This is a genomic window from Ochrobactrum sp. XJ1 (assembly GCF_024701725.1).
Lineage (GTDB): Bacteria > Pseudomonadota > Alphaproteobacteria > Rhizobiales > Rhizobiaceae > Brucella > Brucella anthropi.
This window is the reverse complement of record NZ_VDGD01000018.1, coordinates 1-55805: the sequence shown is the minus strand read 5'-3', so window position 1 is coordinate 55805 and position 55805 is coordinate 1. Positions and strand designations below refer to the sequence as shown.

The following is a 55805-nucleotide window of genomic DNA, read 5'->3' as shown; positions in this document are numbered from 1 at the left end:
CTCGAATTGTTGAAGGCGAAAGGGAAGCCCCCGCCGAAGCAGGCCGGGGGGACGGCGCGAATACCGATGATGGTCATTGGCATCGAGGTCCTGCCGGCAAGATGTAGGGAGCTGTGCACGCTTTGCAAAGCGGCGCTGACAGTTTGAGGTGAAGGACCAAGCTACCGGCCTGGTTCATGTTCCAGATTGCCGACTGTCATTTCGATAGACGGGCGCGAAAGCTGTGTAGCGTAGCTGGCGGCACGGAGCAGGAAGTTTCGTGCGCGCGACGCCTAGGCCATTGATGTCAATGTCGTCGGGACGAACACTGTGAAGCCGTGCCGGTCAAAATGCCGGTTTCGGCTATGGAATGAAATGGGACGAGAGCAAAGACATAGCGATCAAATCCCTTTGCATGGCAGCGTTGTCGATCGAATAGGCCACTAGGACCGTCCGCCCGGCCAGCAACAGCATAACCGAACGATTTTCCCCGCGCCTGCGGCGCTTCCTCGCGAGTCAAAATCGCCCGCCAATGCCGTCCTCCGCTGCGCTGCGGCCCTTCGGGTGCAGCCCGGTCTTTGTGCGGTCCTTTCTCGTGTCCATCGACAACGCAAGCAAAGGAGATCGCGCAATGTCTGACCTCGTAAACTTCATCCAGATCGACGCCGAAACCGACACGCTGACCGGCAACCTCGCAACGCTGACCTTCGACATCGACATCACCGGCGAGCCGGTTGAGAGCACGAACCCTCAGGCTCCGGTCTACCGGCTTTACGCGAAGTCCCCGCGCAACCGCCGGATCGAGATCGGCGGCATCTGGAAAAAGAAGAACCAGAGGGGCGGCGAATACTATACGCTCACCGTCAACACCGGCTTTGCAAAGCTGAACGCGAACCTGGGCCGCTATCCGGGGCAGGATGACGAAAGCCTGATGGCGGTCATCCCCTGGGATTGATCCACCCGGCCCCCGCTTCGGCGGGGGCTTCCCTTTCGCCTTCCCTGAGACGGAGAGTTCAATGACTGATTCCCAAACCCACCTGTTTCGTGTGGAGCTCGAACGCCCAAATGGCGCCCTGGATTGCTATCCGTGTGTATCGCTCGATACGCTGCCCGAGCTGATCGTTCCGCTCATCTCGAGCGCTGATGAACCCGCCGGCACCATTGTCCGCGTCTACGACTATCAACGCTGGACGCCCGACAGTGAAAGCGGGCTCATACGTGCCCTGTCTCTCCTCGAATAGGACTTGCCCCTTGTTCGATCCGCGCCGGAGGCGGATCGAACTTTCTCGCCAACGGGCGAGGGGCGATGCCCCTCGTCCCGATAGGTCAGGATGGCACCGAACCGCCCGATCCGGTCAAATTCGGTCGCTTGCGACCGGAACCGGAGCCACGCGCAGCGGCGAGCCCGCGAGCATGGCGAGGCTCTGCAATTTGACCGGATCGAGGATCGGTGCATTTCAACAAGGAAATAGTCGCCGGCGAAGCCGGCCTTCCATGCAGTAAGGGTTTTTCCAGCCCGGAGGGCCGAAGCCTGCTTTCGAGGGAAAGCAGGCGTAGCAGGCGGAGGCCTGAGCGCGCCCCCAATGGCGCCGTAGAGAAGGCCGGAGCCTGTGGGAAAACCCTGCGGCTGAAGGCCGCCGTAAAACGCTGTCCCAAAACTGACGTTTTTGATATGTTGTTTTTGTTACGGGTTTTCTGACAGATTCGGGAGGTGATATGGCACACACTGACATTTGTCCCAAAAATGACCGTTTTTGGCACAGGGGGCTGAATGCTAATCGGCTACATGCGTGTATCGAAGGTGGACGGCTCGCAGAGTCTCGACCTGCAGCGAGATAGTCTCGTGCAAGCGGGAGTCGATCCGAACAACATCTATCAGGACCTGGCGTCGGGGAAACGCGACGATCGACCGGGCTTTGCGGCGTGCCTGAAAGCATTGCGGCGAGGGGATACGCTTGTCGTGTGGAAGCTCGACCGGCTCGGCCGCGATCTGCGCAACCTGGTGAACACGGTTCATGATCTTACAGCGCGAGACATCGGCGTGAAGGTCCTAACCGGACATGGCGCATCAATCGACACGACGACGCCGGCGGGCAAGATGGTTTTCGGGATCTTCGCCGCTCTGGCTGAGTATGAACGCGAACTGACAATAGAACGTACTGTGGCGGGCCTCTCTGCTGCGCGAGCGCGCGGGAGAGTAGGAGGGAGACCGCCGAAAATGACCAAGGCGAAGTTACGTTTGGCTATGGCTGCGATGAGCCAGCCGGGAACGAAGGTCGGGGAACTATGCCGAGAATTAGGCATTACCCGATCGACCCTTTATCGGCATGTCGGGCCAGACGGCACCTTGCGGACCGAGGGGAAAAAGCTCCTGCCAAGCTAGTCGTATTTGACATTGAAAATGTCGCAGGATTCATTGTGAAATGATTCTGCTGGATGGAGCAAAACATTGACTCCATTAAGGGAGATGATAACGGTTAGGACGTTCTCTTGTATAAAAGTACACCAATAAGCGCACCAAATAAAATCGAACGTGGGAACGACAGACTGGCGGAACAGATGAAGGGCATCTCAAAGGTAATAACGTTTGACGGCCCACCTGAACCAGAGAAAATAAAACCGGGTGAAGCCGGCGTGAATCTCTCTTGGTTGACAGAACTCGCGGATAACCCTCCTCCAAAAAACAGGCATTGGTCTAAGATGCTTCGGGAGTTGGTGTTAAATCCGCGAGCGGATGGGACAACTCCGACAAATGACGAGCTGGCGGCTAAACTCGAAGTCTTTCGAGATACAGTGATGCGCGCCAAAAAGCGTTGGCAAAAGATCGGCGTGATCTATCGCGTCAATTACAACGGCGTTTATGCTTACAATCCCAAAATGCTTGTCGCGAAAGACAAGGACGGGAATGTCATAAAGCACGTGTCGATTGATGTGCGGGCGGCGTCCGATATGGAGGCCTACCACTAGGACGACTAGCGGTACTTCTCAAAAAGATCGACCTGTTCGGGCTTGTCTCCGGCCGTCTCTGGATGTGCCGGAGCACTCGCATTTTCGCGTGCGGCCGCGGCCGCCGCTTTGAAGGCTTCTTCAAGCGGCAAGTCCTCTTGTTCGGTATCTTCGGTCGAAGGGAGCGCACCTCGTGGCGGCGGCGAGTTCTTACCAAGAACCGCCTTCACATAGACGTCGATATCGGCGTCACTGGTGAAGGTGCCGGTTGGTTTAAAGGTGTAGGTCCACTCGGCCGGAACGTTCGACGGGCGATGATCCTTTGCGTCTTCAGGGAAGGGGAATTTGACCTGATAGACGTTCTTGCCGATCCCGGTAACGAAGGCGGTCACACCTTTATCATCGACGCCCAATTCCGTGCTGAATTCCGATCGTTCGATAGGGCTGGCGCGATGCGTCTCCTTCAGCCATTTCGTCGTGCCATCGGTCATCATGTCCCGGCGATACTCATAGAATGTCGTCTCGCCCAGGTCACGTTCCATGCGTTCGGCTGTGGGGCCAAAGTTGATACGAGTTATGACCTTTGTGCCAACAGACGCAATGAGGACGTCAAGGACTTCCTGTCCGTAGTTTTTGGCGATCTGTGACAGGTCTTGCAGACCGAGAACGGCACAGACCCCCTTGGACCGACCGAGAGTAACGAAGCGCTCGAAATCCTGAATTTCAGGAAGCTGACCCCATTCGTCAAGGAAGAACCATATACGGCGCAGGTCATGGTCTGAAAGCAGGTTACTGTCCGTTACCGTAGAGACTGCGACCGCGTAAAGCGCGGAGATCCAGCCGTCAGACAGTTCGGCATATCGACCGGAGTGCTGGACAATGACAGTTCTCTGATCGGTCTTGTTGACCAGCCATTCACGCAACCGGAATCGCTGTCTTCCCTCATAGGTCGGCCATGCCGTCGCCAGCATTTCGAGCAGGCGCATATTCGTTTCGAGCTGTCCGAGAGTGGACATGACCTGCTTGTAATCGGCGGTCAAAAATATGTCGGCTCCGCGCTGATACTTGAGCATGATCCGGAGCAGTTTTTCCTGATCCTGACGCGTTTCATTGAGCAGATCGAGCCATGTCCATTCCTTCGGTTTTTCCGCCATCAGCTTGATAGCGCAGCCGGCGAGGACAGCGCGAGCGCTCTGCGTAAAAAACGGATGTCCGTCATCGGGAATGATACGTTGCGCCAATTCAACAGCGTCCTGTGACACGATCAAATCGGCCGCAATATCCCAAACCGCCGAACGGTCATCCTGTGGCGCCAGAAGAAGCGGAGGAACCTCTTTTCCGTCACGAACCGATGGAGGTGTTATGCGGGTATAGTCACCCTTCTCATCGAAGATGATAGCTTTGTCCCCGCGTTCGACAACGGAGCCGATCATGCGACGAAAAGTTACCGTCTTGCCACCCCCCGGAGCGCCAAGGATGAATGTGTGATTTGTCTCGCGAGGGAGCGTGTAATGCCATCCATTGAACATATGGATTCCGCGAGTCTTCGGATAGCGATTGTGCTTCTGCTCGTAACGAGCAGCACGCAACAAAGCGTCCATTCCCTCTACGACCATTCCCGAGATAATGATGCGTTGCCGAACCACGAGCCACTTCTGATAAATGAATACTCCGAGGAGGGCGAGAGCGACTATAAGAGGCGCAATAACGACTACCTGGTTGCGAATAGCTGAGCCGGCGAGGGGGCTTCCGATCGCTTCAAGATGGGATCGGCAAGCGCCCCATTTCCATATCGTCAGGCAATCCCATGCCTGCGAAAATGAGAGTTGGACGAAATGACCGTTCGCCGTAGGCCATGATGGGTTTACGAAACGGAAGTACCACAAGAGCGGCGTCATGACCGCCGCCACGATAGCAGTGATAACGAGAACTCCAACAGCAGGTTCAGGCGGTTTCCGTATCATTTCTCAAAAGCCTTCCTGCCTTTTTCGATCATCGCAATGCGAAGCTTCTCGTTATCCTTTTGCTCAAAAGCAGTCAGCAGCACACCGAGGATAAAGGCGGGGTTCTCACCACGAAGACCTGCCTTCACGACGAGCCCACCAAGCATGATTTTCTCATGCGCATCCTTTTGCCGATTTGCCGCCATCTTGTCTCGATACTCCCTTTGTCGCTTACCAAGCAGGAGCGCTAAGCGTCCCGCTTCACTCGGCGGGTGTTTGTTGAAATCGCTCGGCCACCTCTTTCAAAGCCTTGAGCAGATCGCGATCGGAGACTTCAACGTCAGCGAGGCCGGCTTTGACCGCTAGGCTTCCCAACCTTTCAGCTTCTTTTGCGCGCTCAGCGTCTAGCTGCTGCTGGAGACGTGCAATCTCGTCTTGGATCTTCGATACCTTTGATGTGCGAGCCACGAATAACCTCCGTTGTTGCGCTGTACACTCGTCATTGATACCGCCAGTTGCTCTATACGGCAAGATTGAATTCCACTCGATAAGCTGTCGAGCAATAGCGAGACACAGAGAAAAACAAAGGGTTGGCGTAGCCAACGCATTGTCAGTCCCGTCCGGAGCCGCGCAGCGCTCCGGTTTCTAAGGGCGCACTTATGTATCGACAAGTCGATACCTGCTTGTTATGTGTGTTCGCATGGCGATATTTCATCTTCATGCGAAGGTTTTAAGCAGGGCGACCGGGCAAAGCGCGGTCGCAGCAGCATCATATCGCCACTGCGCCGCCATGACTAATCAGACCTATGAACGGTCCTATGATTTTTCCAACAAGAGGGGAAACGTTCACAGCGAATTCGCGATACCAGCTAATGCGCCGGATTGGGCGCAGGCTCTTGCGAACCTTTCCCCGGTTCAAGCGTCGGAGGCCTTTTGGAATAAAGTTGAGGCATCCGAGAACAGGAAGGACGCGCAGTTTGCTCGTGAAATGACACTTGCCCTGCCCATTGAGTTTTCGCGAGAACAGAACATCGCCCTGGTCCGCGAATTCGTGGAGGAGAACTTTTCAAAGAAAGGGATCGTGGCGGATTGGGCGTATCACGAGATCAAGGGCAATCCGCACGTTCATATCATGAGCGCTTTGCGGCCTCTGACAGATGAGGGATTTGGAGCAAAAAATGTTCGCGCGGTTGATGAGAATGGTGAGCCGAAATTCTCGAAGAACGGCCATGCTCTCTATCGCCAGTTCGCCGGAGACAAGGAGCTCATCCCTGCACTGAGAGAAGCATGGGCGGATGTGCAGAACCATCATCTTGCCTCACACGGGTTCGATATTCGTGTTGACCACCGCTCCTATTCAGAGCAGGGAATTGCGATCCAACCAACCATGCACCGCGGGCCTACCGCCGAGGGGATGGACCGGAAAGGGGTGAAGTCGGATCGCATAGAGATCAATGCAGAGATCGAAGCGACACGCCGCCAGCAGGTGATGGCAGATCCTTCCATCATCCTGAAGCTGATCACCGCTGAAAAGTCTGTCTTCGATGAGCGCGACGTTGCGCGAACAGTCCATCGCTACACCGATTCCTACGAGGATTTTCAGGCTCTGTTCCTCCGCGTAGGCGCGCTTGAAAATCAGGTGATGATCGCATCACCGATCTTTGATCCGATGACAGACAAGATCATTGAGCGCGCAAAATATACAACGACGGAAGTGCTCGATACCGAACGAACCATGATCGCTTCTGCGCGGTCGCTAGTCGGTCGGGACGGTTTTGCGGTCAATCAGAAGAGCGCCGATAAGGTTGTCGCGGATGTTGAGAAACGTGCCGGTTTCAAATTCGATCCAGAGCAAAAGGTTGTCATTTCTCGGCTGACTGAAAATGCGGGTATCGCCGTCATGGTCGGTTACGCAGGTGCCGGCAAATCGACAGTGATGAACGCAGTACGCGCGGTTTACGAGGGAGAGGGGAGACGTGTCGTAGGCGGAGCGTTGGCCGGCAAGGCTGCTGTCGGATTGCAGGAAAGTGCTGGTATTGAATCCCGCACACTTGCCTCCTGGGAGGCATCTTGGAAGAACGGCCTTCGCCAGTTGGGGCCGGGCGATGTGTTCGTACTTGATGAAGCTGGCATGGTCGGTTCGGCACAGATGCAGCGATTTGTTTCTGCGGTGGAGGAAGCCGGAGCGAAGCTCATCTTACTTGGCGATGCGCGCCAGTTGCAGCCGATTGAAGCTGGTGCCGCCTTCCGGGCTATTGCCGATGACGCAGGGTATATCGAGCTTACAGGCGTTCGCCGTCAGCGCGAAGAATGGATGCAGAATGCGACCATTGAATTCGGCAAGGGGAATACCGCGGACGCGATCGGGCGCTACGTCGAACATGATCTCGTACAGCTCGAACCTGACAGTGCATCGGCTCGGAATTCTTTGATCGCCAATTGGCGGAGTGATTGGGAGGCCGGCGTCGATGTGTTGATGCTTGCGCATCGCAATGTCGATGTCCTCGCTCTGAATATGGCTGCCCGTAACGTCATCAAAGAGGGTGGCGGTCTTCAGGAAGAACACGGGTTCCGGACTGATCGGGGCCAGCGTCAGTTTGCGGTTGGGGATCGTATTGTATTTCTGGAGAAGAGCCGTGAGCTTGGCGTCGAGAACGGTTCATTCGGCAATGTCGAGGAGGCTAGTCGCGGCCGTCTCGTGATTGGTCTGTTTGACGGTCGAAGCGTCACCGTCGCACAGAGCGATTACGCGAATATCGATTATGGTTATGCAGCGACGATCCATAAGAGCCAGGGCGCGACGGTCGATCGTGCCCACGTTCTGGCGAGCCCGACGATGGACGCGCACATGACGTATGTTGCGATGAGCCGGCATCGAGATAGTGCGACCCTTTATGCAGGTTCCGATGAATTCGGAACTCTGGATAAGTTGGTGGATACACTTTCACGCGATCGCATGAAGGATACCACGCTCGCTTATGAACGGACTGACGATTACCGTCTGAGCGTGAAGGAATTTGCTGAACGGCGAGGCATCCCATCATTGAGCGAAATTGGGGATATGTTCCGTCATCAGCTTGCGGCATTGCGAGAGCGCTTCACGAAAATTGCAGAGCGTTTGGAAGCCATCGGTACGAAATTCGCCCATGTCATTCGGCCCGAGCAGCATCAGGGCAAAGCCGCCGAACATCGGCCGGAATATCAACCGTCACAGCGGCAAGTCGTAACGGTTCCGGACATCACATTCCCCGAAATGACTTCTGCGGTTCGTCAAGCCCTTTCCCGATTGGAGCATAATCTAGGACATGCCGAAATCTCCGATACGGATCGTGCACGTCGGCGTTGGTTCACGAGTGCTGGATATGAATTAAGGGACGGTTCAGCCGCCACGGATCTTCAGCGCTTCAATCGGGAAATTGCGTCCATTGTTCCGCAAGCGACTGTCGTTGCCATCGGTCCGGATCTCGGCGCCGACGATCGCAATCAGGTTCAGTCGCTGATACCGGAGTCGGTTCGAGAGGCTTTCATCGACAACTGGCCACTGATCCATGCCGGGCAGAAGGCCGGTCAGGACCTCACGCGCCTCGAAATCGCGCAGACGCTCAACAGCGAAGCGAAAGAGAGGCTGGTAGTCGAACAGTATGAAAAGAGGCAGGCGATGTTTGCGACACCAGAAAAACCCCTTGTTGCAGCTATCTCCGACTGGCGCGATAGCATCGAGGCGACGGTTGCGGCACGGATGGAAACCCGGCCGGTCATGCAATCAGCAACACGCCGTCTTGAGACGGCTGTTGCAGCCGTTTGGCAGCGGCCGGAAGCTGTGCTTTCTGCGCTGCGGAACCGGATCGATGACGGACGGGTTCCAGTCGCCGATTTCGCGCAGTCCATTCGGGATAATCCAGCATCTGTTGGCGAGCTTCACGGCAGCAGAAGCATGTTCGGCCGAAATGATGGCGTGCGAGAAAAGGCGCTGGCAGCGGTCTCGCCGGCGATCTCGGCCTTGCAGGATTACGGCCAGGTTCGAAGCAATCTGAGAAATGATCTGACCAAGGACGAGCAGCGGTTCCGTACCCTGATGCGGGAGCCAGTTGATGATCTTTCGCAGGCTGCACGCGAGCTTGTCGGTCGTATCGAGAGAACGCCTGCAGATCGTCTAGGGACGTTGATTAGATCGGCGGATGATCAGCAGGCAATGGGTGAGTTGCGCCGGTTTGTCGAGACAGTTCGCGACCGGTTCGTTTTGCCGGGAACAAATGAGCTTGATCGCGATCGCCTCGCCCAGGCGATGCCTGGTGCTGATCAGCAGCGGGTTGAAGCGTTCGCAGCCGGGTACGCGAAAGCTGACCAGCTTGTGACGACCGTTCAGGCCGCTCAACAGGCGCAGAAAATCGAGATGGCACACGAGCAGCAGCAAACGCGCGGACGAGAGAAGGGGCACGGAATCTCGTATTAAGATTGTAGGAAAATGCCCGCTTTGGTGATGCTGTATATTGCAAAATCCGTCAAATTGGGTAGGACTGAATTTGAGAGGGTGATCATTCCATTGATCGCTTGTCCATAATGAGAGACAAGGCGACTTTTGATGCGGAACTCAGTAATTGTAGCTCTGGCATTCCTATTAGGTGCCTGCGCGAACAAGAAAGAGAATTTCGATACTCTATCGGTTAGAAAATATCTCGATTCGTCGTTGGCGACTGTGAATGAGGAAAATCGATATGCTTCGCTATATCCTAGAGCACTGGAGCCTCACGCAAGTAATACTGTCAGGCTGCATCCAGAAACCGCCGGACAAGAACTTTTACAGCCGGTCCATGCCCGTTGGAACGGTACTCTTGATGATATCACACGGAAGGCGGCCCGCATGGCCGGTTATTCCGTTCGGGCGAATGGAGAACGTTCAGGGTCTCCAATCTTGGTTTCGGTCCATTGGGCTGACATGACGCTTCTTGGACTTTTGCGGGAAGCGTTCGGCCAAGGAAAGGGGCGTGCATGGTTGGAAATTGACCAGTTCGCACGCGTCATGACCATCCACTACGCCCGGCCTGAAAAAAGCCCGGTCCCGCACCTGGACGACACCAAGCTATGAAGCAATTTCCAACAATCCTTGCCGCACTGTCCGTCTCTGTTGCCCTGGCCGGTTGCACCACGACCGGTTCATCAAATCCGGACGAACCGCCTCCACCTCCAACCCTTGGCGGAGTGGACAATCTAACCGGCGGGACGGCCGCACCGATGACTTACGAGCAGTTTGCCCGTAAGACGCGCAGCGGGACCGGTGCGAACGCGGTTGATTCAGAGCGGTATTCGGCGCTGCGCGACGCAGCGCTCTCATATGCCGCTCAGGCCGCCTATGAGCGGCGTTCGTGGGAGATCCTGAGAGAGCTTGAGGCGCAATCGTCGAGGCTTTCGCAAGAGTTCAATTTCAATGATGTGGTCTACAAGGCACCGAAAGAGGCGGGCTATGTCGTTCCTCCTGTTGTGAGCAGGGCCAAGGAAGCGATCACCATCACGGACGGCGGCCGCGAAAGCGTTGCGGCCGATGAATATTACCGCATCGAGAAGCCGGGTCGCCTCGTGGCCGTGATACCGAGCTGGCGCGATTATCTGGTTATCGGCGTCGATAAGACGCCTGATCCCTCAGACCAGTTCCTTCCTTCTGGAAAGGAAGAGCGAAAGATTTGGGACCGCTATATGGCTGAAGGCTGGCGGCAGGGGCGGATGCAGGCCGAGGAAGCATTGAAGGAGAACATGAACCTTCTTCGCCGCGACTATTTGGGAATGGTCGAATATCGGCGCCTTGTTGATGCTGGCCTGGTCAAGAGCCTTGTAGTGACGTCGAGCGAGGTTCGTGCCAAGGGCACGCCGGAAGAGCTGTTTATCGGCCAGCGCCGGGTGAAGATCGAGAATGCCGCAACATTCGTTTCCGACCCGCGGCGTTGGAAACCGATCACTCGGAGATTCGAGGTCTCCAAGTGAACGGAAATTCTATATCGAGCCAGACAAGCACGGTCGATCCCGCCGACCCCCTTGGCCTTCGCAAGCAGGAAGGGGGGTATGGCGGTCTCTTCATCGTCGTAGCGCTGATTGCTGTGGTTGCTGGCTATTGGCTCTATAGGCGAGGGAAATGATTGACGAATCGCGTCTGGACGATACTCCATTCAAGCCAACCGACTCCTTCGTACCCGTTCTGAAGGAAGAGCCGACGCGGTTTGATTCCTCGCCCGAGATTTTCGACACATTCATCGTTGGGGCCGGCAAGCGCGGGGCGTCTGACATTACCATCCAGTCGGAAGCCCGGCCGCGCATCCAGATCAATTCTCGCCAGCATTTCGGCACCAAGCGCATGTTACTGCGCTCAGAGGTCGATCTGCTGCTGTCGTACATCTGGCGATCGAGCGATGCACCGAGCATTTTGCGGCAGGGCCGTTGTCTCGATTTCTCCTATGAGGTCCAAGTCAGTCGCCATGAGCGGCATCGCTTCCGCGTCAATGCAACACCGATCACGAAAAACGGCGGCTCCGGCGTCGAATTGACGATGCGCTCGTTGCCGTCGCGCACGCCGACCCTGGACGATGTTCAGTTTGAGCAAGAGTTGAGGCCGTTCCTCAATCCAAAATCCGGCATTATCGTCATCGCCGGCGGTACAGGTCATGGAAAATCAACAACCATGGCCGCGATCACCCGTCACCATCTCGAAAACCACGAAAATCCGCGAAAGATCGTGGATTTCCAGGCTCCGATAGAATTCACCTTTGCCGACATTCTTAGCGAGCAGGGCGATTCTGCGAGCCTGATTGGCCAATCAGAGATCGGGGAGGGCCGTGATCTTCCGACCTTTGCAGCCGGAATCTGGTCATCCCTTCGGCGAGCGCCGGCGATCATCAATGTCGGTGAGGCACGCGATCATGGCTCTATGAGCGGCTGCATCGCGGCCAGCATTCAGGGCCACATCGTCAATACGACCACTCATGCCGGGTCGGTTGCCGAGGGCCTACGGCGCATGGCGATGGAGTTCCCGGCCGAGGAGCAGGCAGCGCGAGCATTCGACCTGATCAGCTCGTTGCAGATCTTTATCACACAGCATCTTATCCGCACGTCTGACGGCACAAGGCGCTTTGCAGTCCGCGAATTCCTTGTGTTCGATGATGATGTTCGCGACCGGTTTCTGGATAAGCCGATCGACGGATGGTCCGCTGTGGTGCGCCAGCTCCTGAAGGAAGGCATGAAGTCCGACAAGGTGATTGCACGACCGCTCGCGCAATCCACCATGAAACTCGTCGATGAAGGCTGGATCACGTTGAGCGAGGCACGGAGCTTTATTCCGCGGTCGATGTTCGAGATCCTTGCATAGAGGAGAAACGGGATGGCTGATCAGGATTGGTATACGGTTATGCCCATGACCGAGGCCCAGGAACAAGATGCGCGGGGAGACCTGACGCTGATCATACGCGGCGAAGATCGAGATTTAGCCTGGGGCCGGCTGCGCACGCTCCTCGATCACGAGCTTGCTGAGATTTCACATCCTGTCATGACGCAAGGAAGTGTGCGGTCGCTGAATCCGACCGACAAGGGGCTCGCCTTTTTGGAACGGTGAAGAAATGACAAAGAACAGCGTTGGAACGCCGCCTGTGCCTAAAACAGGCCTCATCGTTGGCAAAGCACAGTCGGGAAAATCCGTGACAATGGTAACAATTCTGCGCAAGTTGATCCGCGCGGATAATAATGGGGTGGGTCAATGAACGAAATAACGGTCAATCTTTCAGATGATCAGGCTAGGGCATTCGCGGAGTTCCTGAAACGCGTCTTGCCAGAGGATTTTGAGCGGCGCTCCGTCGACAAAGCCGAAGCCAACCGTATGTGGGACGCCGGATCGGAAATCCGACGAGCATTGGCCGATAAGGGCTTTTCGCCCCGGTGAATCAAAAATATTCAGCAATATCAATGGCTTAGTTCCATAATAAGGGTTATGCGACTAAGCCATTGAATTTATTGGAATAAATATGGCTACTACTTCTTGCCGTCATTGTTCGTACTCACCTGTCGCCAGCAACGCTCCATACTGTCCTAAGTGTGGTGGCAAGAGGCCCGGCGAGCGGTGGTATGAAATACCAGTTGGATTAATGATTCTGGCAGCAATCTGCTACTTGGCGTGGCTGTTCTTCTCGTAAGGGGCGTTACGCAAGGCCGCCGACAAACCCGCTTAGCTCATCAAGCCGCACCATCGAAATCCGTACTGTGCCACGACAGCCGCGCGCTCTGCAGATTGTTTCGCGCTCGAGCTCGTCGATGTACAGGAATTCGCGTTCCGGCGAGACGCATACGATGGCACGGGTGAGGTAATGCACGTGACCGCATTTCCTGCACCGCGCTTCGAGCTTCTGGTTGTCGGCCAGGTCGCCGACCTTGACGCTTTGTTTCCAGCCCATCACCAAAAATCCTCCGCGGACGGAATGCGTGTGTATGAGATCTTGCCGCCGACATGACCGCCGGCCGGCGGCCGCCATTGGCCGAGACTGACGACCGTGGCGGCATAGCGCGCATTGAGGTTGTCGATCGCCTTGCTGGCGTTTTCCCAACGCCGGCGCTGCCGATCGTCATTGAGAAGCAAATCTAGCTGGCGCTCGTGCGCCGGCGTCAGATCATAGAGCGTGACGCCAATCCGGAAGATCGTAAGGCCGCGTGGATAATCCTGCGTGACCTTTTCCCATAGCTCAGAGAGCGCTGATAGGATCGCCTGGTCGTCGTTGACAACCGGCAGGTGACGCTTTCCCATCCACGATCCCTCTCGGATCGATAGCCATAGCCAGACACCGGACGCGTAGAAATTCTCGCGGCGCAGCCGTCGCGCCGCCTTTATCAAAAGCAGACGCGAGATTTCCCGCGCGCCAGTGATCGTGCGAGATTCCGGAGGAAGGACGCGCCCATGTCCGAACATGCCCCGGCTCGATGCCTGGGCCTGGATGTCGTAGCCATGGAGCGCATACCAGAGCCGTTCTCCGGTGACATTGTTCCAGAGCCGGCGCATGTGCTTCGGCTGGAGATTGTAAAGTTGCTCGGTCGTATAGATAGACGATCGATAGAGCCGCTTCGCCATGTTGCCACCGACGCCTGGAATGTCTTCCATCGCAACGGCGAACAACGGCGCCGGCAGATCAACCGGCCGCCAGATCGCCAGCCCGTCGCCGTACCGCCCTGCCCCACGCTTACCCTCTTTGCAGGCGATTTTTGCAAGCTGGCGATTGGCGGCAAAGCCGATCGAACATGTGATAAATGGGCCGACGTTCTCCGCGATCGCGGCCTTGATGCGGGCGGAAAGCCCCTCCGGGTCATTCCGGCCGCTCTCGTCGAGACGACAGGTCAGCTCGTCAATCGACTTCGCCGTATCGATCGGAATGACGGTCTCGATTTCTGACAGCAGGGCATTATGAGCCCGCCGGTACAAATCTGGCTTTTGTGGAACAAGCACAAGATCCGGACAGAGGCGTTTCGCCTCATCGATCGGCATTACATTCTTGACGCCGTAGGCCTTTGCCTCACGACTGCACGCGATGACTGCCGAGCGGGTCGTGCCGGCGAACGGTACGACGCCGATCGGCCGCCCCCTCAAGCGTCGGTCACACTGCTGCTCAACGCTTGCGAAGAATCCGTCAAAATCTAGGTAGAGCCGTTCGATCGTCTCCGGTTTGCGCATTCTGTCTTCGCTCCTGCATAGAACAAAAACAGAACAACGGAGAGACGGTTCCCGTCAAGAGGAATTTTTTCTTATGCAACGGTAAGAGCCGTTTGCTTGGTGGCGGAAATGAAAAAGGCCCGCAAGGCGGGCCTTCTGCGCTTGGACGACCGTTCTTAGCCGAACGGCAGGAAATGACGCCGAATTTTCCTGGCGATCACGTTTGAGAATATCAGCAACGCGGCAAGAGCCGCAAAAATCGATATTTCGAAGCTATATTGGGCGGGATTAGCAAAGATGTTTCCAACTCCACTCGTTAGCAGCATGAAAGCCCAATAGCCGGCCAAGCAGACGAAGACGACGGCGAGGACCGTCGGAACAGAGAAAACGATAAGCAGCGGAGTGAAGATCACCATCCGCACCACTTTTTCAGTCTTTGTCAGACCGTGGGCGTCAACGTCGTAAATGGGACGCAGATACTTCGGTAAGGTCATATCGGCTCCTTTCGCGCCGTTGTTGCCATCATTGAACCATAACTCAGAACCGCTCTTATAGGAAGGTTCGGCCGGCACCTGTTACTTCCGAGGCAGGAGTTTTCCGACTGTAGTTGGGATATGCTTCGCCCCTTCAGAAAGTCGGCCGAGTTCCTTGGTTGTACCCATGGCTGCAATATTAGCTCGCATCGCAGAATGTGCATCGAGGTCGTCGCCGATATGGTCGAACCACCGGAAAACCCGGCCCGGAAATTCTGCGATCAGGGAGAATGATCGCTCAATGATGACGAGATAGACCGCCGCCATGAAAAACATGACGACAAAAATCCCAAGGAACCATGCCAAGCTAACAAAGCTATCTCCCACGAGTGATTGAGCAGAGGTCAGAGCGTAGTAGAGCCCGCCATTAATGAGAACACCCATGATCCGGAAAAGGATCATTCCGAGGAGGAGCCCAAAAAGCATGAGGACCGGCGTCAGAGTGAGCGCCAGCACCATGACATAACCGCGCCGGGCCTGGCTGCCGCCCATCCCCTTCCCTTCCATAGAGAGATGCGCGATCGCCCAAAGTGGGGCGGCGAAGATGGCTTCCATTACCAGAAGGAAGAACGCGCCAATTCCGATCACCCATGTCACCATCGGAACCATTGGAAGCACGAAGGCAAGGAACATGCCCATGGCCCCAATGCCACTTATGACCCAACCGACGAAGTTCGAAAGGACTGTTATACCGGTTCCCACGTATGGCACCACTGCAAGGACAGACAACGCGATGATCGCAGCGGTCGTATAGAACGTGACCTGCGTTCCAAACGTGACGAGACCGATCATTGGATCGTTGGTGGGCCTCATAGGATTAAGGAACTCCAGTGCCTCGTAAAGCGAACCAGCAGATGGCATCCAGTCGGAAATATCGCCGCCGCTGTCCGCGAACGCGACGCGTTCATTTACGAACGCCCTGATCCCGCTTCTGGCGACGCTTTCGTTCCACCATTCAACGGTACCGTTGTAAGTCGCCGAAATCTGGTCGAGGAACTTCTTGGCGTCGCCGTCAGCCGAGCCGAGTAAGTACCAGTTGTTATCCGCGTATTGGGAAGCAATCGCATTGCGCACCGATCCACCCGGATTCGACGCGGCGCCGATCGCTCCTCCTGGCGTCACTTTCGGAAGCGCAGTTGCTACCGAATTAGAGTCAGCCGACAGCCGTGCGATGAGCTGATAATAGAATCCCGCTTGCAACCAGCCGCCGTTCTTGAGATTGCCGGCTAGTGCCTGGCTTTGTGAATCTCCGACGGGCGTCACCTGCAGTGGATCATCTGCTTCCGCAACGTCTTTGCCGGCTTTCTGCAATTTATCATCACCGATATATTGCTTCAGGATATCCGCGTGCTGCTTGCGCCAGTCGTTGAGATCTTTGCGAAGATCACGATAGGCCGGCAATTGTTCACGCTTGCTGATCGCCTGGGCGAGCTGCGCAGCAGTGCCAGAGAAGCTGTCAGCGGTTTTGGTAACAGCTTGCTGCATGGCTTGAATGTAGTCGTTATAGGACTTGCCGGCAGCTTCAGCCAGTCGCTGGAAACCCGTCGTTTGGCCGGGCAGGCTGACGATGCCACAAGCACCATAAGAATTCGGCAGGCTATATGCCATTTGCGGTACACCTGATACCGTTCGCCAAGACCCGCGCGAGATTCCGTCTAGTCCATCACCTCCTTTGGACACTTCGAGATTGTACACCGCCTGGCAAAGTTCGGCCCGCCACAATCCCTGCAAGAATTGACCGTCAAGGGCGTCATAGTCACCGCCCACGACTGGCAATCGCTGTTCAACGATGAGATCGACCGTCTCATTCCAGAAGAATGAGGCGGTGGCCGTGCTCACGTTGACCATGTAGGCAATGCCATGCTGAGCGGCATTATATCCGGTTGGCATGGGAATTAGGGCACCTACCGCGAGGATAGTGCGCAACGGCACCCACATTGCCGAATGCCGTCTTCCAAGTATCTCGCCCTCGTGGGCGGTTTCCGTGACGCCTACGACAACATTGTAGATGAACAGGATTGCCGCAATCGCGAAGAACAGAACATTGAAATTCGCGATCAGCGAGGAAATGAGGGTTTCGTCGTTAGGGCCGGTGAAGAGCGGCCCAAAGATCATATTCAAGAAGGAATTGGACCGTGCGTCTCCCTCGCCCTTGATGATATCGGCAATATTGATGTCGTCGGCGTGCGCGACGCTTGCCGAGATCATCCAAAAAGTAGCGAGAAGTCCCACCCGGTTCATGATTAATCGTCCTTTGATAGGATCTGCATGTTTGAAGGCAGACGGTCGTTAAAGTAATCGCGCACAGCGCCGATCCGGCCTTGACGGATCTGCCATGCCCGAAAGTCAGCCTTCATCGCCAAAGCGAAGGTGATGACTGCCACCAGGCACCCGCCGATGAGAAGATAGAAGGACCGATAGCCGAGAACGTAGAGAGCCGGGATAGCAGCGAGTGCAATGCAACCTGCTACCATGTAGATGCTGGAATCCCTGTCCCACGCCGCCAGCGCTGCATCTATTTCCTTTGCGTCGAGCCCGTCACTCAGTTCTTTGAAGCGCTGAATGCCGCCATCGGCATATCGATCTCCGAAGCTTCTCGCCTTCAACCGGCCTTTCGGCCGCAACTCGTCGATCGTGTTCTGAACATTGTCGGCAGCATCTTCCGCAGCATGTGATGCTGCGTTGAAAAAGACCTTGATGCCGAAAGCCCGTTTCAGGTTCCAAGAGGCGAAACGACGGATGCGACCTTGCTCACTCATTGCGCTGCGCTCGCTGTCGTTACGGTCGTGCGACTGTCGCGCTCGTCAAGGCTGTTCGACAACAGCGCTGCAATTGCCGATGCTTGGCGGCGCTCGAGATTGAACCTCATCCAATCGACATGAAGGTTGAGAGCCTGGGTTAGCAGTTGTTCGCGCTGCACAGCGGCGGGAGACATGCCAGCCAGTTCCTTGTGCCACTCTGGATTGGAAAAGCGGGAGCGGACGAAAATATCTACCGCCTGCAGTTCGGAAACATGCTCGCCTACTTCGTAGGGATAGGATTCCGTCACGGCTTTTTTCGCCCAATCCGCAAGTTCTTTGCCACCCGTAGGAGCCGCAATGTCACCAAGATAGCTGTAGATCGAATGTGCTGCCGAACGGCGGGTAGCATCGACCTGACGAGCCGCAACTTGCGCCCTGCCGGCCGGCGATCTCATTTCCGCTTGAGTGATCGGCTTTGGCGGAATCGGATCGACCATGTTGTTGATCATCCGGACGTAAGCCTTGGATACTTCTCCATCCGACGTATCGAGAGTGATCGCGTCGGTTAGGAGGCGAACATCTGAAGTCGGATCAGCGAAGCCGGCGACATTCCTCAACTCGTCACGGTCTGCAATGATCGCGTTTGCGACCGCCAACCCACCTTCCGTTACCGGTTTGCCAATATCCTCGTTGCCGTATGACCAATTGCGGGATGCGTTGGCAACATCGTTGCCGCCGTAGCCCGCGACCCCCTGCCCTGGCTTGCCCATGCTGAAGATGCCCGACAAGTCGAGGCAGGCCGAGGTAGCCGGATCGTACCGACCGCCTTCCGCTGCAGCTCGGGCCTTCTGGCGCTCACGGATGGTTTCTGCCATCTGAGCGGCTTCCTGGGTCCGGGAGTTAGCTTCGATCGCGCGGTTCTGATAGGCACTCAATTGCGCGACGCCCTTCAGAATGGTTTGCGCAATCTGGTTGCCAACGTCAGTCGTATGAGAATTGATGTTCTCCTGAGCGCGGTAGACGATGTTTTGAACACCGCCGCAGGAGCAAGCGGCCAGTGCCGCATTACCGACGGAAAGGGACGCGAAAGCCGTTCCAGCAAACAGCAACGATTTGATGACTGCCTTCATCACAGGCCTCCCGGTCCATAGAGATCGTTATAGAGATTATTCAAAAGCGAGCCGTCATTCTCACGCCGCCCGGAGTTGTTGACCGAGGGCTGGTCCATATTTAGCGAGCCGCCCTTGTAATCATAGTTCAACGTCGGCACAGACCCGCCGCCCATACCGCCGGGCAACTGCAAGGAATCGAAGGATGGCAATTGAAGCGCGGACTGGAGCGGTTCAGTCACCTTGTTCCATTGCTCTTGCGCATAGGAGCAGATTTGCTGTTCGGCGTTCGACAAAGCCTGATTGAAAATCTGGCTCAGGTCCGGAACCTGGATTGCAAAATCAAGATTGACCTTCATCAGATTGTCGAGGCAGCCGAGCGAATCCAGTGACGGTGGCTTTTGAAGGGCTGCTTCATGGCGCTTCACTTCCTTGTCGATACCCGCGCGAATGGCCTCGACGAGGTTGATTTTCACCGTATCGACGCAGCCTTTGCCGCTATCTTTGAAAAGCTGCTCTATTTGGTCTGCATGAGCCGGCGAGGTCGCCATTGCCAGGCCACTAACGGCACAGACCGATAGAAGTCGGATGATTCTCATAGCGTTGCTTTCTCCCCTTGGAATGGTGGGATTTCTCGGATGAGAATCGGCCGTTTTGTGCCGATTCCGGGGAACCCTTCGGTCTGGTCGTACATGCCGCCGCCAGTCTCTCCGCCTAATCCGCCCTCCAAACCTGCGAAGGATTGACCGTTCATGGCCGCCATGCGTTTCAGCAAGTGAGCTTGAAGCTCTGCATAGGAGGAGAAGCCATTCGCCGTCAGATACGAGGCAGGCAAGACAGAGGGGTCAAAGCCGCTGGCGACCCAATCGTTGAGCGCACCGGCGCCGAGGAAGTGAGCCGCGCCGAGCAATCCGTCCTGGGTGATCTCGACACCGTTGATCGTCTGTCCGACGAGGCCGCGCGCCTGACTGCTCAGGGATGACCAATTGCGGGAAGCGAGCTCCATATTCGCCGCATCTTGAAGAGCGGCCCCCGCGCTCGAATAGCGAAGATCATTCAGGCTATTGACGCCTGCGGCTCTGGCCTTGTCGGTAGCGACATAATTGTTCCAATTGCCGGTGGAACCACTACCCGTATATTTGAAATATCCGAGAGATTCCCATGTGCCGGCCGTGATCTGATAACGACCGACGGCACTACCGCCGTTTCCGTTGAAGATTGAATAGGAGTTGCCGCCTTCGAGCTTGGACGTGTTTTCATTATAGTCCGCCCACGCAGTAAACGGCTGCAGCAATGCCAAGCACAGTATGACCATAATCGAGCGTTTCATCGCTTCTGCCCCGCTATCGTGATCTTCATGGCGTTGATGACGGAGCGCGGGTTTTTGTCGCCAAGCGAATAGGTCACAACGCCGTCCTGCGTCGCGACTTCGATCAGATGACGATTATTGTCGTCACGCTCGTCAATGACTGAAAAATCTGGTCCCCATGCTTCGAGAACGTCGATGAGCTGCTTTTTCCCATCGAGAAAGATCACGGGACACGCCGAATTGCCGCAATAGTAATTTGACCGCACCAGAATAGCGGTCTCGTCACCATCCTTAATATTGACGTCTTGAGCGAGAACATTCGACGGCTCGAGCGGTTCTGACCCTCCCTTGAAGCGCTCTTTCAGCGCTTCGGTTGCGGCCTTCAGCTCATCTTCTGTCGGAGTTCTGTTCTTGCGCTCTTGGGGTACGGGTTGAGCCATATAAGCCGTTCCCGACCATTGCCAGAGGCGATGACCATCATAGAGCGGCTTCATGCCCGTCGCTGCAACGGGACCAAGCCCAACGGACTTGCCCGGCACCCGCCAAACCTCAAGCCATTGTTTATCGTCATAGTACAAAGCGGACACGAAACACCCGGTCGCACAACCGCGGGCCTCGCCGAGCAAGACCACCATCTGGTCGTAACCATCTGTCGGTTCTTCGAGCCAGACGCGCTTTGCCTGCACGATACGAAAATCACGCCCATACATTTTCCGCGCCGTCGCCGTCGCATCCGAGTCCTGCTTTTCGAAATTGATGGTTTCCGTCACCAGGTCGTCAATGTTGGACTGAGCCAGAGCAACGCTACCAATCGCGCTTGCCAACAGCGCGGCTGTAATTGCCTTTATCACGAGGCCTCCTTGATCAGTTCGTCCGCGAGCTGGCGAATTGCGTTGCCCCGAACCTTGTCATCAATTGCGACGCCACGATCTTCCATGTCTGCAAGACGGCGCTCGATCGTGTCCTTTGCCGAACCTGAAGGGAAACGGCGCGCGAGAATGCGCCGGGCTGCCTTCGAACCGAGGCTTTCGTAAAGCATCGTGCGTAGCGAGGTGTCCTCAGCCGTCGTTGAGAGCGCCCAAATTTCAATCGGGCCGAGCTGGTTGAATACGTGCTGGACATACGTGCCTGACCGCAGGTTCAGCATCGCCAGCAGCGGTGCGCCCTCCCCTTCGATCGGACCACGAAGCCCGCGCATAATGTCCATGATCGATGGGGTAAGATTGTAGGTCGATGCAATCTGACGGATAGATTCCTCCGTCGGCACGTTACAGAACCAGAAGCTGTTGGCGAGTTTCTGAATGCTCGTGTCGAAATCTTCGAGAAGCTGAGACGCAAGCGTGATTTGCACGCCGGCCTTACGACCGACGCGGCCGAGATTGATCATCTGGTCGCGGAAGCTGTCCAGGCCGCCAGTCAAATGATATTCGTCGACGCAGAGGCGCTTGCCCATCTGCCGGTTGTTCTCGATCCGCTGAAGATGATAGGCGCGAACCTCGTCGCTTAGATCACGAGCACGGATCTCGTCAGCATCCATCCAGAAATCGGTGGTCAGGGTCTGAAGCGAGACCATATACATGATGGCGGTCTGTCGCTTGGCGTGTGGACCTGTCTTCGCGGTTACGCCGGCAAGGTCGAACGCGATGATGCGGGCGTTCGAAACATCGAACCGCGTCGGTCGGGCCAGGATCGGATAATCGCGGCACGCCGCCGTCAACATGCGCTGGAAAGCTTTCAGCACATCCTCGCCGGTTGGTGCCTTCATATCTCGGAATGGCTCTCGTACGATTTCGGAGTTAGAGACATTCACGAGATCGGCCAAGGTCGGGACGGCATAGCGCTGCGCTAGTGCAGCCTCATGATATCTCCCCTTCGAGAACAGATAGTCGGTGATCTCGTACCATGTCGTCGCGGTGTCAATCTCGAAACCAAGCTCTTCGAGCGCGGCGTCAACCTCGAAGGAATCGGATTTGGAATAGCGCTTCGGTGAGCGGCTATCGCTGAAGAACTTATAGGCTTCGTCGATCGTTGCGCCCGCAAGCGCACTGATACCGTCATAGGTCGCCTCCTCACCGTCCGGGGTACATATGAGGCAGAGCAGGTTTACAAGGTAAGCTCGCTCATATTCGAAGGGGTGACGCATGCACAGTTGCAGGTCGAGCGGGTTGACCGAATATTGTTCCGACATTTTCAGCCGATGAAAGACGGCTTCATGGCGGCGCTGGACCGGTAGAGCATCGCGAATGAGGCTGATCAGGCCTGACGACGATGGACCAATGTCGATAATCGAAATACGCGGCAACAGGCCCTCGTTAGACCTGCTTCGACCTGACTGGCGTGACAACGCCACGCCGAGATTGATCGAATTCATCAGGACCGATTTGCCGGAACCCGGCGTGCCGACGATCAGGTCAACCCAGCCCAACTGTTTCGAGGAACCGGGTTGATACGGCCACAGCTTGCCGTCTTTCGTCCGGAACATGACGGAACCCTGTTGCCATGGGCTTGCAGGTCGTGCGATCGGCGCAAGGGCAAAAGCGTCGGCAAGGCTGGCGGCGGCCGCCGGTGCTGTCGATTGTGCATTGAGCGCTAGAGCCGACGACATCACGCACTGGACGGGATCTCCGACCAGTGCGTCCGTCTGGCAGTTGCCCCATCGTTCTACCGTCCGCCGCAGGGTCGCCACATGCCGCTGCAGCGTCTCTATATCCGTCTTTGGCGCCCATGCTGCAAACGAGCAGCGCCACCGAACGACGGTATCATCCGCGCCGTCATCAAGACGCAGTTTCTCGAAAGCCTTCTTGATGCGTGAATTGTGGATCGGTGCGGTCCACGTCATGATATTCGTATATGTTTCCTTGAACATCTGCCCTTGGAAACCGCCGGAATCGATCAGCATCGACATCCGCCAGGAAATGCGTTGATTGCTGTCGAGCACCCTCCGGATCAGGTCATTGAATTGCACAACGACTTCCGGTCCAAGCGATATGTCGAAACCGGAGAAGACTGTTTCACCAAGTTGCACCGTCGTTTGGTCAATGATTTCGCCATGCTCATTGATGAGCTGTCGAGAAAGCAACGGCCAAAGGAGGTTCGAAACCTCGCTTTTCTTGAGTTCTTTGACAGATTTGGGCATACGAGCCCGCGCATAATCTCCGGGTAAGATCGCCTTCCAGCTATCCCCCGCGATCAGATATTCCGGGTTCAGCACGCCTTTGATCTGCGACAGGGCCTCATGCACTTCCAGCGGCTCGATTTCGATACCGACAATGTTGGCTTCTCGCACCATAGCCTCGCAGAAGGAGCGATGCCTTGTAACGAGGGCGTCGATCGCCAGCGCCGGCCACTGTGCATGCCGCATTTGCGGCGCACCCTGCATATCTTTGCGGGCCTTTTCCGAACTGGTTTTCAGCTCTTGGCGCGTGAGCAAGGTAGGCCGCGACCACAGCGCCATGAAACAACGCTCGCCGGTCAGACGTTTCGGCAACAATTGCCGCCGCTCGTCTATGAGATCGTGAATATCGAGGCCCGTATCGGCCGCAACGCCTTCAGTTACCGCAAGTGCACGATTGATGTCGGCCGCACCTAGTTCCGGGGTGTGCCCGAACCAGAACTGAAGCGTATAGCCGGCAGTTCCCAATTGCGAGCTGAAGGCAAGGCGGAGATCCGTCACCGCCTTGCTGATTTCCTTCTCGCCCGGCATGGACCGGAAGCCTTCAAGCCGAAATACCGTCACCAACGAACCGTCATCGGCAACAAGCATGTTTTCGCCTTCAGATGTCACAAGCCGGCAATAGCCGTCCAGCGACTTCCGCAGCGCCGACCGACCGATAACAGCCGCCAGCGTGTCCAGAATTCCGATCCCTCCCATCATCAGTTGATCGACCGCAAGGTTCCGTCAACCGACGTGGTATCGGCACCAGAGCCGAAGAACGTCGTCACACCCATGCCGAGGAATTCCGGAACGGCAATGAACAGTGCGGCCGCAACGCCGAACCAGATCGCCGTAGCTGGCCTTGAAGACGTATCATGCGGGTTGCGGTTGTGCTGCACCAGCTTGTTGATCGCCAGCATGGCGAACACAACACCAATGATGAACGAAGCCGCGCCGAGGAAGTCACCGGCAGGGCCGAGCGTATCATTGCGAACATTCGTCAGAACTTCGCCAAGGCCGCCACTCGATTGAGCGAGCGCCATGGTCTGGTAAGCAAACGTCCCGGCAAAGAGTGCCGCCGTTTGTATCCATGCCTTCTTCATAAGTGCTTTCCTTTCTTAGCCGAGCACAAGTTCTTCGATATAGCCGACGAACATCACGATATTCATCGCGAGTGTGCCGCCGATTAGGTGTGCGATGCCGAAGCCTAGAAGGCCCGGCGAATGCGCAGTTACAGACCTGTTGCACATCAGCAGACCGCGTATGAATCCGAGTAATCCGATAAACTGGACAACCCGCAGGAGAGCGATCAGAACAGACCGTGCTTGTTCATGATCGAGCGGAGCGAGCATTTCTGGCGCGTAAGCAAAAATTTCCGAGGCTGCGACCGTCTCGTCCACCTGGAAAAACGACATCAGGAATGCCGATATTGTAGATGACAGGGAAATTAGCAGGACGGCAGTGATGATCCCTGCCGTTGGCGCCCAAACTACAGAATCACCTCGCCCAATGAATTGACCAGACGAGCGACGTTCGCTCGCTAACGCGAACCCGTGGATAGATGATAGAGCCAGAACAATACCGATAATGAAGCATGTCGCGGCAACAAGCGCCTGTGCCGGCGGGATCAGGTCAGCGAGCCGCTGAACCAATCCCACCAAGCCATTCAGTGCTTCACCGTTTCCGCCCATGGCTCACCCATTTTACTGCGTCGCCGCAGCATCCTCTTTCGGTTTATCTCCGGCGGCGCTCGCTTCCGCTACCTTTTCCGGCTTCGGAGTTGGAACGGGTGGTGCCTTCGCCTTCGGGGTCACAATCTGATGTCGGGCATTGCCGAAAACCGCCTCGTCTGCCGGAGCTTCCCCGTCATTGCCAGCTTGAGCGGAATAGCCGTTTCCTCCCGGCTGGATCAGGCCGATAATTGCCTGATCCTGTGCCTTGAGTTCTCGCAGATGCGTGATGATCGTATCCACAACGCCGTTCTGCGAAGTCAGCGTTGTGACCTCCGCACGCAATGCATCGTTGTCGGCACGCAAATCAGCTACCTGACGTTTTAACGCAATAATTTCACGCTCAATCGGGGTTGGCGTAGATGTTTTTTCTATTTTGACTGAATCTGATTTTTCGCCGTGCGCACTACCCGCAGCAAAATATAGTCCGCCACCAGCAATTGCACAAATTCCGACTATCAAGACTACCCGGAATAGCATGCCTCTGTCGCTATCCTCCGTAGGTAGCCGAGATAGATTGTCATCATGCCTGCCTATACTCATCTTGTGCTCTGCGTGTGCTTTCGACAACACGAATCGAACAATTTTCGATTGTGGCCTTTTGGGGGTGACAATGAGACTCTTTATGGCATATTCAGACGATATTGCAATATAAAGCAAAAGGAAAATGCGGGAATGAATGCCTACAAAATCCTCCTCGCGTCATGTGCCATTTTCGCTACAGGTCTGCCCGCCAAGGCGGAATTGAATCTCTGGCAGCAGAATTTTGTGGGCTGCTCGGTCTCATCTTCACCCTATACAACGCAGGTCCTTTTCAAGGACGCGTCGAAGGTTCGCCCGCTCATGCAAATTGCCGGGATGAACGCATGGGCGGTTCCAACTGCTGATGGCGGCCAGCAAATCGCGCTCACCACACCGGACGGTCTGACGATTTACGGTCGCATCGTCGGCCCGCAGGGTGAAGACATTTCCGCCGCTCTTCTGGCGACCACACCAACCGTCACACCGGAACCTTCGCCGTTCGATCCGCAGTCGCCAGCCACCTCATCAACGACGACCTCTCAGGCTGCCGCTAATGTTATCCGGTCGGTTCCCGGAGTAGGAACCGCCGCGCAGATAGCGGCCGCGGCCGCCGCACCACAAATCGGACAGTCCTCCCCTGCCCCGGTTGAACAACCATCCACGGCAGAGCCGCAACAGGCTGCTTCGGCTACCCCGTCTGTTGAGAGGCCAGCAAGCAACAATTCGGTCGCTGCATCGGCAGCACCCGCAACGCAAGCCGCTCAATCCACGCAGGCCCCTACCGCCGCAACGCCGCCACCAGAGGCTCAGCCGCAACAGCAGGCGCAAACCGCTACCCCTCCGCAACAGCTCGCATCGGTGGGCTCGCAAACCGTTCCAGACGTTCCCAAGGCAGCCAGCATTGAACAGCTTATGCAGCAGGCTCAGGATTTCGCTATGTGGTTCCCTGCCAATAAGCCAAAGCCCGGTTCGCCTCTCGTCTACGTCTTCGTTGATCCCACCTGCCCGCATTGCGCATGGTCGTTCGAGCATCTGAAGCAGCGGATCGATGACAACACGATTGACCTGCGCGTCATCATGGCCCCGATCCTTTCGCCCGAGGCCGCGCAGATCGCGGCTTCAATCATGCATCAGGAGGATATTGCTACGAGCTTGCGTGACCAGCTCGCATCCGTGATCGGATCGGGCAAGCCAGCGCCGAAGGTCGATCCGAAGAACTTCGACAACGCCGTGGTCGCAGCTATGCAACGCAATGTCGATTGGATGCGTCTCAATGGCGTTCCCGGAACCCCATTTTATCTCTATCGCACGAAGGAAGGTGCTCAGTTCGCCTTTGGCGCTCTCAATGATGCACAACTAGCAACCGCTCTCCCCGACGCGCAGCCAGCCGCTACCGCCAACAACGCCGGAACCGCCGCCCAATGAGCCAGAACGCCGATTACGGCCAGATCGAAACAATCCTCATGCGGGCGGACGTTTATCGGACCGCCTATCGTCGCATGAGCATCATCGCCCTTGCCTTGCTTGTCGTCGCCGTGATCGCCGTCCTGGCGGCGGTTAGCCTCGCGTTGACAAGGCCGGAGCCGCGATATTTCGCAACGACAGCCGACGGGCGCATTCAGCCGCTCATACCGCTCGATCAACCACATTTGAGCGCCGCTGAGATAGCGACCTATGCGGCAGAAGCCGTCACCCGGTCCTTTACCTATTCATTCGCCACGTACCAGCAGGATTTTCAGGACGCGCAGCAGTATTTCACCAAGCCGCAAGGCTGGAATTCATTCGTTGATGCTGTTCAGAAATCCGGAACGCTCGAACTTGTGAAAAACCGCCGTCTCAACACGACTGCGATCGCACAACGCGCAGTTATCGTGCGAGAAGGCGTCAATGCCAATGGCGTCTACGAGTGGATCGTTCAGATGCCGGTACGCGTCACCTATCAGTCTGCATCGGAAGTGACAGGCCAAAATTTGATGGTCACGATCACCCTGCAGCGTTTGCAAAGCTATGAACACCCGCGCGGCGCGGCTATCTCCCGCTTCCTCGCGGCCCCCGGAGGTGCTTGATGAGAATGTTCGCCGGCAATATCGCTTTTCTCCTTGCCTTGAGTGGGTCCGCACTTGCTCAACAGGCTGCTCAGCCTGCGCAAACATACACGCCTCCAACGCCAGAGGCCGCCGCCGAACTGCCTGTCCAACAGCCTCAGCAACAAGAGCAGGTATCTCAACCTGCCGACGAGCAGGAAACTCAAGGGCAAGGCCAACCTGCATACTCCAAATACGGCGAAGCAATGCCCGGACAGGCCGCGCAACGCCAGCCACGACAAGCCCCGAATGTCCCGATCATCGGCGCCCGCCGTCTGATGCAGTCACTTTCCGAACTGGACCGTCCCCTGACGCCAGAAGAGATTACGGCCTATGGCGCAACTGTTCAGTCGTTAATGCCGATGTCTCCGGAAATCATCCGCGATTATCGGCGTAGGGTCGATGAAAGCCAGAAGGCCGCGGCGATGCCGCCAAGCGGTTTCAGAGCACGGCCAATATCTGATTCCGTGCGTATGTCGCTCAAGTCGAATCAGGCGCTCCAAACCCTGTACACGACGCCAAACACGGTATCGGTAATGGCTTTCTACGACCGCACAGGCAAAGCATGGCCGATTGCCAGCTTTGTCGTTGGTCGAGCCGATTCTTTCCAAGTCTATGCGCTGCAGGAAGGTTCGAACCAGATCGCAGTCACGCCGCTCGTGACGCACGGCTATTCGAACCTGATAATCTCGCTTGTCGAGGAAGATCGCCCGATCGTGATCAATCTCGAGACAAGCGATACCAAGACGCATTTCCGCCGTGACATCACCGTTGAGGGGTACGGCCCAAATGCCGCGGTCTCGCCGACGGAAGTTTCCGTTAAAGAACCGCCTTCCAACGGGACGATGATGGCCTTCGCACAAGGTGCGGATCTACCAAGATCGGCAATCAAATTGCGGACATCTGACAGCAATGTTGAGGCCTGGCTTCTCGATGGAGCCTATTATCTCCGGACATCTGACACATACACCTCCCCGTCCCCACAAGCCATGCTGACGGGACCGGGAGGCGTCCATGCCGTGAAAATCAAGCCCTCCCCCGTTGTGCTGATCTCGCGCAATGGCACGATTTCCAGAGTGAGGATTTCCCAATGAGCGACGCAAGCGACGAAAACGCTAAGAATTCGGCCGAGCGCGAGGACGCCGCTCCGGACCTGGCCGGTGCAGCAACCGTCAACCGTTCGGGCCGCAAACGCGGATCACGAGTTCAGACCTACGTCGTAATCGGTTTGCTCGCCTCAGCCGTCGGCTATGTCGGCTACTCCATGTTCAAGCAAAGCGACCTTGCACCATCCCGTATTTCGCGTGGCCCCAATGTCGATGCTACGCCAGCCGGACAGCAGCAGGCCGATTCCGAACGGTATCAGCAATCGCTTGATGCGGTTAACCAGCAGGGCGCGCAAACGGCTGATCAAAGCGGGGGCAGCTTCCTCGCTACGCCAGACGAACCGTTGCGCAATATTGACGATATTCGCGACGTCACGAAGGAGCCCTACCCTCGCCAACGTCCGGTGGCTCCTGCCAACGAAGTTCCGACGCAGCGGGTTGAGAATTTCACTCCTGACCGCCGACAGGCCATGACCCCGGATGACTACAGTGACATAAATACGCTTGCCGGTGCGATGGCCGCCCAAGCTGCAAGCTTAGCGTCGCAATGGTCTCCCAAGGGATCAGTTAATACGATCGTTCTCAATCAGACGCTCTACAAGTCGCCCGAACAGCGACAGGCCGAGGCCGAGGCAGCACGACAGGCCGCCCTTTCTGGCAATGGTGGCGTTGTCGACGGCGCAAACATGCTGATCAAAGCCGGTCAGATCCTCTTTGCACGCACCGTCAATGCGTCCGACTCCGATACGCCCGGTCCCGTCGTCGCCGAGATATTCCAAAAAGGCCCTCTCTATCGCGCTCGAATGCTCGGGTCATTTCAGCAAAACCGCAACACGAACGCATTGATTGTCGAATTCAGCCGCCTTGTGATGGCCGATGGCACGGAAGTACCGATCTCGGCATATGCCGTTGATGGTGCCAAAGGCTCCATCGCCGTCAAATCAGACGTAGATCATCGGTGGCTTGCCCGCTACGGGCCGCGACTTGCCGGTGCCTTCATTTCCGGCCTTGGCGAAACCATGTCGCGCCCAAGCCAGGAAATCATCATTGGCAATAACTCCACGACTGTCGTTGATCGCGAAACCGAGCTGAAGGACGCGCTATATGCCGGCGCTGGCCGTGTTGGCGATCAGCTCGCCAGCGAAATCGAGGACATGGCCCCGAGTGGACCGCTCGTCAAGCTTGGCAGCGGCTACACCATTGGCGTCCTATTCATGCAGGGCGTACCCAACGTTCAGGCCACGCTTAATTCGGTTGCTACGCGATGAGTGAACAGGAATTCGAAGACGGCAACCGCTTCAAAAGAAAGGTCCATTGGCGCGACTCCATGCGAGAACCCCGTCTCATGATCTTTGATGCCCGCCTGGTCTTCTTTTTCCTGCTTCTGGCGGTCCATCTTGCGGTCTGGACCGCCGTTCTTCTCCTGGCAGCAATGCTTGTGTTCTGGCTCGTTGAACGGGCTGGATATCGTTTCCCGAGTGCTCTCAGGACGATCAGGGCCACCTTTGCGGGTCATAGGAGGCCGGCGTTCTATCAGAGACGTTATCGCGAAGCCGTAGACTACGGATTCGAATATCGCCGCTCCCCCTCCCCTCCCCCGATACCCGCTCAGAAGGCTCCGGCAGTAACGGAGCCCGAACCTGTCGAGACACAGGCGGGCAGTCTCCCATTAGCCGCTGAATAAGCGGCTATTTTTTTGCTTCGCATTCACTTCCCAATGGAATATATAAGCAAAACGTTTTCCATAGGTTTTAAATAGGTATACCATAATAAAACCTTTGCGAAACGTAGGAATTGCGTTTACCATCCGTTCATAATCCAATGATAAAACCGATAGTGAAGACATTCGCATGGTTTCGGATGCGTCCACTATCCGAATAGCAAATAGATACGGAAGATGATCGTATGGCTGTCGTTTCCTTCATGACCACCAAAGGCGGCGGTGGAAAAACCACAAGCGCCACGCTTTTTGCGACCGTACTCGCAGAGCAGGGCGCTTCGGTATGCATGATCGACGCCGACCCCAATCAGCCGCTTGTCGGTTGGGCCACAGAGGCGGTTCATCCCAAATCGTTGACGGTGATCGGCGATGTACATGAGGACAACATCATCGAGACGATCGAAGAACAATCCGCCAAGCATATGTTTGTGGTTGTCGATCTCGAAGGCTCGGCAAACCTATCGACCGGCTACGCGCTGACCCAAAGCGATCTGATACTTATCCCGTTGCAGCCGTCCAAACTCGATGCCAACGAAGCGGCCAAAACCCTGAAGTTCATCCTCAGACAGGGTAAAAGCAGTGGGAAGACAATGCCTGCACGAGTATTTTGGGCTCGCACGCCAGCCGCATATATTACGCGCAGCGCTCGCGATATCGGCTCGCAATTCGAGGAAGCAGGAATCGGCTTTCTCGAAACCAGCTTGATCGAACGAGAAGCCTTCAGGGGCATCTTCAACTACGGCAGGACACTGGAGAACCTGACCGAAGATCAGGTTCCCTCACTTGAGAAGGCTCGGGCTAACGCCGCCGCGTTCACCGGTGAAATCATCGCCTTGCTGAAGGAGCACCGCACATGAGCACGCACAATATTCGCCTTGATCTGGATGAGTTTAAACCAGAGGCCAAGAAGGCCGATCCTGCTGCAAAGGCGTCCGTGGAAAAGCTTGCCGAGGCAACCGGTTTCAAGACGCGTCATGCACCGGAACAGACCCGCAATGAGCCGAAACCTTCCCCGAAACCCGACTCCCTACCTGCACCGGCCGCCCCGGTAGCGCCAGTAGCATCAGAAGGAGAGGGCGAAGCACGTCGCCGTGGTAGAAAACGGACCACCAATCGTAACACTCCCTTTGCCGTGAAGCTGAAGGTCGAGACGAACAACCTGATCTATGAGTTTGCCGACCGCCTCGAATGCAACGCGATTGCCGAGGTCCTGGAACTGGCACTTGGCGCACTTCAGAAAGAACTTGACGAGGGCATAGACCCTCGAGCTCGCGCGGCCGAACAGGCGGCCGCCCAGGGCTAATGCCCGGCGGCCGGGTAGGGGAGGGCTGGCAAGCGTTTGCGAACGCGGTTAGCAGCCCCAGGCTTTCGCGGCGGATCTATGCCCGGCGCGCTGCGCTCGCCGGGCTTCTGATCGCCGCGACGCTGTTCCTACTCCTCCTGCAGGGACATATCGGGACTGCCATGACAATTCCGGTCATTTTCATAGGGCTGTGCTTTGCAGCCCTGTTTACCGGCCCTCTTGCGGAAATAGTCGCCATATGGTCGCGAAACACGTTCTACACGTCCAGAAGCGGTCAATGGATCGTCTTTCCACTGACCTTTGCTATCTCTCCCATTCTGGCGCCGGTCGTGCTCGCCGTTTCGACTGTGCAATTCCTCAAATCGACGTCCTGATCCAGAGTAAAGCCTAGTGGCAATGAGAGGTCGTGTGAATTGGACGCTTTCATATCGAATGATAGGATCTGATGAACGAAGATGATCAACGAGAACTGGAGGGATTAATGCTGGTTGACGATCGAAACTTGTTACGAATTGCTGGATATGCTGCTGCTACGGCTTTCGTGGGTGCTGCGTCACTCGGATTTCATAAACCTTTTTTGAGTTGGTTTGCGCTTTTGGCTGTGGCTATCGTCGGCGGGCTATTGAGCTATGCGCCTGGTCTGGTCCACCGTTTGCGATTTCAGGAAGCGTCCAGCATAGTTTTGGTGAGCGCTCTTGCAACAGTGATGGGTGAGGGCCTTTGGCTGGAAATTTTTGCCGGTTGATGCGGTTTTTGCGCACAGTTTAGACCGCTGATATTTCATGCAGAATTATGCGATTTGGAACCTAACGGCCGGTTTGCTTGCGTTACTGGATATATGAGTTTCCGTTTTGAGAAGGCGACTTAGGGAAGCGTGAGGTATTGCAGGATTGTGTGCGTCTGCCTATGGCACCGCCGCCCTATTCGCCGGTTTCACCGGCTCACCGAACCATCCGTGCCGTTTGCCAGCCTTCGCAACGGCGTTTCCGGTCTTTTGCTCCGCAAGCCCGTCTCTTGCCTGCTTCGTCAAGGCTCCCGGCACGTCCGTTTCGGCCCATGCGGGTGACGACCGGACTGACGCGGCGATGCCATCGCTTCGCTCATGCCATCGCAGAATAAAAGTCGGCCGTAGGCCGTCCTATTCGCGTCAACGCGAAAAAGGATGCTCATCATGCATATGAGAAGGCTTGTTCAACTGGCGATGTCCGGCGTCTTGGTTCTTGGCTCGTTCGCTTTCGCTGAAGAACCGGACTGGACCGGACGCTCACAACAGGAACGAGAGGCCGATAGTTCGGACTCCCGGCACGAAAACCCCGAGGAATCGACAGAGCAACCGCCTGTTCTCCCGCCGCCAGCCTCGCCAAGATCGCCCAAATAATCAGGAACGGAGAGCCGCGTTGCGGCTCTTGCTTGTTTGTCTCGAGGGGGAGAGATCGGCCGCCGGTCTCTCCCCCGCAACAGGCAAAACCGGTTTCCCCGTCCTTCCGCGGGCGAGCTCGCCGGCGTTGCCGGCGAACTCCCCCTTGTGCAGGACCAGGTGCGCGGATTTTGCGCGTCCCGCGCGGATCCTCGCAACCTGTCCCTTCGGGCGGGTGATCCCCCTCCGGTTTTGCCTGTTGCCCCCCTCTCTCCGGTCGGATCGCCGACTGCTCGGGAGCAGGAGCCGGGCTCCTGCCCCTCACCGGGACAGGAAGACCGCTTCGCGGATCAGGAGAGAAAACACCATGGCGAAACTCAGCAAAGCACAGCGCAAGGCCCATGCCGAGGCAGAGGCGATCCTGACAAAGGACCGCCTGACCGAGGACGAAAAGGATTTTGTTTTCCAGAACTGGCATGAGGGCGCAAACTTTGAGACCGGCGCGGCTGGCGCATTCTTCACGCCGTGGGACATGGCAGCAGATTTCCAGATCGATACGCGCAGCGGGCGCGTGATCGACCTTTGCGCAGGCATCGGCATTTTGAGCTATTTCATCCATCATCGCAGCCTGTGGGGCGGCGGTAGGGGGGCCGATATCACATGCGTTGAGATCAACCCCCGTTATGTGGAGATCGGGCGCAAACTCTTGCCGGAGGCCCGTTGGATCAATGCCGATGTTTTCGACTGGCGCGAGCTTGATCTAGGCCACTACGATTGCGCCATAGGGAACCCGCCGTTCGGGAGGGTGAAGCGGCAGGGGAATGGCCCGCGTTATCGCGGTCAGGACTTCGAGCTTCACGTTATCGATATCGCTTCTGAGCTTGCCGACTATGGCGCTTTCATCGTGCCGCAGCAGTCCGCCAGCTTTCGCTATTCCGGAACGCAGCTTTACCAACGTCTTGAGAAGGGGCGCGGCGTCGATTTCGAGCGTCAGACCGGCCTTGAAATGATGGGCGGCGCAGGTATCGACACGGCTTTTTATCAAGACAAATGGAAGGACGTTGCCCCCCTCTGCGAGATCGTTTGCATTGAATTTGCCGAATGCCGCGAACGCATGAAGGCCGAACGTGACCGGATCGCCGCCCGACCCATGCCGCAAATAATGCGGCAGGCCGAGCAACTGGCCTTGCTGTGAGGGGAGATCGGGCAATGTCGAAAATAAGCATCAGCCTTCTGGAAGGCTACCACATCACAGCAACCGACAAGCGCCATATCGCGGCGATTGTCGAACGAGGTTGGCGCGAGGGCGTAACCCGTCAGCGCCGATACAAGATCACGGAGAGGACCGGCGATATAGTTCGCCTTGTGATCGAGCGGAGCGAAAGGGACATGCACGGACGGCCCACGACCCGGCGCAGCAAGGTTGTCATCAGGATCAGGGAAGGGCAGGGGCATGCGTGAGCGGGATAGTGTCACGGTATTTGATACCCCCTCAAATCTAGGGGGAAGTTTCACCGTGTCGATTTTGAAGGAGATCGACCCCGAAACTGTCAAGGTGCGCGTCTGGTACGGGCGCGCAACGCCGAGCGGTTGGGAGCCTTGGAAAGATTGGGACGGCTACACCTTTCAAACGCGCCGCGATCTTCTCGCTAATAAGCGTGTCATGCGCTTGCGCAAGCCTTGAGCGAGCAACCATTATGAGCAGGGTCAGAGGCCGAGGCTAGAGCAACTGGATTGAACCGCGCACCGGTGCTAGAAGAAGGGCATATTATGAGCCGTTATTATATCAATCTTTTCAATCAAGGGCGCACCGACGCGGGCGCTGTCATCGGCTATGATCCGCCGTTGCGCACGTTTTTCCTACAAGGGTTTATTTCGGAGGAATCCGATTTTGAGGAGCCTGAAATCTGGCTCGGGACCGTCCTTGAAGAGTTTCCCACCCTGGAATGTCTTGTCGAGGAAGCGCGATCACGCGGCTACGAAATCGGCCAGCTAAAGAGGGATGACGTAATCTCCATGTTGGCGGAGGCTGGTCACAAACATGAGCCGACGATTTGGGAGCGGCTTGGCCTGATCATTTAGAACGGGAAAGGAAACATATGCTTGAAAATCTTGGAGAATTCATTTCGCCAATGGCGACCATCGTCGCCGCTTTATGCCTTATAGTCGTATTGGTCTGGATATTCAGAAAAGGGCTTTAAGCAAAAAATGCCTCATCCCTCGCGTGTTGACGATCTGCAAAAGAGTATCGCTCGCTTTGCGATTATAATGACTGTCGGAGGATTAGGATTTCTTGCGACTTATTTTTTGACTGGCGGATTGGCATCAGACGATGCAAAACTAGTAGGGATGCTGCATGGATGTATATTCTTGTGTGGCTTGGTTATGCTCTTGGTGCGGTTGCTCGTCTATTTTCAAAGGCGTTAGTGCGCTAACGCGCTGGGGGATATCCCGCCGCCAGTTCGCCAATATTTGGTGAAAATATAGTGCGGAAATCCCGCATGTGTCGCTTGACAAATGTACGGAATTTCTGTACTTAAATCCCATGCACACGGTCATTGAAACACCCGCCTATCTGTCATCCGCCAAGGATGAAAATGTAAGTGAGGAGGAGCGCATCGAGATTGTGTCCTTCCTCGCTTCAAATCCAGACGCGGGCGATATCATGGCCGGCACAGGTGGAGCGCGAAAGGTGCGTTTCGGCGGTCGCGGCAAGGGAAAGAGCGGCGGCTATCGGATCATCACCTTCTATGCCGACGAGGATATTCCGGTGTTCTTGCTCGATATCTACAGCAAGGACACGCAGGCAAACCTATCGAAGGCAGATCGAAACGAGCTGCGCAAAATTCTGACGGTCCTTCCGCAAATATGGAGGGAAAGCGTCAGTGAACAGGTGAAGAAACTCAGGAGTCGAAAATGAGCAAGGCAGGATCACGAATTTTGCAGGGCGCACGGGAAGCTCTTGCTTTTGCTAAGGGCGAGGCCGATCCGGCGGAATATGTTATTCATATCCCGCCACAGGTGGACGTTCGCGCCATCCGTCAGAAAACCGGATTGTCCCAAAAGGCGTTTGCCGCCCGGTACGGATTTTCCTTCGGTCGCGTTCGCGATTGGGAACAGGGCCGCTCCAATATCGATGCGCCGTCCCGCATCCTTCTCACCATCATCGAGAAGGAACCGGAAGCAGTTGAACGGGCGCTTTCCGCAGCCTGACCGGAGGCCTTATGAAGCAGCAGGCAGACCGCAGGAATGATCCACGTAAGGTCTACAGAACGGCGGACACGCCGTCCGATCTAGCGGAAATGCTGATAGTGGAACTGGATAAGCGCTTGGCAGGTAAGCCGGTAGCAACGAGAGGAGAAAAGCCATGGCACTAGCCCTCAAGCAGAAGGCCCCGGCCATCACCGCCGATGAAATGGAGCGCCGTCGCAAGATGGTTCGCAGCGCATTTCGTTCGAACGCTATGGAAGGTCTTCGCCCGAACCCGGCATGCCAGCCGGTATTTGACGCGTTCATTGCTGGCGAGATCGAGCTTGACGAGATGATGCCGCGCGTTAAGTCCATTCTCGGCATCCAGTAGGCATGTCGTTTACGCTCGCCGACGGCGAGACCCTTCGAAACAAGATAGGGGCCGAGACACACGAGGCGCTAGAAGCGGCCGAGCACCCGATTCTAGCGATCCGGCTGCTCGAACTGCGAAGCGGTCTCGGTCCCGAACCCACCTTCGACACGGCCCATCTTCAGGCGCTTCATAAGCACCTGTTTCAAGACGTGTTCGAATGGGCGGGCGAGCTGCGCCATCATCCATTCACTTTCGCTGACGGTACGCAGGCCTCAATGCCTGCCATGCACAAGATTGGCGGTAAGGATTTCGCGATCGGCAACGAGATCGACAGAGGCTTGAATAACCTCATGTCGGATCTCGAATCCCGCAACTTCTTGCGTGGCCTTGATCGCGAAACCTTCGCAACGGAAGCGGCCGACGCCTTCGCCCGGATGAATTCCATCCATCCTTTTCGCGAAGGCAACGGCCGGACTCAGCGTGAATTCTTCGCGGCCCTTGCCGAAAGGGCAGGGCATCCGCTCGAATTCGGCGTGATTTCCGACGAACGCATGACGTTCGTCTCAGTCGCCGCCCATGAACGCGGCGACCTGGCGCCCATGCGTCGCATGTTCGCGGAAATCACCGACCCCGATCGCGTGAACGCGCTCGAGGTCGCGCAGCAGGCTATTGAGCGCTTCCGCCCTGTGCAGGCCCCGCACGTCACGGCATGGGACGGTATATATATGGCGACGACCGAACCGGGGCAGGATTATCGCGGCGTCTTCAGCGGTGCGGCCGGTCGCAACTTCATGATGCAGAGGGATGATGGCGCGATCATCATAGGCAACGTGGTCGATCTGCCGGAGCCGCGCCCGGAATCAGGCGCGCGGCTCTCCTTCACCGCTTCCGATCCTCGCCAACTCCAACCCGCGTATGAGCAGGCACAAGCGCCGCTCATTGCCGCCGTTACCGATTGGCCGCGAAGCATCGATGAGACCGTGGCGGAGAGGATTTCGGCCCGGCCGACCATGCAGGCCGCGAACAGCCGCCTTGAGACGGCGGTTTCGGCAGTCTGGCAAGATCCGCAAGCGGTCCTTGCCGAATTGCGCAACCGCATCGAGGTTGAACGCCGTCCCGTTTCCGAATTTGCGCAGGAAATGCGAACCAATCCGGAGGCTTTCGGCTCGCTCCACGGCAACCGCAGCCTTTTCGGCCGCGATGACGCGGCCCGCGAAAAGGCGCTTGCTGCCGTTCCGCTCGCCGTCGCTGCGCTCCATGATTACGGGCAGGTACGTGGCTCCCTGGCCGTGGACCTTCGTCGCGACGAAGAGCGCTTTCGCACTCTTATGCGCGAGCCGGTCAACGATCTGTCACCCGCTGCCCGCGAGCTGGTCGGCCGGATTGAAAAGACACCCGCCCACGAGCTGGGCGCGGTGCTCGGACAGGGCGACCATAAGCAAGCCTTGACCGAATTGCGCGGCTTTATCGCCAACATTCGTGACCGCTTTGGCGCTCCCGGTTCGCTGGAGCTCGACCGGGACCGCCTTTCGCGTGCGATTCCGAATGCTTCGCCGGAACGACTTGAGGCGTTCACGGCGGGCTTTTCGCGCGCGCAGTTCATCGTCTCACGCGCAGAAACCTTCGAGCAGGCCAACACCCTGCAGGCGGCTCACAGCCACCAGCAGGGACATGAGCAGGGCAAGACTTTCGAGATGTAGCAGATGCGGTTGATGCTTTATGCGGCATTTTGCTAAGTATCGCTATTCCCGTCAGCTATAACGAGGTTTCCGCTTATGAAGTTCACCTACATCGCCTTTGCCATGGTAGCCCTTGCTGGCTGCACGACCGCCCAAAAAAGCCCTTATGACCTGACCGCAGTCTGCCTCACTGACGAAGGAAAACCGGTTTCCAAGGGCATGACCTACAAGGGCAAGACATGCGGCCAGTCGGACATGCCGATCGCTGACGGCAAGCCTACGCCGCTCGTCTGGCGATAAATGGGAGGGGAGGGGACATGAAATCTTGCCTTGTCATCGTAGCCGCCCTCTCGGCGCTCAGTGCCTCGACAGCGATCGCGCAAACCTTCGAGACCGTCGATAGGAGCCCGGCCGGCGATCGTTTCGAGAAATCCGCCAACTTCGACATTCTCGGTATTCACCCCGGCGATACGATAGAGGACGTAAAGACGAAGCTGAAGGCCGAATTTCCGGACGGTCGTGAGCCGGAAGAAACCCGGCTGAAGGGATCGGTATCAACGCCTGAAGGCGCACGCGCCGAGATTGAGTTCGTCAACGAGATCGCTTCTGGAACTAGTGACGGAAAGAATCAGGTCTACGTGAATTTTGCTTCCGAGGTCTACGATAACAGAGCGCTTTCGATTCGTCGTATCGTGGGATTTGAGACCTTTACGACCGCAGACGTTTTCCGAAAGCAAGTTGCCGAGAAATACGGTCAGCCTTCTATTGTCGAAGATGAAGGCGGATTCCTCAAGCTATACTATCTCTACGCGAATGGCCGCTTGGTCTCGGATACCGAAGCTCCCAAAACCAAGGAAAATTGCAATCGCGTCAACGAAGGAAGCCTTTGCGATTTTGTAGAAGTCCAGCGGTCATCCGATAATCGAAACATTGAGATCGCGCAGAAGCCATGCGCAGCATTCTTTCACAGTCAATGGCAGTACTTAGGGAAATATCAGGTTGGGGAGCGAAATTCTGTTATTAAGGATGACCGGTGCGACGGGATCATGGTCGTCAGCATGAGCACATTCCAGCCCGAACTAAACTCGGCAGAATTCACCCTTGTCGATGTCAAGCGGGCCTATGGTCATCAGACCGCCCTGGATGCTGCCATAGAGGCCAAGTTGAAGCAGGGCGTCGATATGGACAAGGTTGCCAAGCCGCGTCTTTGATCTAATTGCACAGGCGCTATAATTGCATGATTGCACCGCCACCCGTATCTGACGCTCCAATTGACGTCGATCACGTATTGAACTTTGCTTTTTTTACAGGCGCGGTGTTAGCCGTGCTTTTGACGCTGAGCGCTGTTATATGCATCCAATGGCTTCGACGGCTCACGCGATGGATTTGGTGGCTCTATACACCGCAAGGACGGCGCTCCACCGCGAAACACGAAGCCGGTCACGCCCTTGTTGCATCAGTTCTCGGTGCGGAAATTGTGGGCGTATCTGTTTATCGCAGGGCAGTTGATGGCGACCTAGGATTGTCCGTTCATAGAAATCCATTGATTGCTGCAGATACGCTTGAGGATGTTTGGCAAATGTTGGTCAGAGAAATAGCCGTCTGTTTGGCCGGGGGAATGGCAGAGCGGAAGTGGTCAAACATTGATGCTGTAGCTTACTCAATGGGAGCGTCGAAGGATTTGGCGAAAGTGCAGGCCATGGCCTCACTCGCGAGATTCATTACACACCGCCCTGATCCAGAGAGCGAGATTAAGAAGGCCTTATACGACGACATTCAGACGCCAAACTGGCAAAGAGCGATAAATGATCTGGCAAGCGCGCTTTTGAGGTCAAACGGAGCAGGTGTTACCTCTCCTGTGGTTGCTAAGGTCGTGGATCAATACATGTTGCAGCTACCTATGGTAAGATCGCTCGCGGAAGCCCGAAATACCACAAACGATCCCAGGAACACCGTCATCCCCTGACGATCACCGGCGCTCCGATCGGCACGCGCTCATATAGATCGATCACATCACGGTCAAACATGCGAATGCATCCACTCGATACGGATTTGCCGATCGAGCTTGGATCATTCGTGCCGTGAATGCGATAGAGCGTGTCCCGACCGCCCTGGAACAGATAGAGCGCGCGAGCGCCAAGAGGATTCGCCGCACCCCCTTGCACACCGCCCGCTAGTCGGCCCTTGCCGTCAGGATCGGCGGCAATCATGTTCGCCGTCGGCGTCCACTTAGGCCATTCTTCCTTGCGGCCGACTGTCGCCCGCCCGCTGAAACTGTGGCCTGCTTTCCCGACGCCGACCGGATAGGTGAGGGCTTTGCCGCCGCCCTGTATCAGCAGCAGTTCATACCGGGATGGCTCGACAATGATCGTTCCGGCCGGCTCGCTTGTTTCATAGTCCACTGTCCGTCCGCCTCGGTTCGAAGGTGCTGGCCGATCCAAGCCAACCCGCTCCGTTTCCGAGGAAGCACAGCCAGTCAGCATCGAGCCGGCTGCGAGCAAGAATATCCGTCTGCTGTATTTCATAGGTTACGACCACTTCTGAATTTGACATACGTTAGCTGCCGACCATGGGAATGGTGCAGACGGACTAAGCGATGAGCACTGAATTTCCCGGCGCTGCGTCCCCTGAGTGAAGAACCTTTGCGTAAACTCCAAGGCATGGAAATGCCCCGACATCTGGTATGTCCACGCGGTTCTGCGCATGGATTGCTCGTAATACATCTGGTTTCGGCTCAAGCCCGAGACCGTGAGCCAAAGTCGGCACGGCACATCTAGGCGTAGGCACCATGATTTCCAGCACTGCGCTGCCGATCTGCAATTTCTGGCCTGACCAACTGTTTTCGATGAAGGGAGTGGTGTCGGAACTATCGATCACGATGTTGGGCCTATATCTTTCCGCCTCCAGCCCATCGAGGTTTGCCTTGCGCGAAATTTCTTCCAAGGAAGCGACAGTGACGAGATGCACGGGCGCAAAGTCGTAAAAACCTCCTTCCGGGGCGGCTGCACCAATTTCTCCCACATCCAAGGCAACATCGGCATCAAGGCCGTGAGCCAGCACTTCTTCCGGTCGTGAGCGTTCAAACTGCATTCCGGGCCGGCGCTCGGATACCAGCGAGACGTGGCGTCCAAGGAGGCTGGACAGTGCTGAATCGATATTTTCTGAGTTCGAATGAATGGTGTGGTCATTGGGCAGAGAGATTGCCAATGTGCCAGTGTCTTCCGAAAGCTGAGCCGTGAGCGATAGAAGGGACCGCCAGAGCATTGGCCTTTTCGCACTGGCGATTTTCCCGCTTTCCCTATCCAACACGGCAAATGCCCGATCGCCATATACACCTGTCTTTGTCAGCACCGCGTGCTGAAGCTCTTCACCAAGGGCTGATTTCAACGGATATCGACGAAGGCGTCGTACTTTTCCGATTCTCTCCATTTCTCCGGCTACTCCCTGAGATTCTTTGCCACCAGCATGACTTATGAGCGCTTTGGTCCCTATTCCACCGTCCACGCTTCTTTGCCAGATGGTGGTTCGAAGCCCCGGATGTAGCGCCGCAAACGCTCCTCTGTAATTGGAAAGGCCGCGTTAGCATCTTGGCGGGAGGCCCTCGCGATCAACCGCTCGCGCAAGACCTTCTCTGGAGCGTTCATATACACGAGTTGGCAGTGATGATCGTTGCGCTGCACAAGCTCACGGTAGTCGGCCCGTGCTTTGGCGTTCCAGAAGCTAAAGTCGATTACCGCCCTGGTTCCGTGCCGCAGCATTTTGACAAGCTGCCGACGCAGGCTCTTCTCTACTGACGCTTGCAGGTCGGGATAATCGTGCTCTGAATAGTCCACACCAAATCGACCGCTTGTGCGCCAGATCTCCTCATCTATGGATAGCCGTTGGCAGCCCATCTTCTCAAGCGCTTGGGCGAATGTGGTCTTCCCTGATCCTGAGATCCCGCACATCATGAAGACGATACGGGGGTGAGCCTGCATGAGCGTGCGCGCGCACTTAAGCGCCTCCTGATGGTCCATCAGCTTGTCTTCTCCGATATTCATCAAAATAGCCGTTGGAAATCGCCCAAATTTACGCGCATGCTGTTACGCATTGTGCGAGCAACTCAGGCGACTTCGCGAAGTTCAGCGTTCTTGCAACGCCAATCGGACACCTAATGCGCAGTAGATTCCACCGACCACCTTACCCTGCCATTTCAGCACGACCGGGTTGCGGCGGAGAAAGTTGCCGAGACTTGCGGCTGACACGGCGAAGATCACCGTGCTGAGCAAGCCCAGAAGCACAAAGACGATGCCTAGCACCATCAGTTGAAGTGCAACGGAACCATTCTCTGGATGGACGAATTGAGGCAGGAACGCCAGGAAGAATAGCGCAGTCTTCGGGTTGAGCACTTCCGCCAAAATGGCCTGCCTAAATGCTTTCTGCGCGGTGATCGGAAGTGCTCTGGCGGCGGTCGGATCCGAGGGAGTTTTCGCTAAGATAGCCTGTATGCCGAGATAGACAAGATAGGCTGCACCTACATATTTCACGATGCTGAACAGAGTAGCCGATGCGGCGATCACAGCAGAGATTCCGATGATGGCCATGAACGTGTGAACAACGTCACCAGCCGCGATACCGACGCCGGTCGCGATACCGACCTTTGTGCCCGAGCTGGTCGCCCGCGCGACAGTTAAAAGGGGCGTGTCGCAAATTCTTTTGGTTAACTAGCTGTAGCGGCTTGCCAACATAAGCGCCTCTGCTCGCAAACATCGGCATTTTCTGCTCGAATTATCTGACAATGGAGCGGGCGTCGTGCTCACGCTCTTTGCCAATGTGCTCGCAAACATCCGGGTCTGCTTGCAAACATCCGCCACGTGCTCAGATTAATTGCCAGCGACGGCATGGTCAAACCGGGACGCCTGCCTGTCGTAGTTGCTCGGTCAGCTGACGGGAATATTCGGGATCAAGGGTGCCCGCCAGGAAGGCGCGGATATACGGACATGCGCTGTGGCTTTCCCTCCTTGGCGCTTCGGGTGCAGGAGGTTCTGCAGCATGATCCGTTGTCAGGGCATCTCTTCGTCTTCAGGGGCCGCAGATCGGATATTTTGAAGATCATCTGGCATGATGGTCTGGGCGCCTGCCTTTTTACCCGGCGGCTGGAGAAGGGCCGGTTTATCTGGCCGAATATGGGATAGCATCCGTCAAGGTGGTGTAGAATTGGGACCGGGCCGTCATGATCAGGCGGCTCTGGGTGAAATTTCTCCATCGCAGCTACGCGAGGAGGTAGAGCTGAGTTTAAGTGCTGTCATTGAAGTTTCACGAGCCTGATAAACGGACGTCATATGTCGCCCATAGTGATGCAAATATTCAATCGATGCACCACTAACGATCAGGATTATTGTGATGCTGGCTCTGAACGGAGTTGCCGTGACCTATGCCAACGGCACCCAAGCTTTGAAGACAACGACATTGACGTTCAACCAGGGTCAGTTCGTCGTGCTCCTCGGTAGATCCGGCGCAGGCAAATCTACCCTCATCCGGACACTCAACGGCTTGGTTGCGCCGACGTCTGGTTCGATCACTTCTAACGATATTGGTGCTCTGGATGCGGAAACTAAGCTTCGCATTCACCGAAGGCGAACTGGGATGATATTCCAGCAGCACCAACTCATAGGGCGCTTGAGCGCGCTCGACAACGTCATGACGGGCCGCCTGGGCTACCACTCTGGCTGGCGTACGTTGTTCCCTATGCCGCGTTCGGATCGAAGGCTGGGGTTGGAATGCCTTGAACGCGTAGGCCTTCTTGATAAGGCTCTCGTCAGGGCGGATCAACTATCCGGCGGTCAGCAGCAACGGGTGGGCATTGCGCGCGCGCTGGTCCAGAAGCCCCAACTGGTCCTTGCAGATGAGCCCGTTGCAAGTCTGGACCCTGAAACGGCTGTCGAGGTCCTGTCGCAGCTTCGCGAAATATGCACAGCCGACGGCATCACTGCTGTGATCAGCCTTCATCAGATCGATCTAGCTCGCCGGTTCGGCGACCGGGTCATTGCTATGCGCGACGGGGAAGTGGTTGCGGACGCCGCTGTCGACGAACTGACCGATCAAATGTGTGCGTCGATCTACCGCAGCGCCCCAAGAAATCCGACCACAACACAAGATTTGTCCAACTACGAGTATGATCAACCTTTAGCTGCCATGGAGGCCGCATTATGAAGAAGCTTCTGTCCCTCGCATTCCTCGCCGTTCTTGGCTGGAGTTCGTTGGCGCATGCTGGCTCAAATCCAGAGACATTGCGCGTCGCGTTGCTACCGGACGAGAACGCCGCCACTGTCATCAAAAACAATCGTCCTCTCGAGGAGTATCTTGAGAAGACACTCGGTCGGGAGATTGAACTGATCGTAACGACCGACTACTCGTCAATGATCGAAGCGATGCGTTTCGGCCGGCTTGAGTTGGCTTATTTCGGGCCGCTCTCTTACACGCTCGCGAAAACCAAGGCTGATATCGAGCCTTTCGCAGCACTTATGAAGGATGGCGAAACTACCTATCGCGCTGTAGTTGTCGCCAATGCAGAGGCTGGCATCGAAAGCCTTGAAGATGCAAAAGGGAAAAAGGTCGCGTTTGGGGACGTGGCTTCCACCTCAAGCCACCTTATCCCGAAATCTATGCTGCTTAAGGCCGGAGTTGAGGCTGGAAAAGACTATAGCGAGAACTTCGTAGGGTCGCATGATGCCGTGGCTATTGCAGTGCAGAATGGCAATGCTCAGATTGGCGGACTTTCGTTGCCCATCTACAATTCAATGGTCGCTCGTGGCACCATTGATCCTAAGAAAGTTATCGCCCTCGCCGAGTCCGATCCGTTCCCGCAGTACCCCTGGACCATGCGGTCGGATCTTGACACTTCGTTGAAAGAGGCGATCACCAAAGCCTTCATCGACCTTAAAGACGAAAAGGTATTGGCATCCTTCAAAGCCGATGGGTTCGCTCCGATCGATGACAAAGCCTACGACGTCGTCCGTGAGCTCGGTAAAGTGCTGAACTTGGACCTGAGTCAGTAAGGCGCGTTCGAGACAGTTTCTCACCTTTCGACGCAGGCGCTGGCCTGCGTCCTTTCTTCCAGGATATGTGATGACACAGCCGTCGGCCGACTACGACTCTATCCTTCAACATCAAAACAAAGCTTGGACCAGAGCTGGCGTGATCGCGTTGGCAATTGCGTGTGTGATCATTGTTAGCAGTTATCACTCCGGTCTTCTTGATCTGGAGCGTCTGGGATCTGGGTTTCCTGCGCTCTGGCAGCTCGGTACGGAAATGTTTCCCCCGGATTTCAACCGAGGCTTGGAGTGGATCAGCCCTCTCATCGACACTCTGGCGATGAGTATAGCTGGGACTGCGATCGCGGTACTGATATCACTTCCAGTTGGCTTTTTCGCCTCAGGGAAAACAGCACCCAACGCTGTCATCTATATGATCTCGCGTGGATTGTTGAATGGTCTACGGTCGATCCCGGAGCTGATTATGGGCATCGTCTTCGTGGCGGCAGTGGGATTTGGAGCGCTCCCAGGCGTGCTGGCTCTTGGTCTTCACTCGGTTGGCATGGTGGGCAAGTTCTTTGCGGAGGCGATCGAGCATTGCGATAATGCGCCTATAGAAGCCGCACGCGCAGCTGGTGCGTCGCCGTTCCAGATCGTGACGCGGGCGATCTTGCCACAAGTTCTACCGCAATTGGCCGATGTGACCATCTATCGGTGGGAGTACAACTTCCGCGCCTCGACAATCCTGGGCACTGTGGGAGCTGGTGGTATCGGTTTCGAGTTGATGACATCCCTCCGGATCATGAATTATCAGGAGGTTCTTGCGATCATGCTCGTTGTCCTTCTGATGGTCACCATCGTTGACCAGGTCGGCGCTCTCCTCCGCCGCCAGCTGCAATAGAAGGATAAATTAAATGCTCCCAAAGGTAGTAATCACCCATCGCGTCCACGAGGAGATTATCTCAAAGCTATCTCCCCACGCTCGTTTAGTTTGCAACGATACTGATGATACATGGCCCCGCGAGAAACTGCTCGCAGAATTGAGCGACGCCAAGGCGATGATGGCGTTCATGCCGGACATGATCGACGCGTCTGTACTCGCGCACGCTCCCGATCTTCAACTTGTGGCATGTGCGCTGAAAGGCTTCGATAACTTCGACATCGAAGCCTGCACGCAGCGTGGAGTCCACGTCACGATAGTGTCCGATCTTCTCACTGACCCGACAGCCGAACTTACAATCGGTCTGATGATTGCTCTTGGGCGGCACATTCTGCCAGGCGACAAGAGCGTCAGGAGGGATTACAAAGGTTGGCGCCCTCGGTTTTACGGCCTTGGGCTGCAGGGCACAGCAATCGGCATTTTAGGGATGGGAGCGATCGGAAAAGCTATAGCACAGCGCCTAAGTACCTTCGGCGCCATTGTGTCGTACTGGGATCGTCAATCCCTGGACAAAGCCGATGAGATCAGACTGAACGTAAAGCCTCTTGAATTTGACCAGTTGATCTCGTCGTCTACCTTTCTTGTGTGTGCACTCCCGCTTTCGGCCGAAACGAAGCATCTCCTCGGCGCTGAACAACTCGCCAAAATGCCCAAAGGAGCACTTCTTATTAATCCTGCACGCGGAAGCGTGGTTGATGAAGAGGCTGTTGTCGCTGCATTGCAGGCGGGGCGCTTGGGAGGCTACGCCGCTGATGTTTATGAGATGGAGGACTGGGCCAGACCCGACCGGCCTGACAAGGTCCACGGGGGTCTCCTCAATCGCGAACATGATTCGATCTTGACACCCCACATAGGCTCAGCAGTGGCGAAGTCGCGTTTGGCTATCGAGCACGAGGCTGCTGACAACATTATAGATTTTGTCCAAGGCCGAAGACCTCGTGCGGCAATTAACGAGGTTCAACTAATTCCTTGATTAGAGAAAGTAATGTTTAGCCTTTCGCATGTCGCAGCATTCATAGAGGTAATCGAAACTGGCAGCTTTCACGAGGCGTCGCGACGGCTTCAGATATCCCAACCGACTGTCTCACATAATGTGAAACGATTGGAGGATATACTAGGGGTGCGGCTGGTCGAGAGGAGGAAGGACAAGTGTGTGCCGACTCGGCAAGGGCTCGTATTCTTGCCATTCGCACGCAGCCTTTTGACCGTCACGAAGAGATCTCTGGACCGCCTGCACAGCGGCCGGATTACGTTGGGTGCCAGTACTAACATCGGTACCTATATTTTGCCAGTCCACTTGAAGCGTTTACAGGATGCTCAAGGCCGGCCACCTGAGGTGGCCGTTGCCTCAAATCCTGAAATCATCGAAAAGCTCTTGAGGAAGGAGATTGATCTAGCCTTTACCGAATGGTGGGACGATCGAAAAGGATATCAAGCCCGCCTTTGGCGGAAGGAAAAGCTGGTAATAATCGTATCCCCACAGCATAATTGGAGGACGCGAAAAACAATTGAAGCGGCAGAGTTATTTCAAGAGTCCCTCATTGGCGGAGAACGTGGAACCGGTACCGGATCCGTGCTCCGCGAGGCCTTCGGCCAAGCGGCAGAGCAATTCCCAATCTCATTCAATGTCGGGAGCACTGAGGCTGTGAAGCATGCAGTTCGAGCTGGTCTCGGCATTTCGATCGTGATGAGGAGCACTGTCCTCGATGAGCTCGCGTCGGGTAGGCTTTATGAGGTTTCTGTTGAGAATGTGGTTCTCGAAAAGTCTGTGTGGGCTGTACATCCCGTACATATGGAGGATGGTTCACCGGAAGCAATCGCGCTTAAGGTTATACTCGATGCGAGCGCCCCTCTGGGTGACCTAGAGCACGTCCACATTACTCGGGGTCATATCCGCAAGATTTGAAGTAGTTGGCGCATTCCTGCGGCTCGAACATGGTAACGGCCTGGCCGACCGCATCCTTTGGTATCGCCGCCTCAATTCCCGGAGTATCCCATACAAGGGGGACAAGATCGGGGACCGCCCGATTTTCGATGCGTAAGGTTCCCTGCTCCATGTCGCGAATATTCGGCCGTCAGACACATAGTTGGTTTCCATGGATCGTTTGTCATAAACGAGGGTTTTTGAGCATGCCATAGCGCATGCCGTCACGCCCCTTGAATGGCGCGATGGAATCTTCTCAAAACTGTTATAGAAACGGTTGTCGCAAAATGCTATGTGTCCAACGACTTTCAAGAACATTTGGATGGCTATGCGGGTCGGGTACGCCAGGGTCAGCACGATCGATCAAAATCCGGAGCTTCAGCTTGAGGCGCTGAGACGCGCCGGTTGCGAGAAGGTGTTTACCGAGCGCGGGTCAGGCGCTCGCGATGACCGCCCGGAATTGGGCCGAATTCTCTCCGACGTGCTTCGCACTGGTGACACGCTCGTTGTCTGGAAACTCGATCGGTTGGCGCGATCGCTAAAGAAGCTCATCGCGACGGCGGAAGAGTTGGAGCGCGCGAAGATCGGGCTCGTGTCCTTGACCGAGAGCATTGATACGACGACGCCGGGCGGCATGCTGACCTTCCATGTCTTCGGTGCGATCGCCCAGTTCGAACGTGCTCTGATCCGCGAACGCACGACGGCTGGACTGGTCGAGGCGCGGCAACGTGGCCGCAAGGGTGGCCGCCCGCCCGCGATGCGCCCGGGCGATATTGCCGCGGCGCGCGCCCTGATGAAGGAAGGCAGCATACCGGTACGCAATATTGCGCAGCGCATGGGGGTTTCTGTTGCAACCCTCTATCGTCATATCGGCAAGAAGGGTGGCTCTCCCAAAACAGTGGAATCCGAGGACGTCCATGGCTGAGCGGAGAAAGCGGCCGCCCGGAGAGGCTCTTGTCGATCTTCGACGCCGATTGTCGCTGCTTTCTCCCCGTGATCCAGGCCGTACCGAGATTGTTGCTCGTGCCGCCGATGCCTACGGCATCTCGATCTGGACCCTGTATCGGGCGCTGCGGGAGTTGAACCGCCCGAAATCCGTACGGCGCGCCGATCACGGAACCTCCCGGATCGCCCCGCAGCCGGAGATGGAAACCTATGCCGAAATCATCGCGGCCCTGAAGATCAGAACGGCGAACCGGAAGGGGCGGCATATCTCCACGGCGCGCGCCATCAAGCTGCTTGAGGAAGACGGCGTGGTGACGCCCGATGGCCTGGTCCGTGCACCGCCCGGCATCTTGAAACGCGCAACGGTCGATCGGCTGCTGCGTGTTTCCGGCCTGGATTATGCGCGCGTCACCCGCCCGGTGGCTGCCGTCCGATTCCAGGCGCGGCGTTCCAACGAACTCTGGCACTTCGACATGAGCCCGTCCGACCTGAAGCAGGTGGAAGCGCCGCTTTGGGTCGAGGAAGGGCGCGGCCGGCCGACGCTGATGCTGTTCTCCGTGGTCGATGATCGCTCCGGCGCGAGCTATCAGGAATACCGCTCCGTCTACGGCGAGGACGCGGAGTCCGCCTTGCGCTTTCTCTACAATGCCTTCGCCGCCAAGCCTGAACCGGAACTGCCGCTTCAGGGGATTCCAACGACCATCCATATGGATAACGGGCCGGTGAGCCGCTCGCGCGTTTTCCAGTCCGTCATGGGTAGCCTTGGTGTCCGGGTTCTCACGCATATGCCCCCGTCGGACAGCGAGCGGCGCACGCCGGCGCGAGCGAAAGGCAAGGTCGAGCGGCCGTTTCGCACGATCAAGGAAGTGCACGAGACCCTCTATCATTTCCACAAGCCGAAGGACGAAGAGGAAGCCAACCTTTGGCTCAGGCGCGCCTTGGTCACCTACAATAACGGCGACCATCGCACAGAGTCTCATGCACGCATCGAGGATTGGCTGCGGCATCTTCCTCCTGACGGGGTGCGGGCGATGTGCTCCTGGGAGCGGTTCTGCGCCTTTGCGCGCGAACCGGAACGACGGACGGTTGCTGGAGACGCGACCGTATCGGTCGAAGGCGCATCCTATGAGGTCGAGCCCGAACTTGCCGGCGAAACGGTGACCTTGCTCTGGGGCCTGTTCGATCAGGAACTGTTCGTCGAGCATGAGGGCAAGCGCTTCGGTCCATTCCAACCTTCGCGCGGGGCGGTTCCCCTCTTTCGCTATCGCAAATACCAGAAGAGCAAGCTCGAAGAGCGGCTCGACAAGGTGGTGCGCCTGGCAGACCAACTTGGGCTCCCCCGCGCCGCGGTCACCGGCGGGGATCGTCCATTGCCTTCGCTGCCCCCGACCACGGCTGGGCTGAGTGTACGGCGGACACCGTTTCCGGAACCCGCAATAGAGACCGCTTATCCAAATGGCCTCGCAGCCCGTGGGGCCATCGCCGACCAGCTCGGCCGGCCGATCGGCGCGATGAATGCCGGTGACCGCGCCTTCATCAATGAACTGCTTGGAGAAACACTCGACAAAAAGATGATCGCGGCCCGTATCCGCGAACGCTTCCAGGCGCGAAGAAAGGAAGAATGATGCTCGCTGACGTTCAATCCAGTTACGGCCTCGACCGGCCTTTCCAAGGGGCCGGCAACTTTGAGACCGAGCATCAGCGCACGATCATCCGCGAGGTGTGTGCGGCCGTCCAGACCGGTCGGCTTGTCGTGGTCTCCGGCCTGGTCGGTTCGGGGAAAACCCACCTTTTGCGCCGCATCGAGGCCGAACTCACCAAAGCCGGCAAGGTCGCACTCGCCAAATCGCTGGCGGTCGACAAGCGGCGCACTTCGCTGCCATCGCTCATTGAAGCCCTGTTCTACGACTTGTCTCCCGGCGATCGTGCGCAGGTCAAGATCCCCAAGCAGGCCGAGCGCCGGGAGCGCGACCTGCGCGACATCATGAAAAAAGGCAAACGGCCGATCGTCCTCGTGGTCGACGAGGCCCATGACCTGCACCACAAGACCTTAACCGGCCTGAAGCGACTGATGGAGGTGGTCGCCGACGCCGGCGTGCTCCTTTCCGTACTTCTTGTCGGGCATCCCCGGTTGCGCAATGATCTGCGCCGGCCGCAAATGGAGGAGATTGGCTACCGCACGACCATTTTTGACTACGAGGGGATCGGCTCCGCGCGCCGCGACTATGTTGCCTGGCTGCTTGGCGCCTGTGCGGCCGAAGGCGTAAAGGTTGGCGAACTCCTCGAGGAAGAAGCCATCGACCTCATCGCCGAACGTTTGCGCACGCCGCTTCAGATCGAGATGCATCTCACCCTCGCATTCGAGCAGGGCTTTCGCCTCGGCGCCAAGCCGGTTACCGCCGAAATCGTCGAGCAGGTCCTGTCCCGCGCCATCGACGATCTCGAACCGACGTTGACCCGAAATGGTTACGATGCGACGGCTCTGGTCACGCACCTCAATGCTCGGCCGTCGGATATCCGCGCCTTCCTGGCGGGCACCCTTGATCCCGAATATTCCCGTCAGCTGACCGAGCAACTACGACAGGCAGGCGTCCCGGTTTGACCATGCCGTCGCTGGCAATTAATCTGAGCACGTGGGGGATGTTTGCAAGCAGACCCGGATGTTTGCGAGCACATTGGCAAAGAGCGTGAGCACGACGCCCGCTCCATTGTCAGATAATTCGAGCAGAAAATGCCGATGTTTGCGAGCAGAGGCGCTTATGTTGGCAAGCCGCTACAAATATGCATGAAATCATCTGCCCGCATTGCAACAAGGCATTCAAGATTGATGAAGCAGGTTATGCAGATATCCTGAAACAGGTTCGCGATAGTGATTTCGACAAGCAACTGCATGAGCGTCTGGAATTGGCTGAACAGAACAAGCGGAACGCGGTCGAGCTTGCACAGGCCAAGGTTAGCAGTGAACTGCAGAAAGCTGCTGCAGCCAGGGATACTGAAATTCAGAAACTGAAGGCGAGGCTCGAATCTAGAGCATATCCTTTGAACACTGAATCGATTTTGAAGTGACAATCGGCGATCTGTCTGATTCAAGGTTTCCAGTTATGGAGGCTTTTGATGGGACGAGCATTAAGCAGTGATTTGCGATCACGCGTTTTGAAGGCTGCAAACGAAGGATTGTCGGCACGCAATGCGGGTGTACGGTTCGGGGTGTCCGCAGCGACAGCGATCCGCTGGGTTTCTCGTGCGCGCGATGGTGAGTTGGAAGCACGGCGTCCGGGTCGACGACGCGGTTCAAGACTTGATGCCCATGAAGATTTTATCGTGGGTATGATTGAAGAGCGCAAAGACGTCACGCTCAACGAAATGGTTGCCCGTCTGGCTCAAGAGCGCAGCCTCCAGATTGTGCGGAGTGCTTTGAATACCTGGTTACGGGCTCGTGGCTTTACTTACAAAAAAAGACCGCACATGCATTGGAGCAGGAACAGCCAGACCTAATGAGGAGGCGTGAGGCGTGGTTTGAAAGCCAGCTTGAGCTTGATCCTGAAAGGCTCGTTTTTATCGACGAAACGGGCCTGAATACGAAGATGGCGCGGTTGCGTGGGCGCAGCCCGCGAGGCGAAAGATGCCACGCAGGCATCCCACATGGTCACTGGAAAACAACGACGTTTACCGGTGCGCTCCGCCTCTCAGGCATGACAGCACCCATGGTGCTGGATGGTGCAATGAATGCCGACGCCTTTCGTGCTTATATCGAACAAGTGCTCGTGCCGACACTGACCCCCGGTGACATCGTAATCATGGACAATTTGCCTGCTCATAAGGTTGTCGGAATACGAGAAGCGATTGAGGAGGCAGGTGCGCAACTACGGTATCTGCCGCCCTATAGTCCCGATTTCAACCCAATAGAGATGGCGTTCTCGAAACTCAAAGCACATCTGCGTGCAAAAGCCGAACGCACTGTCGAAGCGCTGTGGGATGCCGTCGGCCAAGTCATAACATTGTTCGAACCAACCGAGTGCGCTAACTACTTTGCAGCTTGCGGTTATGACCCAACATAAAACGGATTCGCTCTAGCGAAGTCGCACAAACTCGCGGTAGCCGAGGCCTTAAGTGTCGTGGAAAAAGAACGTGATACCCTTCTGCACGACCTGGAAACTGCCAGACGAGAGCAGGAGGCTGCGTCAAAACTCGCCGAGGCGAAGCTTAATGCCGAACTACATAAAGCAGCTTCTATTAAGGACGCTGAGATTGAGCGTCTTAAGGCCAGGCTAGATGCGGGTGAGCTTTCACAGAAGATCGCCGTGACCGAAGGTGTCCTCGTAGTTGAGAAAGAGCGAGACGAGTTGAGAACGGTCTTGATCGTGTCGCACTTGAAAAGCAACTTGCTGAAACTGCCCTCAAGGACAAGTACCAAACGCAGCTTAAGGATCGCGACGAGGCTATTGAGCGTCTGAGTGATATGAAGGCGAAGCTATCGACAAAAATGATCGGTGAGACGCTGGAACAGCATTGCGCAACTGAGTTCGACCGCATTCGCGCCACTGCATTTCCCCGCGCTTATTTTGAGAAGAATAACGACGCGCGCAACGGCAGTAAGGGCGATTTATCTTCCGTGACGTGGACGATGCAGGTTCTGAAATTGTTTTGATCATGTTCGAGATGAAGAACGAGAACGAGGACACGGTCACAAAGAAGAGGAATGAAGACTTTTTCAAAGAGCTAGACAAGGATCGTAGCGCTAAGGGCTGTGAGTATGCGGTGTTGGTTTCACTGCTGGAGCCTGAGAGCAAACTTTATAATACAGGGATTGTAGACGTATCCCATCGTTTTCCGAAAATGTATGTTGTCAGACCACAATTCTTTATCCCAATAATTACGCTGCTGCGTGATGCGGCGATAAATTCGCTTAAATACAAGACAGAGCTGGCGCTGGTGAGAGCGCAAACGTAGACATCACCAACTTTGAAGCCCAACTTGAAGATTTTAAAACAGCATTTGGGAGAAACTGGCGTCTGGCTTCGGACGGTTTTGAGGAAGCAGTCAGACGCATCGATGAAGCGATCAAGGATCTGGAAAAAACGAAAGAAGCGCTTCACAAATCAGCCAACAATTTGCGGCTTGCAAATAATAAAGCCGAGGACCTGTCGGTCAATTCTTCACGTCGCTTGACACGCGGGAATCCGACAATGGCTGCAAAATTCTCTGAATTGAAGCAGAATATGTCTGATCCTGAATGATATGGGCAAACTTAATTGATGTGTGGGTTCCAATGCCCTTGGTCGGCACATGCCTCACAGCAGCCGTGACGCTCGTCCACTGCGCCGTTTGGCATTGTTGTAATAGTCTGATGCCTGTTGCACGGAGCGATGACGGGATTGCTCCATGGCTTCGGGGAGGGGAATGCCACGATTGGCGGCTTCGGTGAGATAGCCGGAGCGCAGACCATGGGCAGAAAATTCCGCAGGGTCGAGACCCGCCATTTGCGCGCGCCGCTTGACGATGGCGTTGACGGCACTGGGTTCCAGTGCCCGCGTGGAAACATTGCCCCATCGATCGACTTTTCGAAACACGTTGCCTTTGTCGATCCTGGCTGCCTTCAGCCATCGGGTGAGGGCATCGACGGGACGTCCGGTCAGATAAACAATTTCATCCTGTTCGACGCCACTGGTTTTGGTACGGCCAAGATGGATGCCAAGCGAGGGGAGGGGAGAGCCTTCTTCATCGGTGACAGGTGCCTGTTTGACGAGTTGCTCTGTGCGCAGGCCTGCTATTTCGCTGCGTCGGCGGCCACCGGAGGCAAAGGCCACCATCAGGATGGCCCGATCACGCAAGGCGGTGAGATCCTCGCCGGAACAGGTTGCCAGCAGCTTGCCCAGAATATCGCCGGTAATCGCATTGGCACTCTTGCGGCTGCGCGGCCGGTTCAGGGCGCGCACCGCAAGCCGGATTGCCGATTTGACGGAAGGCGATGAAAACGCACCCTCCAGGCCGCGCCAGCGGGTCAGCGTCGACCAGTTGGCAAGACGGCGGCGCACGGTTGCCGGTGCATGCGGTCCCGACACGCGCAGAAAGCCTTGTCGGCGCAATTCCTCTTCCACGTCGGCTGGCATGCCGTGATCGGGTTCAATCTCGCGTTGCTGCGGCCGCCAGAGATGATGGGCAACGAATTTCAGGAGCAGGGCTTCCGGCGCCGGAAAGGGGAGGGGGCTGCCGGTTGCGGCCATTGACCATGCTTCGAGATAGGCCAGATCCGAGGTCAGCGCACGCAGCGTGTTTTCGCCCATGCCTTCATTGACCAGATGGCGCAGCGTCTCGACATCCTCATTCGTCAAAATCTCCGCGAGCATGTCGCGCCGGTTCATCGGCAAAACGGCGTCACGACACGAAAGTGATGAATCTGTCCGACTTTTGAGAACGCATACAGAACCTCACGTCGGCTTGAGCGTTGATGCCGTTGATTTCTGGGCTTTGAGCGCTTGGTAGAGAGCGGTCTTGCCGATCTTCACGCGGGCGGCAGCTTCACGGACATTCAGCCC

65 protein-coding genes and 1 pseudogene are annotated in these 55805 nt (G+C 56.4%); 45 read left to right on the top strand and 21 right to left on the bottom strand.

From position 1 onward, the window contains the following. Positions 1–610: 610 nt before the first annotated feature. The 4 genes from FG152_RS23935 to FG152_RS23920 all read left to right on the top strand — a co-directional run bounded on the left by FG152_RS23935 (position 611) and on the right by FG152_RS23920 (position 2946). Complete coding sequence (locus FG152_RS23935; protein WP_100560382.1) at positions 611–934, top strand: DUF736 domain-containing protein; 324 nt, start codon at positions 611–613, stop codon at positions 932–934. Positions 935–995: 61 nt separating this feature from the next. Beyond that, positions 996–1220: a hypothetical protein gene (locus FG152_RS23930; RefSeq protein WP_100560287.1), complete on the top strand. Its 225-nt coding sequence runs from the start codon at positions 996–998 to the stop codon at positions 1218–1220. Positions 1221–1750: 530 nt separating this feature from the next. Next, positions 1751–2362 carry a recombinase family protein gene (locus FG152_RS23925; RefSeq protein WP_100560289.1) on the top strand — a complete coding sequence of 204 codons (612 nt, stop codon included), beginning with the start codon at positions 1751–1753 and terminating at the stop codon, positions 2360–2362. Positions 2363–2469: 107 nt separating this feature from the next. Continuing rightward, positions 2470–2946: a hypothetical protein gene (locus tag FG152_RS23920; RefSeq protein ID WP_146617407.1), complete on the top strand. Its 477-nt coding sequence runs from the start codon at positions 2470–2472 to the stop codon at positions 2944–2946. Positions 2947–2951: 5 nt separating this feature from the next. Here the strand turns inward: FG152_RS23920 and FG152_RS23915 are convergent, their stop codons facing one another. Genes FG152_RS23915 through FG152_RS23905 form a run of 3 tightly spaced genes read right to left on the bottom strand, consistent with a single transcriptional unit; the run spans position 2952 to position 5336 of the window. Continuing rightward, the gene (locus FG152_RS23915; protein WP_100560293.1) at positions 2952–4889 is read right to left on the bottom strand and encodes a type IV secretion system DNA-binding domain-containing protein; all 1938 of its coding nucleotides are present in this window, start codon (positions 4887–4889) and stop codon (positions 2952–2954) included. Next, positions 4886–5074 carry a conjugal transfer protein TraD gene (locus tag FG152_RS23910; protein ID WP_100560295.1) on the bottom strand — a complete coding sequence of 63 codons (189 nt, stop codon included), beginning with the start codon at positions 5072–5074 and terminating at the stop codon, positions 4886–4888. Before FG152_RS23910 ends, FG152_RS23915 begins: the two co-directional genes overlap by 4 nt. 55 nt (positions 5075–5129) lie before the next feature. After that, a complete protein-coding gene (locus FG152_RS23905) occupies positions 5130–5336 on the bottom strand; it encodes a TraC family protein (RefSeq protein ID WP_157803361.1) in 207 nt (68 codons plus the stop codon). A gap of 220 nt (positions 5337–5556) precedes the next feature. Between FG152_RS23905 and traA the strand changes: the two genes are divergently transcribed. The 7 genes from traA to FG152_RS23870 all read left to right on the top strand — a co-directional run bounded on the left by traA (position 5557) and on the right by FG152_RS23870 (position 12786). Further along, on the top strand, positions 5557–9321 hold the full coding sequence (traA, locus tag FG152_RS23900; protein ID WP_100560299.1) for a Ti-type conjugative transfer relaxase TraA: 3765 nt from the start codon (positions 5557–5559) through the stop codon (positions 9319–9321). A gap of 129 nt (positions 9322–9450) precedes the next feature. Next, on the top strand, positions 9451–9954 hold the full coding sequence (locus tag FG152_RS23895) for a DotD/TraH family lipoprotein (protein WP_498988794.1): 504 nt from the start codon (positions 9451–9453) through the stop codon (positions 9952–9954). Next, positions 9951–10844 (top strand): type IV secretory system conjugative DNA transfer family protein, encoded by an 894-nt coding sequence (locus FG152_RS23890; RefSeq protein WP_100560303.1) that lies wholly within the window; start codon positions 9951–9953, stop codon positions 10842–10844. Before FG152_RS23895 ends, FG152_RS23890 begins: the two co-directional genes overlap by 4 nt. Further along, positions 10841–10996, top strand: a complete 156-nt coding sequence (locus FG152_RS23885; RefSeq protein WP_157803363.1) for a hypothetical protein — start codon at positions 10841–10843, stop codon at positions 10994–10996. Before FG152_RS23890 ends, FG152_RS23885 begins: the two co-directional genes overlap by 4 nt. Further along, entirely contained in the window at positions 10993–12219 is a 1227-nt protein-coding gene (locus FG152_RS23880) for a type IV pilus twitching motility protein PilT (RefSeq protein ID WP_100560305.1), read from the top strand. The genes FG152_RS23885 and FG152_RS23880 overlap by 4 nt, the downstream gene beginning before the upstream one ends. A gap of 12 nt (positions 12220–12231) precedes the next feature. Beyond that, on the top strand, positions 12232–12462 hold the full coding sequence (locus FG152_RS23875) for a hypothetical protein (RefSeq protein ID WP_100560307.1): 231 nt from the start codon (positions 12232–12234) through the stop codon (positions 12460–12462). 141 nt (positions 12463–12603) lie between these two features. Continuing rightward, positions 12604–12786 carry a DUF7706 family protein gene (locus FG152_RS23870; protein WP_100560309.1) on the top strand — a complete coding sequence of 61 codons (183 nt, stop codon included), beginning with the start codon at positions 12604–12606 and terminating at the stop codon, positions 12784–12786. Positions 12787–13042: 256 nt separating this feature from the next. On the opposite strand, the gene FG152_RS23865 is transcribed toward FG152_RS23870, so the two are convergent. The 13 genes from FG152_RS23865 to FG152_RS23805 all read right to left on the bottom strand — a co-directional run bounded on the left by FG152_RS23865 (position 13043) and on the right by FG152_RS23805 (position 25420). Then, on the bottom strand, positions 13043–13294 hold the full coding sequence (locus FG152_RS23865) for a hypothetical protein (RefSeq protein WP_100560310.1): 252 nt from the start codon (positions 13292–13294) through the stop codon (positions 13043–13045). Further along, positions 13294–14559: a Y-family DNA polymerase gene (locus FG152_RS23860; RefSeq protein WP_100560312.1), complete on the bottom strand. Its 1266-nt coding sequence runs from the start codon at positions 14557–14559 to the stop codon at positions 13294–13296. The genes FG152_RS23865 and FG152_RS23860 overlap by 1 nt, the downstream gene beginning before the upstream one ends. A gap of 155 nt (positions 14560–14714) precedes the next feature. Continuing rightward, positions 14715–15110 carry a hypothetical protein gene (locus tag FG152_RS23855; protein ID WP_100560314.1) on the bottom strand — a complete coding sequence of 132 codons (396 nt, stop codon included), beginning with the start codon at positions 15108–15110 and terminating at the stop codon, positions 14715–14717. Positions 15111–15113: 3 nt separating this feature from the next. After that, positions 15114–17312, bottom strand: a complete 2199-nt coding sequence (locus tag FG152_RS23850) for a DotA/TraY family protein (RefSeq protein ID WP_100560316.1) — start codon at positions 17310–17312, stop codon at positions 15114–15116. Positions 17313–17314: 2 nt separating this feature from the next. Beyond that, positions 17315–17830, bottom strand: a complete 516-nt coding sequence (locus FG152_RS23845; RefSeq protein ID WP_100560318.1) for a hypothetical protein — start codon at positions 17828–17830, stop codon at positions 17315–17317. Further along, complete coding sequence (locus FG152_RS23840; protein WP_100560320.1) at positions 17827–18942, bottom strand: conjugal transfer protein TraW family protein; 1116 nt, start codon at positions 18940–18942, stop codon at positions 17827–17829. Before FG152_RS23840 ends, FG152_RS23845 begins: the two co-directional genes overlap by 4 nt. Next, entirely contained in the window at positions 18942–19520 is a 579-nt protein-coding gene (locus FG152_RS23835) for a hypothetical protein (protein ID WP_100560321.1), read from the bottom strand. The genes FG152_RS23840 and FG152_RS23835 overlap by 1 nt, the downstream gene beginning before the upstream one ends. Then, a complete protein-coding gene (locus tag FG152_RS23830; RefSeq protein ID WP_100560323.1) occupies positions 19517–20251 on the bottom strand; it encodes a hypothetical protein in 735 nt (244 codons plus the stop codon). Before FG152_RS23830 ends, FG152_RS23835 begins: the two co-directional genes overlap by 4 nt. Beyond that, positions 20248–21081 carry a hypothetical protein gene (locus FG152_RS23825; RefSeq protein WP_100560325.1) on the bottom strand — a complete coding sequence of 278 codons (834 nt, stop codon included), beginning with the start codon at positions 21079–21081 and terminating at the stop codon, positions 20248–20250. Before FG152_RS23825 ends, FG152_RS23830 begins: the two co-directional genes overlap by 4 nt. Next, positions 21078–24104: a putative type IV secretion/conjugal transfer ATPase gene (locus FG152_RS23820; protein WP_100560326.1), complete on the bottom strand. Its 3027-nt coding sequence runs from the start codon at positions 24102–24104 to the stop codon at positions 21078–21080. The genes FG152_RS23825 and FG152_RS23820 overlap by 4 nt, the downstream gene beginning before the upstream one ends. Then, complete coding sequence (locus FG152_RS23815; RefSeq protein WP_100560328.1) at positions 24104–24487, bottom strand: hypothetical protein; 384 nt, start codon at positions 24485–24487, stop codon at positions 24104–24106. Before FG152_RS23815 ends, FG152_RS23820 begins: the two co-directional genes overlap by 1 nt. A gap of 15 nt (positions 24488–24502) precedes the next feature. Next, positions 24503–25075, bottom strand: a complete 573-nt coding sequence (locus FG152_RS23810) for a hypothetical protein (protein ID WP_100560330.1) — start codon at positions 25073–25075, stop codon at positions 24503–24505. A gap of 12 nt (positions 25076–25087) precedes the next feature. Then, positions 25088–25420: a hypothetical protein gene (locus tag FG152_RS23805; protein ID WP_112700681.1), complete on the bottom strand. Its 333-nt coding sequence runs from the start codon at positions 25418–25420 to the stop codon at positions 25088–25090. A 369-nt stretch (positions 25421–25789) separates the two neighbouring features. On the opposite strand from FG152_RS23805, the gene FG152_RS23800 reads away from it, so the two are divergent. The 20 genes from FG152_RS23800 to FG152_RS23705 all read left to right on the top strand — a co-directional run bounded on the left by FG152_RS23800 (position 25790) and on the right by FG152_RS23705 (position 40413). Continuing rightward, on the top strand, positions 25790–27061 hold the full coding sequence (locus tag FG152_RS23800; protein WP_157803365.1) for a thioredoxin domain-containing protein: 1272 nt from the start codon (positions 25790–25792) through the stop codon (positions 27059–27061). Continuing rightward, positions 27058–27702, top strand: a complete 645-nt coding sequence (locus tag FG152_RS23795) for a type IVB secretion system apparatus protein IcmL/DotI (protein WP_100560336.1) — start codon at positions 27058–27060, stop codon at positions 27700–27702. Before FG152_RS23800 ends, FG152_RS23795 begins: the two co-directional genes overlap by 4 nt. Beyond that, positions 27702–28814, top strand: a complete 1113-nt coding sequence (locus FG152_RS23790) for a DotH/IcmK family type IV secretion protein (RefSeq protein ID WP_198513220.1) — start codon at positions 27702–27704, stop codon at positions 28812–28814. The genes FG152_RS23795 and FG152_RS23790 overlap by 1 nt, the downstream gene beginning before the upstream one ends. Then, positions 28811–30094 (top strand): TrbI/VirB10 family protein, encoded by a 1284-nt coding sequence (locus FG152_RS23785; protein ID WP_100560338.1) that lies wholly within the window; start codon positions 28811–28813, stop codon positions 30092–30094. Before FG152_RS23790 ends, FG152_RS23785 begins: the two co-directional genes overlap by 4 nt. Continuing rightward, positions 30091–30510 carry an IcmT/TraK family protein gene (gene icmT, locus FG152_RS23780; RefSeq protein ID WP_198513221.1) on the top strand — a complete coding sequence of 140 codons (420 nt, stop codon included), beginning with the start codon at positions 30091–30093 and terminating at the stop codon, positions 30508–30510. Before FG152_RS23785 ends, icmT begins: the two co-directional genes overlap by 4 nt. 221 nt (positions 30511–30731) lie before the next feature. Beyond that, positions 30732–31403, top strand: coding sequence for an AAA family ATPase (locus FG152_RS23775; RefSeq protein ID WP_100560340.1), 672 nt, complete (start codon positions 30732–30734; stop codon positions 31401–31403). Beyond that, entirely contained in the window at positions 31400–31849 is a 450-nt protein-coding gene (locus FG152_RS23770; RefSeq protein WP_100560343.1) for a hypothetical protein, read from the top strand. Before FG152_RS23775 ends, FG152_RS23770 begins: the two co-directional genes overlap by 4 nt. Before the next feature lie 161 nt (positions 31850–32010). Next, complete coding sequence (locus tag FG152_RS23765; RefSeq protein WP_157803367.1) at positions 32011–32223, top strand: hypothetical protein; 213 nt, start codon at positions 32011–32013, stop codon at positions 32221–32223. Positions 32224–32294: 71 nt separating this feature from the next. Then, on the top strand, positions 32295–32594 hold the full coding sequence (locus FG152_RS23760; RefSeq protein WP_157803368.1) for a hypothetical protein: 300 nt from the start codon (positions 32295–32297) through the stop codon (positions 32592–32594). Between the two features lie 979 nt (positions 32595–33573). After that, positions 33574–34401, top strand: coding sequence for a class I SAM-dependent methyltransferase (locus FG152_RS23755; protein ID WP_100560350.1), 828 nt, complete (start codon positions 33574–33576; stop codon positions 34399–34401). Positions 34402–34415: 14 nt separating this feature from the next. Continuing rightward, a complete protein-coding gene (locus tag FG152_RS23750; protein WP_100560352.1) occupies positions 34416–34667 on the top strand; it encodes a hypothetical protein in 252 nt (83 codons plus the stop codon). A gap of 55 nt (positions 34668–34722) precedes the next feature. After that, positions 34723–34890 (top strand): hypothetical protein, encoded by a 168-nt coding sequence (locus FG152_RS23745; RefSeq protein ID WP_157803369.1) that lies wholly within the window; start codon positions 34723–34725, stop codon positions 34888–34890. A gap of 50 nt (positions 34891–34940) precedes the next feature. Next, entirely contained in the window at positions 34941–35288 is a 348-nt protein-coding gene (locus FG152_RS23740; protein WP_226622911.1) for a hypothetical protein, read from the top strand. 463 nt (positions 35289–35751) lie between these two features. Beyond that, a complete protein-coding gene (locus FG152_RS23735) occupies positions 35752–36126 on the top strand; it encodes a type II toxin-antitoxin system RelE/ParE family toxin (RefSeq protein ID WP_100560355.1) in 375 nt (124 codons plus the stop codon). Continuing rightward, the gene (locus FG152_RS23730; protein WP_100560358.1) at positions 36123–36419 is read left to right on the top strand and encodes a helix-turn-helix domain-containing protein; all 297 of its coding nucleotides are present in this window, start codon (positions 36123–36125) and stop codon (positions 36417–36419) included. The genes FG152_RS23735 and FG152_RS23730 overlap by 4 nt, the downstream gene beginning before the upstream one ends. A 154-nt stretch (positions 36420–36573) precedes the next feature. Further along, a complete protein-coding gene (locus FG152_RS23725) occupies positions 36574–36786 on the top strand; it encodes an antitoxin VbhA family protein (RefSeq protein WP_100560360.1) in 213 nt (70 codons plus the stop codon). 2 nt (positions 36787–36788) lie between these two features. Then, positions 36789–38468 carry a Fic family protein gene (locus FG152_RS23720; protein ID WP_100560363.1) on the top strand — a complete coding sequence of 560 codons (1680 nt, stop codon included), beginning with the start codon at positions 36789–36791 and terminating at the stop codon, positions 38466–38468. A gap of 75 nt (positions 38469–38543) precedes the next feature. Continuing rightward, a complete protein-coding gene (locus tag FG152_RS23715; RefSeq protein WP_100560365.1) occupies positions 38544–38747 on the top strand; it encodes a hypothetical protein in 204 nt (67 codons plus the stop codon). Positions 38748–38764: 17 nt separating this feature from the next. Beyond that, on the top strand, positions 38765–39658 hold the full coding sequence (locus FG152_RS23710) for a hypothetical protein (protein ID WP_100560367.1): 894 nt from the start codon (positions 38765–38767) through the stop codon (positions 39656–39658). Between the two features lie 26 nt (positions 39659–39684). Then, positions 39685–40413 (top strand): M41 family metallopeptidase, encoded by a 729-nt coding sequence (locus FG152_RS23705; protein WP_100560370.1) that lies wholly within the window; start codon positions 39685–39687, stop codon positions 40411–40413. Here FG152_RS23705 and FG152_RS23700 read toward each other — a convergent pair. The 4 genes from FG152_RS23700 to FG152_RS23685 all read right to left on the bottom strand — a co-directional run bounded on the left by FG152_RS23700 (position 40403) and on the right by FG152_RS23685 (position 43138). Then, entirely contained in the window at positions 40403–40849 is a 447-nt protein-coding gene (locus FG152_RS23700; RefSeq protein WP_235913277.1) for a L,D-transpeptidase, read from the bottom strand. The two genes, FG152_RS23705 and FG152_RS23700, sit on opposite strands and share 11 nt — an antisense overlap. 187 nt (positions 40850–41036) lie before the next feature. Then, positions 41037–41876, bottom strand: coding sequence for an MOSC domain-containing protein (locus FG152_RS23695; protein ID WP_100560374.1), 840 nt, complete (start codon positions 41874–41876; stop codon positions 41037–41039). Positions 41877–41935: 59 nt separating this feature from the next. Then, positions 41936–42487 (bottom strand): P-loop nucleotide/nucleoside kinase family protein, encoded by a 552-nt coding sequence (locus FG152_RS23690; protein ID WP_100560376.1) that lies wholly within the window; start codon positions 42485–42487, stop codon positions 41936–41938. Positions 42488–42568: 81 nt separating this feature from the next. After that, a complete protein-coding gene (locus FG152_RS23685) occupies positions 42569–43138 on the bottom strand; it encodes a LysE family translocator (RefSeq protein WP_100560378.1) in 570 nt (189 codons plus the stop codon). A gap of 189 nt (positions 43139–43327) precedes the next feature. Between FG152_RS23685 and tnpB the strand changes: the two genes are divergently transcribed. The 14 genes and pseudogenes from tnpB (at position 43328) to FG152_RS23615 (ending at position 54506) form a co-directional block, all read left to right on the top strand. Next, the gene (gene tnpB / locus FG152_RS23680; RefSeq protein WP_080600525.1) at positions 43328–43621 is read left to right on the top strand and encodes an IS66 family insertion sequence element accessory protein TnpB; all 294 of its coding nucleotides are present in this window, start codon (positions 43328–43330) and stop codon (positions 43619–43621) included. Positions 43622–43829: 208 nt separating this feature from the next. Then, entirely contained in the window at positions 43830–44639 is an 810-nt protein-coding gene (gene phnC, locus FG152_RS23675) for a phosphonate ABC transporter ATP-binding protein (RefSeq protein WP_006473175.1), read from the top strand. Continuing rightward, on the top strand, positions 44636–45484 hold the full coding sequence (gene phnD, locus FG152_RS23670) for a phosphate/phosphite/phosphonate ABC transporter substrate-binding protein (protein ID WP_003501103.1): 849 nt from the start codon (positions 44636–44638) through the stop codon (positions 45482–45484). The genes phnC and phnD overlap by 4 nt, the downstream gene beginning before the upstream one ends. Positions 45485–45554: 70 nt before the next feature. After that, entirely contained in the window at positions 45555–46361 is an 807-nt protein-coding gene (gene phnE / locus FG152_RS23665) for a phosphonate ABC transporter, permease protein PhnE (RefSeq protein WP_006473411.1), read from the top strand. Positions 46362–46374: 13 nt separating this feature from the next. Continuing rightward, entirely contained in the window at positions 46375–47373 is a 999-nt protein-coding gene (locus FG152_RS23660) for a phosphonate dehydrogenase (RefSeq protein WP_003501101.1), read from the top strand. 12 nt (positions 47374–47385) lie between these two features. Further along, positions 47386–48306, top strand: coding sequence for a LysR family transcriptional regulator (locus FG152_RS23655; protein WP_003501100.1), 921 nt, complete (start codon positions 47386–47388; stop codon positions 48304–48306). Between the two features lie 340 nt (positions 48307–48646). Beyond that, positions 48647–49249 (top strand): recombinase family protein, encoded by a 603-nt coding sequence (locus FG152_RS23650; RefSeq protein ID WP_003501098.1) that lies wholly within the window; start codon positions 48647–48649, stop codon positions 49247–49249. Further along, the gene (locus FG152_RS23645; protein ID WP_003501095.1) at positions 49242–50894 is read left to right on the top strand and encodes an IS481 family transposase; all 1653 of its coding nucleotides are present in this window, start codon (positions 49242–49244) and stop codon (positions 50892–50894) included. The genes FG152_RS23650 and FG152_RS23645 overlap by 8 nt, the downstream gene beginning before the upstream one ends. Then, on the top strand, positions 50891–51871 hold the full coding sequence (locus FG152_RS23640; protein ID WP_003501092.1) for an ExeA family protein: 981 nt from the start codon (positions 50891–50893) through the stop codon (positions 51869–51871). The genes FG152_RS23645 and FG152_RS23640 overlap by 4 nt, the downstream gene beginning before the upstream one ends. Before the next feature lie 179 nt (positions 51872–52050). Further along, positions 52051–52335: a hypothetical protein gene (locus tag FG152_RS23635; protein ID WP_437260613.1), complete on the top strand. Its 285-nt coding sequence runs from the start codon at positions 52051–52053 to the stop codon at positions 52333–52335. Between the two features lie 48 nt (positions 52336–52383). Then, positions 52384–53327 (top strand): IS630 family transposase gene (locus FG152_RS23630; RefSeq protein WP_374710411.1). Its coding sequence is split into 2 segments (ribosomal slippage): positions 52384–52707 and positions 52710–53327, totalling 942 coding nucleotides; the frame shifts between segments, so codons are not numbered across the junction. A 57-nt stretch (positions 53328–53384) separates the two neighbouring features. Then, positions 53385–53723 carry a hypothetical protein gene (locus tag FG152_RS23625; RefSeq protein WP_235819123.1) on the top strand — a complete coding sequence of 113 codons (339 nt, stop codon included), beginning with the start codon at positions 53385–53387 and terminating at the stop codon, positions 53721–53723. Then, complete coding sequence (locus FG152_RS23620; RefSeq protein ID WP_328587908.1) at positions 53711–53917, top strand: DUF2130 domain-containing protein; 207 nt, start codon at positions 53711–53713, stop codon at positions 53915–53917. Before FG152_RS23625 ends, FG152_RS23620 begins: the two co-directional genes overlap by 13 nt. A 2-nt stretch (positions 53918–53919) precedes the next feature. Next, positions 53920–54506, top strand: a pseudogene (locus FG152_RS23615) (DUF2130 domain-containing protein). A 54-nt stretch (positions 54507–54560) separates the two neighbouring features. Here FG152_RS23615 and FG152_RS23610 read toward each other — a convergent pair. Beyond that, a complete protein-coding gene (locus FG152_RS23610; RefSeq protein WP_094574561.1) occupies positions 54561–55631 on the bottom strand; it encodes a site-specific integrase in 1071 nt (356 codons plus the stop codon). Between the last annotated feature and the right edge of the window lie 174 nt (positions 55632–55805).

Excerpts from the sequence above, each read along its gene's own strand:
- FG152_RS23795 (WP_100560336.1), top strand. The coding sequence starts at position 27,058 with ATGAGCCAGAACGCCGATTACGGCCAGATCGAAACAATCCTCATGCGG.
- FG152_RS23860 (WP_100560312.1), bottom strand. The coding sequence starts at position 14,559 with ATGCGCAAACCGGAGACGATCGAACGGCTCTACCTAGATTTTGACGGA.
- phnD (WP_003501103.1), top strand. The coding sequence starts at position 44,636 with ATGAAGAAGCTTCTGTCCCTCGCATTCCTCGCCGTTCTTGGCTGGAGT.
- FG152_RS23830 (WP_100560323.1), bottom strand. The coding sequence starts at position 20,251 with ATGAAACGCTCGATTATGGTCATACTGTGCTTGGCATTGCTGCAGCCG.
- FG152_RS23845 (WP_100560318.1), bottom strand. The coding sequence starts at position 17,830 with ATGAGTGAGCAAGGTCGCATCCGTCGTTTCGCCTCTTGGAACCTGAAA.
- FG152_RS23815 (WP_100560328.1), bottom strand. The coding sequence starts at position 24,487 with ATGAAGAAGGCATGGATACAAACGGCGGCACTCTTTGCCGGGACGTTT.
- FG152_RS23690 (WP_100560376.1), bottom strand. The coding sequence starts at position 42,487 with ATGAATATCGGAGAAGACAAGCTGATGGACCATCAGGAGGCGCTTAAG.
- FG152_RS23800 (WP_157803365.1), top strand. The coding sequence starts at position 25,790 with ATGAATGCCTACAAAATCCTCCTCGCGTCATGTGCCATTTTCGCTACA.
- FG152_RS23655 (WP_003501100.1), top strand. The coding sequence starts at position 47,386 with ATGTTTAGCCTTTCGCATGTCGCAGCATTCATAGAGGTAATCGAAACT.
- FG152_RS23880 (WP_100560305.1), top strand. The coding sequence starts at position 10,993 with ATGATTGACGAATCGCGTCTGGACGATACTCCATTCAAGCCAACCGAC.
- FG152_RS23640 (WP_003501092.1), top strand. The coding sequence starts at position 50,891 with ATGATGCTCGCTGACGTTCAATCCAGTTACGGCCTCGACCGGCCTTTC.
- FG152_RS23730 (WP_100560358.1), top strand. The coding sequence starts at position 36,123 with ATGAGCAAGGCAGGATCACGAATTTTGCAGGGCGCACGGGAAGCTCTT.
- FG152_RS23715 (WP_100560365.1), top strand. The coding sequence starts at position 38,544 with ATGAAGTTCACCTACATCGCCTTTGCCATGGTAGCCCTTGCTGGCTGC.
- FG152_RS23720 (WP_100560363.1), top strand. The coding sequence starts at position 36,789 with ATGTCGTTTACGCTCGCCGACGGCGAGACCCTTCGAAACAAGATAGGG.
- FG152_RS23835 (WP_100560321.1), bottom strand. The coding sequence starts at position 19,520 with ATGAGAATCATCCGACTTCTATCGGTCTGTGCCGTTAGTGGCCTGGCA.
- FG152_RS23645 (WP_003501095.1), top strand. The coding sequence starts at position 49,242 with ATGGCTGAGCGGAGAAAGCGGCCGCCCGGAGAGGCTCTTGTCGATCTT.
- FG152_RS23935 (WP_100560382.1), top strand. The coding sequence starts at position 611 with ATGTCTGACCTCGTAAACTTCATCCAGATCGACGCCGAAACCGACACG.
- FG152_RS23810 (WP_100560330.1), bottom strand. The coding sequence starts at position 25,075 with ATGGGCGGAAACGGTGAAGCACTGAATGGCTTGGTGGGATTGGTTCAG.
- FG152_RS23875 (WP_100560307.1), top strand. The coding sequence starts at position 12,232 with ATGGCTGATCAGGATTGGTATACGGTTATGCCCATGACCGAGGCCCAG.
- phnC (WP_006473175.1), top strand. The coding sequence starts at position 43,830 with ATGCTGGCTCTGAACGGAGTTGCCGTGACCTATGCCAACGGCACCCAA.
- FG152_RS23865 (WP_100560310.1), bottom strand. The coding sequence starts at position 13,294 with ATGGGCTGGAAACAAAGCGTCAAGGTCGGCGACCTGGCCGACAACCAG.
- FG152_RS23610 (WP_094574561.1), bottom strand. The coding sequence starts at position 55,631 with ATGAACCGGCGCGACATGCTCGCGGAGATTTTGACGAATGAGGATGTC.
- FG152_RS23775 (WP_100560340.1), top strand. The coding sequence starts at position 30,732 with ATGGCTGTCGTTTCCTTCATGACCACCAAAGGCGGCGGTGGAAAAACC.
- FG152_RS23705 (WP_100560370.1), top strand. The coding sequence starts at position 39,685 with ATGATTGCACCGCCACCCGTATCTGACGCTCCAATTGACGTCGATCAC.
- FG152_RS23930 (WP_100560287.1), top strand. The coding sequence starts at position 996 with ATGACTGATTCCCAAACCCACCTGTTTCGTGTGGAGCTCGAACGCCCA.
- FG152_RS23635 (WP_437260613.1), top strand. The coding sequence starts at position 52,051 with ATGCATGAAATCATCTGCCCGCATTGCAACAAGGCATTCAAGATTGAT.
- FG152_RS23820 (WP_100560326.1), bottom strand. The coding sequence starts at position 24,104 with ATGATGGGAGGGATCGGAATTCTGGACACGCTGGCGGCTGTTATCGGT.
- FG152_RS23790 (WP_198513220.1), top strand. The coding sequence starts at position 27,702 with ATGAGAATGTTCGCCGGCAATATCGCTTTTCTCCTTGCCTTGAGTGGG.
- FG152_RS23765 (WP_157803367.1), top strand. The coding sequence starts at position 32,011 with ATGACAATTCCGGTCATTTTCATAGGGCTGTGCTTTGCAGCCCTGTTT.
- FG152_RS23770 (WP_100560343.1), top strand. The coding sequence starts at position 31,400 with ATGAGCACGCACAATATTCGCCTTGATCTGGATGAGTTTAAACCAGAG.
- FG152_RS23760 (WP_157803368.1), top strand. The coding sequence starts at position 32,295 with ATGAACGAAGATGATCAACGAGAACTGGAGGGATTAATGCTGGTTGAC.
- FG152_RS23755 (WP_100560350.1), top strand. The coding sequence starts at position 33,574 with ATGGCGAAACTCAGCAAAGCACAGCGCAAGGCCCATGCCGAGGCAGAG.
- traA (WP_100560299.1), top strand. The coding sequence starts at position 5,557 with ATGTGTGTTCGCATGGCGATATTTCATCTTCATGCGAAGGTTTTAAGC.
- tnpB (WP_080600525.1), top strand. The coding sequence starts at position 43,328 with ATGGTCAAACCGGGACGCCTGCCTGTCGTAGTTGCTCGGTCAGCTGAC.
- phnE (WP_006473411.1), top strand. The coding sequence starts at position 45,555 with ATGACACAGCCGTCGGCCGACTACGACTCTATCCTTCAACATCAAAAC.
- FG152_RS23785 (WP_100560338.1), top strand. The coding sequence starts at position 28,811 with ATGAGCGACGCAAGCGACGAAAACGCTAAGAATTCGGCCGAGCGCGAG.
- FG152_RS23725 (WP_100560360.1), top strand. The coding sequence starts at position 36,574 with ATGGCACTAGCCCTCAAGCAGAAGGCCCCGGCCATCACCGCCGATGAA.
- FG152_RS23710 (WP_100560367.1), top strand. The coding sequence starts at position 38,765 with ATGAAATCTTGCCTTGTCATCGTAGCCGCCCTCTCGGCGCTCAGTGCC.
- FG152_RS23750 (WP_100560352.1), top strand. The coding sequence starts at position 34,416 with ATGTCGAAAATAAGCATCAGCCTTCTGGAAGGCTACCACATCACAGCA.
- FG152_RS23660 (WP_003501101.1), top strand. The coding sequence starts at position 46,375 with ATGCTCCCAAAGGTAGTAATCACCCATCGCGTCCACGAGGAGATTATC.
- FG152_RS23840 (WP_100560320.1), bottom strand. The coding sequence starts at position 18,942 with ATGAAGGCAGTCATCAAATCGTTGCTGTTTGCTGGAACGGCTTTCGCG.
- FG152_RS23735 (WP_100560355.1), top strand. The coding sequence starts at position 35,752 with ATGCACACGGTCATTGAAACACCCGCCTATCTGTCATCCGCCAAGGAT.
- FG152_RS23915 (WP_100560293.1), bottom strand. The coding sequence starts at position 4,889 with ATGATACGGAAACCGCCTGAACCTGCTGTTGGAGTTCTCGTTATCACT.
- FG152_RS23925 (WP_100560289.1), top strand. The coding sequence starts at position 1,751 with ATGCTAATCGGCTACATGCGTGTATCGAAGGTGGACGGCTCGCAGAGT.
- FG152_RS23650 (WP_003501098.1), top strand. The coding sequence starts at position 48,647 with ATGGCTATGCGGGTCGGGTACGCCAGGGTCAGCACGATCGATCAAAAT.
- icmT (WP_198513221.1), top strand. The coding sequence starts at position 30,091 with ATGAGTGAACAGGAATTCGAAGACGGCAACCGCTTCAAAAGAAAGGTC.
- FG152_RS23870 (WP_100560309.1), top strand. The coding sequence starts at position 12,604 with ATGAACGAAATAACGGTCAATCTTTCAGATGATCAGGCTAGGGCATTC.
- FG152_RS23895 (WP_498988794.1), top strand. The coding sequence starts at position 9,451 with ATGCGGAACTCAGTAATTGTAGCTCTGGCATTCCTATTAGGTGCCTGC.
- FG152_RS23850 (WP_100560316.1), bottom strand. The coding sequence starts at position 17,312 with ATGAACCGGGTGGGACTTCTCGCTACTTTTTGGATGATCTCGGCAAGC.
- FG152_RS23890 (WP_100560303.1), top strand. The coding sequence starts at position 9,951 with ATGAAGCAATTTCCAACAATCCTTGCCGCACTGTCCGTCTCTGTTGCC.
- FG152_RS23910 (WP_100560295.1), bottom strand. The coding sequence starts at position 5,074 with ATGGCGGCAAATCGGCAAAAGGATGCGCATGAGAAAATCATGCTTGGT.
- FG152_RS23695 (WP_100560374.1), bottom strand. The coding sequence starts at position 41,876 with ATGGAGAGAATCGGAAAAGTACGACGCCTTCGTCGATATCCGTTGAAA.